The organism is Streptomyces diastaticus subsp. diastaticus (assembly GCF_011170125.1).
Lineage (GTDB): Bacteria > Actinomycetota > Actinomycetes > Streptomycetales > Streptomycetaceae > Streptomyces > Streptomyces diastaticus.
Genome location: NZ_BLLN01000002.1, coordinates 1,042,481 through 1,097,290, shown reverse-complemented (window position 1 = coordinate 1,097,290; position 54,810 = coordinate 1,042,481). Strand labels below are relative to the sequence as shown.

The window sequence follows — 54,810 nt, the reverse complement described above, 5'->3', positions numbered from 1 at the left end:
GCCCGCCACCACCACCCCGAGCGCGCAGCGACTGCGCACCCTGCTGTCCCAGTACGCCCAGGTCCGCATCGCCCAGTTCGAGCGGGACACGCCCGCCAACCGCCGCGCCCTCGACGAGGCCACCCGCGCCCTGTGCGCCGCCACCGGCTCGCCCGACATCAAGGCGGCCCTCTTCAAGGCGGACGACCTCCTGGCCGCCACCTGCCCACAGGGCCGCCTCCCCGCACACACGGCCGGCGCCCGGCAGACCTCCCGCGCCCTGCTGGCCTGACGTCCGGAAGCCGGACGACCTGAGCACCCCGTCGGCCCCCTTGCCCGCCCGCACCCGGCGCTTTATTTTACGCCGGAGTAAGTAGTCTCGGGGCGAGGGGAGTTGGCGTGAGCACCTATCAGACCGTCATGGTCGGCACGGACGGTTCCGAGTCGTCGTTCGCTGCGGTCGACAGGGCCGCGCGGCTCGCCGCCGTCTGCGGCGCCGAACTCGTCGTCGTCTGCGCGTACGTGCCGATGCGCGGGCCCGACCTGGCCCGGGCCCAGGACCAGCTGGGTGCCGAGGCCCACCAGGTGGTGGGCTCGGCGCCCGCCGAGGACACCCTCCAGACCGCCCGGGACCGGGCCCGCTCGCACGGGGCGCGGCGGGTCCGGTCGCTGGCGGTGGAGGGCGAGCCCGTCGCCGCGCTGGCGCGGGCCGCGCGGGAGTGCTCGGCCGACCTGCTGGTCGTCGGCAACCGAGGGCTGCGCTCGCTGGCCGGGCGGCTCCTCGGCTCCGTACCGGCGGACATCGCCCGGAAGGCGCCGGTCGACGTCCTCATCGTGCACACCACATGAGCGGCGGCGCCGGGGAACCGGACCCCGCCGTCGAGGAGCTGCTTCTCGGCGACGGCAGGGCCTACACACGGCGTGAGGTCGCCGAGCGGGCCGGGGTGGGGCCCGAGCGCACCCTCCAGCTCTGGCGGGCACTCGGCTTCGCCGCGGTCGACGACGACGCCCGCGTCCCTGCCGATACGACCCGGCCGCGGCAGCCCGGCCGGACCCAGCCCGGCCGGACCCAGCCCGGCCGGCGCTCGCGGCCGCCTCTGAGCCCGGCCGGGGCACCGGCGCATCCGCAACGCCCTCCGGGGGCGAACCACGAGTACCCCCAACCCCGACCGGGAGGCCACCGTGCACACCCCCTTGCTCCGCGCCGTAGGCACCACCACCGCCGTCTACGGCGCCCTGGTGACGGCCCGCCCCGCCCTCCTGGCCCGCCCGTCGGGCCTGACGACCCGGGACGGCGCGGTCCCCAGGGACACGGAGACCTGCCTCCGCCCCCTGGCCTGGCGCGACCTCGCCGTCGGCCTCGCCATGGCCACGGCCCCGGAGGGCCCCGCCCTGCGCACCGCCACCGCCGTCCGCATCGCCGCCGACCTCGGAGACGCCCTGCTGCTCGGCCCGACCCTGGACCGTGCGGTCCGGCCGAAGGTGCTGGCCGTGTCGGTCGGCTGGGCCGCGCTCTCGGTGCTCGGGCTGTGCGCGCGCCGCGCCAGGTGAGGCGTCGCTACCGCCGGGGCGGGAGCGGGAAGAACCCGCTGGTCCGTCCGCGGTAGGCGGCGTACCCGGGGCGTTCGGCCATGTGCCGCTCCAGCAGGGCCTTCCCGCTGCCGAGGACGAGCAGCCAGGACATGGTGAGCGGGGCCACGACGGTGGCCCCGGCCACCGCCGGATCGGCGCAGACCAGCAGGAACAGGCCCCACCAGACCAGGAAGTCCCCGAAGTAGTTGGGGTGGCGGGTCCAGCCCCACAGGCCCCGGTCCATGACGCGCCCCCGGTGGGCCGGGTCGGCCTTGAACCGGGCGAGCTGCCGGTCCCCCACCGCCTCGAAGGCGAGGCCGGCCGCCCACAGCACCACCCCGCAGGCGGCGAGCGCGCCGACCGGCTCCCGGACGTACATCGCGGCCTGGACGGGCAGCGAGACCAGCCAGACCAGGGCGCCCTGGAGCAGGTACACCTTGCGGAAGGCGTAGGCGGCGGGGCTGCCGGGGACCTTGGCGAGCATCTTGGCGTAGCGCGGGTCCTCACCCTGGCCGCGCCCGCGCCGCCCGATGTGGACGGCGAGGCGCAGGCCCCAGAGGCAGGTCAGCACGGTGGCGAGCAGGGCGAGGGAGCCGTCGCCGGGCTCGGGTCGCGTGCGGGAGAAGCCGTACGAGGCGAGGGCGACGGCGGCGAAGGCCGCGCCCCAGGCCACGTCGACGATCCGGTGCACGCCCTCGCGCAGGGCGAGCGCGAAGGTGACCAGCATGACGGCGAGCGCCGCCCCCGCCGCGACCGCGAGCCCCGCCGCGAGTCCGCCCCAGTCGGTCATCGGGCCGCCTCCCCGGAGCCGTACCAGCCGGCCGGGGTCACGGGCGGCCCGCCGGCCCCGTCGCGGCCGGGCCGTACCGCGAGGACCTGGTCGACGCCCATCCGGCGCTGGTCGAAGGCGAGGCCGCCACCGGCGAGGCAGAGCCGCCAGACGCGGGCGGTGACCTCACCGACCAGGGCGACCGCCTCGTCCCAGCGCGCCTCCAGCGTCTCGGCCCAGGCGGCGACGGTGCGGACGTAGTGCTCGCGCAACGACTCGGTGTGCCGCACCTCCGGACCCGCGCCCTCCAGCAGTCCGACCGTCTCTCCGAGCGGCCGCATGTGCATGTCGGGGGCGATGTGGGTCTCGATGAAGGCGCCGCCGCCGGGGGCGTGGGCGCCCCGCGACATCTGCTGGACGAGGGCGCGGCCGCCGGGCCGTAGCCGGTCGTGGATCAGGCGGGTGAACGCCGGGTACGCGGCGTCGCCGACGTGCTCGCCCGTCTCGATGGCGGTCACCGCGTCGTACGCCTGGGCCAGGCCCAGTTCGCCGGGCGACCAGAGCAGGCGGCGCAGGGCGCGGCGGTGCCGCACGACGACCACGGGCAGCGTGCCGGAGGGGTCGGCTGGGCCGGACTCGCTGCCGTCCCAGGGACGGAGGCGGAACGGCAGGGGCCCGCCGGTGATCTCCTCCAGCGACGCGGTCATGCGCTGGGCGGCGCCCTTCACGCGGGGCTCCCCTCGGTACGGGGCGCGGGCACACCGGGCGCCGCGCGCTCCAGCAGGATCTGCCGGACGTTCAGGTAGCCGGTGGCGAAGCCGGCCTCGGAGTAGGCGAGGTAGAAGTCCCACATGCGGCGGAAGACCGGGTCGAAGCCGAGCGCGTCCACCTCGGCCGCCCGATCGGCGAACCGCGCCCGCCACAGCCGCAGCGTCTCGGCGTAGTGCGGGCCGTAGGGGTCGTCGCGGGTCACGCGCAGGGTGGTGCGGGTGCGCGTCAGGTCGTCGACGGCGCGCAGGGAGGGGATCATGCCGCCGGGGAAGATGTACTTCTGGATCCAGGTGTAGGCGGAGCGGGTGGCGAGCATCCGCTCGTGCGGCATGGTGATGGCCTGGAGCGCGATCCGGCCGCCCGGGGCCAGACGCCGGTCCAGGACGCCGAAGAACTCCGGCCAGAACTCGGCGCCGACCGCCTCGATCATCTCGACGCTGACGATCGCGTCGTAGTCGCCCCTCACGTCCCGGTAGTCGCTGAGCCGCACGTCGACGCGGTCGGCGTACCCGGCGTGGGCGACGCGGGTCAGGGCCAGGTCGCGCTGCTCGGCGGAGAGGGTGACGGTGGTGACGCGGGCGCCCCGGGCCGCGGCGCGCAGGGCCAGTTCGCCCCAGCCGGTGCCGATCTCCAGCAGGCGGGTGCCGGAGCCGACCCGGGCGAGGTCGAGCAGCCGGTCGATCTTGCGGTGCTGGGCGGCGGGCAGCGCGTCGAAGGCGGCGGGCAGGGAGCGGAAGACGGCGCCGGAGTAGGTCAGCGTCTCGTCCAGGAAGAGGGCGAAGAGGTCGTTGGAGAGGTCGTAGTGGCGCTGGACGTTGTCCCGCGCGGCCTCGACGGTGTTGCGCTCGGACGCCGGGCGCCGGAGGTCCCACAGGCGCCGCACCCGGTGCAGCGGCGCGGGCACCAGCTCGGTGACGTGCCGTGCCAGCACCCCGAGGACGGCGGGCAGGTCGTCGGCCTCCCACTCCCGGGCCATGTACGACTCGCCGAAGCCGATCAGGCCGCCGACGGCGACCCGGCGCACGAAGGCGTCGGTGTCGCGCACCCGCAGGTTCGGTCCGCCCGTGCCGAGTCGCCGCGTGCCCGGCGCGCCGGTTCCGTCGCCCCACCGCACGTGCAGCGGCAGCCGGTCCAGGGCACGGGTCAGCAGCGCCCGGCCGATCAGGGAGCGGGGCGGGGAGCAGCGGGGCACGGTGGCGACGCCGGGCCACCGGGCGGCGTCCGGCCGGCCGTGGCCGGACGGGGTGTCCGGCGCGGCCGGGTGGTGCGGGGCGGGCGCCTCGGGGGCGCCGGGCGTCGGGACGGACACGTTCATTCCAGGCCCTCCTGGGCGCGGTGTCGGGGACGGGGGACGACGGGCAGGCCACGTGCCCACAGCCGGATGCCGTGGCGGCGGATGCCGAGGGAGACGGCGAGTGTGGAGAAGGGGTGCCGGGCGGCGGCCCGCAGCAGGGCGCCGGTGGTGGCCGGGCCGCGCGTGCCGCGCACGGTGGCGGTGAACCGGCGTACGCCGTCCCGGTCCAGGTGGACGGCGAGGTCGAGGCTCTCGCCGGGTGCGGGGAGCCGCATCCGGTAGGTGCCCGCCACGGTGAAGAAGGGCGAGACGTGGAACTCCTTGGGCGTCTCCGCGCGGCCGTGGGCCGGGTCGGGGCGCAGCAGGTAGCAGTGGCGCTCGCGGTAGGTGTTGTGGACCTCGGCGACGACGCACCGGAGTTCCCCGGCGGGGCCGTGGCACCAGTACAGCGTCAGCGGGTTGAAGACGTGCCCGAGGACGCGGGCGTGGGCCAGCATCAGGACCCGGCCGCCGTCCAGGCCGACGCCCTGGGCGGCGAGGTAGCGGTCGAGGGCGGCGCGGATGGCGGGGCCGGGGGCGCGGCCGGGCGCGGCGGCGCCCGCGAAGTGGTCGCGGGCGTCGAAGCGGGCCAGCGGGCGCAGGCCGCGCGGCAGCCGGGGTATGTGGTCGAGGTCGACCAGCCACAGGTAGGTGCGCCGGCCGAAGGCGTACCGGCGCGGCCCGGTGCGCAGGTGGCGGATCTCGCAGTGGTACAGGGCCGGGGCGGCGCCGGCTCCGGGCGCGTCCGGTGCCGAAGTCACCAGGTCACCCCGAGCCGTTCGGCCGCCCGCACCCCGGAGCGGCAGCCGTCCTCGTGGAAGCCCCAGCCGTGATAGGCGCCCGCGTACACGGTCCGCTCCCCGCCGAGCGTGGGCAGTTCCCGCTGCGCGGCGACCGACTCCGGCGTGTAGACGGGGTGTTCGTACGCCATCCGGGCGACCACCGAGGCCGGGTCGACGCGCCCGTCGTCGCCGAGGGTCACCAGGTACTGCTCGGGCGCGTCGAGGCGCTGGAGGCGGTTCATGTCGTAGCTGACCCGGACGTGGCCGCCCTCGCCCGCGCCGCGCGGCACGGCCCGGCCGCACTCGGGCAGCAGGTAGTTCCAGGAGGCGCGGGCACCGGGCGCCTTCGGCAGGAGCGAGGTGTCGGTGTGCAGCACGGCCGGGTTGGCGGAGTACGGGAAGGCGCCCAGCACCCGCCGCTCGCGTGCGTCCGCGTCGGCCAGCATCGCCAGCGCCTGTCCGGGGTGGACGGCGATCACCACCGCGTCGTACGCCTCGGTCGAGGTGCCCCCGCCGCCGGTCCCGACGGTGACGTGGGCGGCGGAGGCCGTCCGCACCACGCGGCGGACCGGGGCGGAGGTCCGCACGTCCGGGAGCTGCTTGGCGAGCAGGTCCACGTAGGCCCGCGAACCGCCCGTCACCGTCCGCCAGACCGGCGACCCGCTGACCGAGAGCATCCCGTGGTGCTCCAGGAACCGGAACAGGTGACGGGCGGGGTACTCCAGCGCCGTCCCCGGCGCGCACGACCAGACCGCCGAGACCAGCGGGATCGCGAAGTGCTGCACGAAGTACGGCGAGAACGCGTGCCGGTCCAGGAACTCCCCGAGGGTCGGCCCGCCCCGGCCGCCGTCGGCGAGCAGCGCCCGCGCCCTGCGGTGGAAGGCCGTCACGGCGGTCAGCATCCGCACGAACCGCAGGTCGGCCACGTTCTTCGGCTGGGCGAACAGCCCGCGCGGCCCGAGCGCCCCCGCGTACTCCAGACCGCAGCCCTCGCACCGTACCGACATGCTCATCTCCGACTCCTGGGTCTCGACACCCAGTTCGCCGAAGAGCCGCAGCAGGTACGGGTAGGTCCGCTCGTTGTGCACGATGAACCCGGAGTCGACCGACCGCACCACCCCGTCCGCCCCGGTCAGCTCATGGGTGTGCGCGTGTCCCCCGAGCCGCTCGTCGGCCTCGTACACGGTGACGTCCTCCGTCTCCCGCAGCACGTACGCCGCCGTCAGCCCGGCGACTCCGGCCCCCACCACCGCCACCCGCCGCCGCTCCCGCCCCATGCCGCACTCCCCCTCACCCGCGAACACCGACGAACGGGGGCCCGGCCGGCACCCCTCATCCCTCTCTTCGGAGCTGGAGGGCGGAGCGGATTGGAGGCGTGGGCACTTTTTTCGGGACGTCGGCCGCCCGGGCCGGGCGGCCACGCCCCGGCCGCCACGCCCCGGCCCGTCCGGCGAGAACTCCCGTGCCGTGACCGGGACTCGCTCCCCGTCACCGGCGGAGGGGACCGCGACGCCCGGTCACCCGGTCCCGCCCGTCGGTCCGTCCGCCCCCGGTCAGGCGGCAGCTCCCCTGCTCAGCGGCACCGGTCAGGCCCGCGGACCGGACGTGCCCCGTACCCTGCCGCCCATGACCACCCACGAACGTGAACTCACCCACGGACCTGTCGACCTGTGCCGCCCCGACGGCACCTTGGCGCCCGAGGCGGTCGGCTGGTCCCGGCGGCCGCTGCACCGGGCCAACCTGCGCGGGTGGGGCCGCACCAAACGCTGGGAGTACTGGTGTGTCACCACGCCCACCCACCTGGTGGCGCTGACCGTCAGCGATCTGGACTTCCTGCGGCTGGACGCCGTGTACGTCCTCGAACTGGGGCCCGGCGGACGGGAGATCGAGCGGACCTCGCTGCGCCCCGGCGGCCCGCGCACCCCGCTGCCCGAGGGTGTCGCGGGCGTCCCCGGCCCCTTCGGCGGCCATGACGTCACGGTCGGCCCGGCCCGGCCGGTGCGCGACCAGGTCCGCGTCGGCATCCGGCGCGAGGGCGCGGGCACCCGGCTGACCGCCCGCTGCCTGGCGCCGGGCAGCGGGGAACAGGTGGAGGTCGACGTGTACGCCGCCCTGCCCGAGGGGCACGAGACCCTGTCGGTGGTGGTGCCGTGGGGCGCGGACCGCTTCCAGTACACCTCGAAGCAGACGGCTCTGCCGGCCCACGGCCGGGTCCGTGTCGGCAGCCGGGTGCTGCCCTTCGCGCCGGGCGACTCCTGGGCGGTGCTGGACCACGGGCGCGGGCGCTGGCCGAGGCGGGCGCACTGGAACTGGGGCGCGGGGTCGGGGCGCACCGACGGACGGACGCTGGGGCTCCAGTTCGGCGGGCGGTGGACCGCCGGGACCGGGGCCACCGAGAACGCCCTCTGCGTGGACGGCCGCCTCTCCAAAATCGGGGAAGAGCTGACGTGGTCCTACGACCTGGCGGAACCGCTGGCGCCCTGGCGGGTCCGCTCCCCCGGATCGGAGCAGGTCGACCTCACCTTCACCCCGATCCACGACCGGGTGACCCGGACGGACGCGGGTCTCCTGTCGAACCACACCGACCAGTGCTTCGGTCACTGGAACGGCACCGTCCACGACGACACCGGCGACCGTGTCGCCGTCCGCGGGGTACTGGGGTGGGCGGAGGACGTCCGTATGCGCTGGTGACAGGGCCGCCCGAGTGAATTGAACGCGACGTTGAAAGCATGTCGTTGACAACAATCCGTGCGCCACCCACGCTGGAGCCATGCCGAACACCCCGGACCCTCAGCAGTCCGCCCCCGACGCGCCCTTCGCCGCCCCCGACGCCGAGCAGGCGCGCGCCGGCCGGGTGCACGCCTCGCTCTTCCGCATCGCCGACCGGCACGCCGCCACCGACGAGCAGCGGCGCCGCCAGGTGCACCCGTCGATGATCGGCCCGCACGAGGCCGTCCGCCTCGTCTCCTACCTGCTCAGCGGCACCGCCCTGCCCGAGGGCGACGAGCCGGAGGTCGACCCGGCCGACGTCACCGCCGCCCTCACCCTCGTCCCCAGCGCCCGCGCCGACCTGGACGAACTGGAGACCGGCCTCATCCGCATGGCCCGCGGCCGCGGCATGACCTGGCAGGAGATCGCCTTCGGCCTCGGCCTCGGCACTCCCCAGGCGGCCCGCCAGCGGTACGAGCGGCTGGCGGGGCGGGCGGCCGGGGAGGAGGAGTAGACCGGCCTCGTCCTTCCTGACGCGGGGCGGGGAGCCGGGCACCTTCCGGCTCCCCGCCCCTCACCCGTTCCGCACCCGGACCGACCAGTTCAGCGCCGCCGCGAACACCACCCGGCAGCGGTAGGGCGGGAGCAGGGCTGCCGCCCTGCGGTCGACGCGGCGGAAGAACAGGACCGTCGCCGCGATGGCGAGGGTGACCAGGGCGGCGTCGAGGAAGGCCACGCCGTACTGGACGGCGCCGAAGAGGAGGGGCGTCCAGTCGAGGTTGCGGGTGGGCTGGACGGACCAGGCCGTCATGGCGCGGCGACGTGGTGCGGGCGACGAGCCGGCCGGCGACGGCGATCGTGGCGTACAGGACCGTCCGGACCGGGCCGAAGAGCCAGGCGGGCGGGGGCCAGGCCGGGTGGTGGAGAAAGGCGTGGACCCGGTCCGCGTCACCGGCGGCGAGACCGCCGGCGGCCGCCACGGCGGAGCAGAGGACCAGCAGGCCCGCCGCGCGGTTCGGCGCCGGGGGGCGGGTGCTGCGTGCCACGGGGCCTCCGGTCCGCGGGGTGTCGCGGCGCGGGTGCCCGCGCCCGGCCCGGTCAGTCGGTGGCGCTCTCCGCGCCCGCCTTCTCGGTGGTCGCCCCGGCGGTGCGCAGGGAGCCTCCCGAGGTCTCCAGGTGGGCGCGGACGAACCACTGGAACTGCTCCAGGTCGCGGAGCTGCTCGATGAGCAGGTCCTCGGTGGCCGGGTCGATCTCGCCCGCCTGGGCGACGGCCTTGCGGACGTCCTCGACGACGCCGGTGTAGACGACGTCCAGGGCACCGAGGTGGGCGATGGCGTCGCCCCGGCCGATGCTGTAGTCCTCCCAGGTGCGGGCGGAGACCAGCGCGCCGGGGGTGCCCTTGGCGACGCCGCCGAGCGCCGCGATCCGCTCGGCCACGTCGTCGGCCATCTCGCGGACCCGGTCGACCTGGGGGTCGAGCATCTCGTGGACCGCGATGAAGTGCGGTCCGACCACGTTCCAGTGGATGTGCTTCAGCGTCAGGTGGAGGTCGTTGAGGGCGTAGAGCCGAAGGCGCAGCAGGTCGATGAGCTTGCCGCCCTGCTGGACCGTGAGGCCGGGGACGGTGTAGCGGGGGGTGGTGTCGGTGGCCATGAAGTCTCGTCCGTCCGTCTCTGTGCGGGAGCCACCGCGGGCGGGGTGGCTGCCTGAGGTGAGCTGGTGATCCCTTTCTGTTCCCCGTGAGCGGTCCGCCCACCGCCCACCCACCCGACGGAGTGAAGGACCGGGCCGAAGTTGACGCCATGCGGGCGAGACGGCCGTCCGCGGCCGCGCGGGAGGGCGGCCTCTTCCGGACCGGGTCCCGGCCGGACCGCTCGTCGGCGCTCCCCGGTGCCGTCCCTGTCGGGCGGTGCCGTCCCTGTCGGGCGGTGCCGTCGGCCGGGCCCCTGGTTCCGGTGCGCCGGGGCCGGCCGGGTGGGCCGGAGGCGGGGCGGAACCGTCGGCGCCGGGAAGATCCGGACCGGTGCCGGAGCCGGTTCTACTCCGGTACGTACACGACGTTCGGCCTGCCCGTCACCGGGTGCGGGGTGATGCGGGTGTGGACGCCGTAGACCTCGTGGAGGAGGTCCTCGGTCAGGACGTCGGCGGGGGTGCCGGCCGCGACGACGCGGCCGGCGGCGAGGACGTGGATGCGGTCGCAGTAGGCGGCGGCCAGGTTGAGGTCGTGGAGGACGACGAGGACGGTCGGGGGGAGGGTACGGGCCAGGTGGAGGATGTCCAGCTGGTAGCGGATGTCCAGGTGGTTGGTGGGCTCGTCCAGGGCGAGGATGCGGGGGCGCTGGACCAGGGCGCGGGCGATCAGGGCGCGCTGGCGTTCGCCGCCGGAGAGTTCGTCGAGGCGGCGGTCGGCGAGGTGGGCGGCGCCGACGCGCTCCAGGGCGGCCCGGGCCCGGGCGGCGTCCTCGGCGGTGTCGCCCTCCCAGAACCGTTTGTGCGGGCTGTGCCCCATGGCGACGGTCTCGCGGACGGTGAGGCCGAAGGCGCCGGTGGCGTCCTGCGGCACGGCGGCGACCAGGCGGGCGCGCTCCTTGGCGCTGAGCCCGGCCGCGTCCTGCCCGTCCAGGAGCAACCGGCCCGAGGTGGCGGCGAGGGTGCCGTAGACGCAGCGCAGCAGCGTGGTCTTGCCGCTGCCGTTGGGACCCACCACGCCGACCGTCTCGCCCGGCGCCACCGCCAGGTCGACACCGTCGAGGAGGACGGCGCCCGAGCGGCCCCGGCCGGGCGGCGGCAGGCGGTAGCCGAGCCCCTCGGCGCGCAGCGAGCCGGGCGCGGCGGCGCCGAAGCCCGGGTCGGCCGGGGCGGGGGCGGTGCGGTGGCTCATCCGACGACTCCTTCTCCGCGGGAGGACCGGCGCAGCAGCCAGAGGAAGAACGGCCCGCCGGTGAGCGCGGTGACCACGCCGACGGGGATCTCCTCGGGCGCGGCGACGGTACGGGCGACCAGATCGGCGACGACCAGGAAGAGGGCGCCGCCGAGCGCGGTGACCGGCAGCAGCCGGCGGTGCCCGGCACCGACCAGCAGCCGGGCGGCGTGCGGCACCATCAGGCCGATGAAGCCGATCGCGCCGCTCACCGCGACCAGCACGCCGACCACCAGGGAGGCGAGGACGAAGGCGGCGGCGCGGAACCGGTGGGTGTCCAGGCCGAGGACGGTGGCGCCCTCCTCCCCGGCGAGGAGCAGGTCGAGCGGCCGGGACAGGGCGAGCAGCAGGCCGGTGCCCGCGACCAGGACGGCGGCCGGGAGGAACAGGCTGTCCCAGCGGGCGCCGCCGAGACCGCCGAGGGTCCAGAAGAGAATGGCCCGGGCGTGCTCGGCCTGGCTGGAGAGCACCAGGGCGAGGCTGGTCAGCGCGGAGAGGATGTACTGCACCGCGACCCCGGCGAGGATCAGCCGGCCGGTCGTCATGGTGCCGCCGCGCCGGGCCATCGCGTAGACGGCGACCAGCGCGCCCATCGAGCCGGCGAAGGCGGCGACGGGCAGGGCGACGGTGCCGAGCAGTCCGGTGCCGATACCCGCGACGATGACCAGTACCGCCCCCGTGGAGGCCCCCGAGGAGGCGCCGAGCAGGAACGGGTCGGCCAGCGGGTTGCGGACCAGCGCCTGGAGGACCGTACCGGCGACGGCGAGGCCCGCGCCGACGACGACGGCGAGCAGCACGCGCGGCAGCCGCACGTTCCGGATGACCGGCGCGAGCGGCGTCGGCTCGCTCCCGGTGAGCGCGGCCAGCACCTCGCCGGGCGGGACGCGGACGGAGCCGAGGGCGAGCCCGGCGAGGCCGGCGGCCAGCAGCAGACCGGCGAGCAGGGCGAGGACGGCGGGGTACGACAGGGCCCGGCGGCGGGGCTCGGCCGCCGCCGGGGTGCCCGCGGGGGCGGTCACCACGGCCCCCTACTCGGCGGCGCGGTCGGGGTGGAGCTGGTCCGCCAGCTCGTCCACGGCGTCGGGGACGCGCGGGCCGAGTACGGCGGAGGAGAGCGGCAGGACGGCGAACCGCTCGTTCTTGATCGCGGGCACGTCCTTGAGCGCCGGGTCGTTCAGGAGCTGCTTCTTCTTGGCGGCGACGGGGGTGCCGCCGTAGTCGTAGATGACGACGACCTCGGGCTTGCGCTCGACGACCTTCTCCCAGGAGACGTCGCCGAAGGACTTGTCGAGGTCGGCGAAGACGTTGCGGCCGCCGGCCCGGCTGATGAGGTCGTTGCCGATGCCGTGGCCGCCGGCCGTGAAGGCCGAGCTGTCGCCGCTGTCGAAGACGAAGACGGCGGGCTTCTCGGCGCCCTTGAGGCGTTCGGCGGTGGCCGCGAGCTGCTCCTCCTGCTCGGCTATCAGCTTCTCGGCGCGCTGGGGCACGCCGAACGTCCGGGCCACCTCGCGCAGTTCCTTGCGCAGCTCCTTGACGCCCACGGGTCCGTCGGTGCAGCCCTCGACGTTGAGGCGGGTGGGGACACCGTCCTCGGCCAGGGCGGCGCGCTCGCGCCCCGCGCCCTTGTCGAAGGCGCTGGCGTAGCCGCCGTAGACGAAGTCGGGTGAGGCGGCGATCAGCTTCTCGTAGGAGGGGTACGCGTCGGCGACGACCTCGATCCGGTCGTAGGCCGCGCGGTACTCGGGGAGGATCTCGTCGTCCAGGAAGGCGGTGCCCGCCATCCGGTCCTCCAAGCCGAGGGCGAGCATGACCTCGGTGACGTGCTGATTCATCGTCACGGCCCGCTCGGGCGCCTTCTCGAAGGTGGTCTTCACCCCGCAGTTGGTGACGGTGTACGGGAAGCCCTCGCCGCCTTGGGCGTCCTGGCCGCCCTTCGCCCCGGTCCGGCCGCCGTCGGCGGCGCCGCAGGCGGTGAGCGGGAGGAGGAGGGCCGCCGTGGCGGCGAGCGCGCGCGGGGCGCGACGGGGTCCGGACATGACCGTGCCTCTCCGGGGGATGACCGCGTCCCCTGGTAGTGCGAAAGGCGGCGGGTCAGTGTCGGACTCCCGGGCCCGCGCGCGTCGCCGCGCCGGGCCTGGTCACCGTGGCGGGACCGCGCCGGATTCGCACCGGCTTCCTGTCCTCCGCCGCCTGGGTGAACGCCGCGATTCTGTCACGCGGGGGGCGGAGGTTCCGGGGCGAGCCGGGGAGACGGTGCTCACACCGGGGAGGGCGGGACGGGGGGCCGCCGCCCGGACCCTCCGTGCGCTCCGGCCCGGCGGCGGCCATGCTGGTCCCCGACCGTCCAGCCCCGGAGGCCCCGTTGCCGCCCCACCCCGGCTCCCCCGCGCCCACGTCCAGCACCTCCCCCGCCGTGGGGCGCGCACTCGACATCCTGCTGCACCTCGCCGGGCGGACCGGGCCGGTGCGGGCGGCCACGCTCGCACGGGAACTGGGGATGCCGAGGTCGTCGGCGTACCACATCCTCACGGTGCTGGCGGAGCGCGGGTTCGTGACCTACCTGCCCGGGGAGCGGGCGTACGGGCTCGGGGTGGCGGCGTTCGAGATCGGGTCGGCCTACCTGCGGCACGAGCCGCTGGAGCGGCTGGCCCAGCCGGTGGTGCGGCGGCTCGCGGGACGGCTCGGGCAGACCGTGCACCTCGGGGTGGTCTACGGCGCCGAGACCGTCTACCTGCTGAAGGAACGCCCGCCGCGCGGACGCGCGGCCGACACCGCCCTCGTCACCGACATCGGCGTCCGGCTGCCCGCGCACCTGACCGCCAGCGGCCGGGCGATCCTCGCCCACCTCCCCGAGGCGCAGGTCCGCGCCCTGTATCCGCGCCCCGGGGACCTGATCACCCGCACCGGCCGGGGTCCGCGCTCGCTCGCCGAGCTCCTCGGCCTGCTCGCCGCCGACCGGCGGCGCGGCTGGTCCGAGGAGACCGAGCTGGTCTCGGAGGGGCTGCGCTCCCTCGGCGCGGCCGTCTTCGACCACCACGGCCATCCGGTCGCCGCCCTCTCCACCACCTGGCGGCGCCACTACGCCCCGCACGGCACCGACGGCGTGCGGGACGCCCTGGCGCGGGCGGCGGCCCGGCTGACTTCGGCGGTGTCGGGGCGGGCGCCGGGCGGCTGAGCCGGGCGGCCGCCCCGACGGCGGGACGGTGTCAGCGCTTCCTGGCGACCGCCCCGTACATGGCGATGTCGCGGCCCTCGATGCCTTCCTGCTCGGGCCCGGGGCGCCACTCGTGGACCTGGGTGACTCCTGGTTCCAGCAGGTCCATGCCGTCGAAGAACGAGGTGGCGGTGGCGAGGTCGCGGAGTTCCATGGGCATGCCCTGCTGCCGGTACTCCTGGGCGACCCGGTTGACCTCCTCGGGGGCGAAGTCGGCGGTGCCGATGGTCATCGCCAGGTAGCTGCCGGAGGGCAGCGGGTCCAGCAGCCGCTGGATCAGGCGCCGGTCGTCCGGGGGCAGGATGAAGTGCAGGATGCCGATGACCAGCAGGCCGACCGGCCGGTCCAGGTCGATGAGTTCGCGGAACTCGGGGCTGCCCAGGATCGCGTCGGGGTCGTGCATGTCGGCGTCCACGTAGGCGGTGGCGCCCTCGGGTGCGCTGCGCAGCAGCGCGCGGGCGTGGGCCAGGACGATGGGGTCGTTGTCGACGTAGACGACGTGCGACTCGGGGGCGACCTCCTGCACCACCTCGTGCAGGTTGGGAGAGGTCGGCAGGCCGGTCCCGACGTCGAGGAACTGGCGTATGCCGTGGTCCTCGGCGAGGTGGCGGGCCGCGCGGTGCATGAAGCGCCGGTTCTCCAGCATGTGGACGGGGAGGGCGGGCCAGTGACGGCACATCGCGTCCCCCGCCTCGACGTCCGGCGGGTAGTGGTCCTTGCCGCCCAGGATGTAGTCGTAGACGCGGGCGGAGTGGGCTCGTGAGGTCGCGAGACCGCTCGGGCGTGGCTGCGGGGCGTTCATGCGGCGTCTCTTTCACTCAAGGGAAGTCGTCTTCTCCTGTCTGTCCGCACCGGCCACCGGCCATGTGCGCGGTGCGGGCGTCACCGGTCCGCCCGTGCTTGCAGCGCGATGACGGCGATGTCGTCCAGGCGATTCTGCACCGGCGGCAGCAGTCCGCGGACCAGGGCGGGCAGGGAGGCCCCCCGGCCGGCCAGTTCGTCGGTCCGTTCGCGCAGGCGCCGGAGGTTGTGACCGATGTCGGTGCCCGGGGTCTCCACCAGCCCGTCGGTGTAGAACACCATGACGTCGCCCTCCCGCAGCTCCGTCTCCTGGTCGGAGCGGGGAAGGCCGTCGGCGACGCAGAGCGGCGGGTCCGCGCCCGCCGGGTTGTGCAGGTACCGGGCCGGCTGCCCGGCGGGGATCAGCAGGGGCGGGGGGTGGCCGGCGTTGGACAGGGTGACGCGCCAGAGGTGCTCCGTCTCCCGGCGCAGGATCGCGTGGACCGCCGTGATCATCGACGGACTGTCGAGCGCCTGCACGACCCGGTCGAGGCGGTCCAGGGTGAGGGCGGGGCTGACGGCCGGGCCGCTGTCGTAGGCGAGGGCGCGCAACATGCTGTTGACGCGCCCCATGGTGGTGGCCGCGTCCACGTCGTGGCCCGCGATGTCGCCGATGGTCAGGGCGAGTGCGCCGTCCGAGAGCTTGACGGCGTCGTACCAGTCCCCGCCGACCTCCGCGTCCGAGTCGGCCGGGTGGTAGAGCGCCGTGCTGACGAGGCCGTCGACGAGCGGCGGGGCGGCGAGGAAGGACTGCTGGAGCGTGAGGGCCGTGTCACGGGCGCTCTGCAACTCCATCGTCCGCCGCAGGGGCCCGCTCATCTGCTGGAAAACGTCCTGCAACAGCCCGAGATCGCCCTCGTCCGCGGGCGGGTTGCCCCGGCAGGTCGCCGTGGTGGCCAGCGCGACCGTCCGCCCGGCCACCACGACGGGCAGCAGGGCCACACTCGTCGCCCCGGCCTCCCGCAGCCACCGGCTGGAGGCGGGTGAGATGCCCGTCTCGGGGGGCCGCCCCGAAGGGAAGGTCAGCAGCCGTGCCCGCTGCTCGCGCATCGCCCGTCGCGCGACCGGCCCCAGCAGGAAGTCCGGCTCCAGGGGGGCCAGGGAGGGCAGGCCGGGGGCGAGGTCGACGCGCTCGATCGAGGACGCCGCCGAGGCGCTGCCCGTACTCCAGAAGTCGGTCTCCTTCTCGTGCGGGACGAGGAAGATGGCGACCGCGTCGGCGAGTTCGGGGACGACGGCCGCCGCGGTCGTCATGAAGGCCTCGCTGAGGTCACGGGCGGCCGGCACCGGGGCCATGCGGGCCAGCAGCTTCTCCCGCGTCCGGGTGCGCCAGTGCTCCTCCGCGTCGGCGACGCTGCCGACCCATTCCAGTCGCCCGCCGGGCTCCTGCACGGGTGCGGCGACGACGCGTACGTGCCGGTGGCGGGAGGGGTCGCCCTCCACCCGCAGCCGCACGATGGCGTCCACGGGCGTACGCAGCCGGGCGCCCCTGCGCCACTCGCGCTCGAACCAGTCCCGGTCCTTGGGGTGGATCGCGTCGGTCCACGAGCCGCCGCCGGCCGGGTGCCACAGCTTCTCCTGCACCCCGCCGTCGACCAGCGTGGTGACGACGCCGTCGGGCGACAGCACCCAGACCGTCTGCGGCACGGCGCCCAGCAGCGCCTGGTACCGCCTGAGGAGCCGGTCACTGTCGGACACCGCTCCCTCCTTCCCTGGCGGCACCACCGAACGGGCGACGGCCGGGCCGCCACCGGCGGTGGGGCGGGCCCGCGTCGCACCCGGCGGGCGGCCCCGCGAGGGGGACGCCGCCCGGCCGTACGGCCGGGAGCCGTCGCCCGGCGGCGAGCCCCGGGCGGCACCACACGGAGACACCACCGGAATGCCCCCTTCCGTCGCGTCAGTATCCCCCTCTTCGCGGACGACAGCATGTTCAGCGCGTACGCGGGTGCTCCCGGCGCCGTCCGGTTCTGCGAGGCTTGTCGCAGCCCCACCGCGCCTGATCGAGACGATGGAGAGACGATGCTGTCCGGCCTGGACTTCTACGCCCGTGTCGCCACCCGTGGCCAGGTGCTGGGGGTGGGCGTCGGCGCCCGGCCCGCCGAGTGGGAGGCCGCCCTGGGCGGCGACTTCCTCGACGTCGAGGAGGCGGGCCTGCTGCGCCGGGACCACGGACTCGTGGAGCTGACGTTCCAGGAGGAGGGCGGCGCCTGGCCGTGCGTCGGGGTGAGCGTGCGGGCGGACCGCCTGCGGTGGGACACCGCCTCGCACGTCCCGGCGCCCCTGCGCGAGGCGTACGGGGACTTCGCCGCCTCGACGCGCTTCGGGGAGCTGGCCGGCGCCATCGCCCGCCTCGGCTGCACGGTCGCGCACGAACCGGACGCGGCCGGCACGACGGAGGGCTTCCACCGCCACCGGGTGCCCGAGTCCGGGGCGCGGATCTTCGTCCGCGCGGACGAGGACGCCCGGCGGGAGGCGGGCGAGCTGTGGACGCTCAGTGTGTCCCCCGGGTGGTGGGCCGAGGCCGGCTGACCGCCCCGGGCCGGCCCGGGCGCGCCCCGCGGGCTCCAGCCGCCGTCTCGTATCCGAGATTTCGCGGCGCGTCCTCTGGCCGGGCCTCACGCCGCGCCCTGTCATGGGGGGACCCGGTCCGCCCGGCCCACCCCAGGAGGCAGCAGTGAGCAGCGTTCCCCCGGAGTCCCCCGAGTCCGCCGAGCCCCCCGCCACCGTCCCGCCCGTCCGCGCCGCGCGCGGCACCGGGCTGAGCTGCCTCGGCTGGCAGCAGGAGGGCGCGCTGCGGATGCTGATGAACAACCTCGACCCGGAGGTGGCCGAGCACCCCGAGGAACTGGTCGTCTACGGCGGCACCGGCAAGGCGGCCCGCACCTGGGAGGCGTACCACGCGATCGTGCGCACCCTGCGCACGCTGAAGGACGACGAGACGCTCCTCGTGCAGTCCGGCAAGCCCGTCGGGGTGCTGCGTACCAGCGAGTGGGCGCCGCGCGTGCTCATCGCCAACTCCCACCTGGTCGGCGACTGGGCCAACTGGGAGGAGTTCCGCTCCCTGGAGAAGCGCGGGCTCATCATGTACGGCCAGATGACGGCCGGTTCGTGGATCTACATCGGCAGCCAGGGCATCCTCCAGGGCACCTTCGAGACCTTCGGCGCCGTCGCCCGCAAGCGGTTCGGCGGCAGCCTCGCCGGGACGATCACGCTCACCGCCGGGCTCGGCGGGATGGGCGGCGCCCAGCCGCTCGCCGTCACCATGAACGACGGCGTCGCCCTCTGCGTCGAGGCCGACGCGACCCGCATCGCCCGCCGCATCGAGCGCCGCTACCTGGACGTGGCCGCCGACGACCTCGATCACGCCCTGCGCCTGGCCACCGAGGCCCGCGACGCCCGCCGCCCGCTCTCCATCGGCCTGGAGGGCAACGCCGCCGAGGTCTTCCCCGAACTGCTGCGCCGGGGTGCCCCGGTCGACATCGTCACCGACCAGACCTCGGCCCACGATCCGCTGGCCTACCTGCCCGTCGGCGTCACGGTCGACGCGTGGCGCGCGCTGGCCGCCGCCGACCCGGCCGCCTTCACCGAGCGGGCCCGCGCCTCCATGGCCCGGCACGTGGAGGCGATGGTCGGCTTCCAGGACGCGGGCGCCGAGGTCTTCGACTACGGCAACTCGATCCGCGACGAGGCCCGCAAGGGCGGTTACGAGCGGGCCTTCGCCTTCCCCGGCTTCGTCCCCGCCTACATCCGGCCGCTGTTCGAGGAGGGGCGCGGACCGTTCCGCTGGGCGGCGCTCTCCGGCGACCCGAAGGACATCGAGGCGACCGACCGCGCGCTGGTCGAACTCTTCCCCGACAACACCCACCTGCACCGCTGGCTCAAGATGGCCGGCGAACGCGTCACCTACGAGGGCCTGCCCGCGCGCATCTGCTGGCTGGGCTACGGCGAACGCCACCGCGCGGGGCTCCGCTTCAACGAGATGGTCGCCTCCGGCGAACTCTCCGCCCCGATCGTGCTGGGCCGCGACCACCTCGACTCCGGCTCGGTCGCCTCCCCCTACCGCGAGACCGAGGCCATGCTCGACGGCTCCGACGCCATCGCCGACTGGCCGCTGCTCAACGCCCTGGTCAACACCGCCTCCGGCGCCACCTGGGTCTCCCTGCACCACGGCGGCGGCGTCGGCATGGGCCGCTCGGTCCACGCCGGTCAGGTCTGCGTCGCCGACGGCACCGCGCTGGCCGCCGCCAAGCTGGAACGCGTCCTCACCAACGACCCCGCCATGGGCGTCCTGCGCCACACCGACGCGGGCTACCCGCACGCGAGCGAGGTGGCGCGGGAGCGCGGCGTGCGGGTGCCGATGAACGAGGGGTGAGGCCGCGGGCGGCGCGGAATTGAGGAGCGGGCGGGCCCGGTGGCTCGGTACGGTACGCGGGTCGCGTGCCCGGAGCGGCCGGGCCCGCGCGAGGAGGAGGGGTCGGTGCCGATGCGTGAGCCCGAGGTCCACCGCGCGGTCGTCGCGGCCAGAGAGGTCGCCGCCTCGCTCGGTCTGCCCGCCGAGGAGGCGGCCGTGCTGCACGACTCCAACAAGCTCACCCTGCGGCTGCTGCCCGCCGACACCCTGGCCCGGGTGGCTCCCGTGGCCGACCAGGTCGCGCGGTTCGAGGTCGGACTCGCCCGGCGGCTCACCGCGGCGGGCTGCCCGGTCGGCACGCTCGACCCCCGGGTGGCGCCGGACGTCCACGAGCGGGACGGCTTCGTCGTCACCCTGTGGACCTACTACCCGCCGGTGGCGCCGGGCGGCGTCCCGCCCGCCGACCTCGCCCGGGCACTGGCCGTGCTGCACGCCGGGATGCGGGAACTGGACGTACCGGCGCCCCGGTTCACCGAGCGGGTCGCGCGGGCGCAGCACCTCCTGGCCGACCACGACCGCACCCCCGCCCTCGCCCCGGAGGACCGGGCGCTGCTCCAGGAGACCCTGGGCGCCACGGCGGAGTGGATCACCGCGCGCGGCGCCCCCGAGCAGTTGCTGCACGGCGAGCCGCACCCGGGCAACGTGCTCGCCACCGCGCGGGGCCCGCTCTTCATCGACCTGGAGACCTGCTGCCGGGGCCCGGTCGAGTTCGACCTGGCGCACACGCCCGAGGCGGCCGGAGCCCACTACCCGGGCGCCGACCAGGAGTTGCTGCGCCGGTGCCGGCTCCTCGTGTCGGCGATCGTCGCGGTGTGGCGCTGGGACCGGGAGGACCGGTTCCCCGACGGCACGCGGCTGGGCCGGGAGTGGCTCGCCCGGGTCCGGGACGCCGCGGGGCGGACGTGAACTGCCTTCAACACTTGCGTAAGTAGAGAACTATGCTGGGCGGCATGGACGATGCGACGACCCCGAACGGTCCGGCCGCCCCCGCCGACCCGCACCCCACCGAGGCCGAACTCGCCGTACTGGACGGCGGCCCCGCCACCGGACTGCGCCTGCGCGTCGCCGGGCGCCCACCGATCCTCCAGGTCACGCGCCCGTGCGCGGCGGAACCGGGACCGGGCGGCGGCGCGTTCGGCGTCGCCGAGGTGTACGTGTACCGGCGCGACTGGGGGGTGAAGCGCGCACCCCTGCGGTACGGGTACGACCCCGGCAGCCCGTGAGCCCGGCGGCGGCGCACGCACCGGGCGCACCGGCGCCGACAGCGCGCTCAGGCGGCGGGCGGACCGGGCCGCTCGGCCTCGGCACCCTTGCCCCGGCCGGCCGCCGCCTCCCCGGCCCGAGCGTCGGCGACCGGGCCGCTTCCGGCCGGCGCGACCCCGGCACCCGCCTCACCGGAGGCGGAGGCCGGCTCACCGGCTCCCCGGTCCTCCTCCTTCAGCGCCCGCGCCTCGCTCTTCAGGATGCGCAGGGAGCGCCCCAGTCCGCGTGCGGCGTCAGGGAGCCTCTTCGAGCCGAAGAGCACGATGACCACCAGGGCCACGATCAGCAGATGCCAGGGCTTCAGGGCGTTGGCGTACACGGCGGGCCCGTCCTCTCCTCGTGCGGCGCGGGCCCCCGGGGGTGACCCCGCCTCGTCAGTTGCTAGATTGCGCAACCATAACAACGGCGGACGACGGTGAGGGCGGCGGATGGCACGGGCGGACAGGCGGACGGACGGCCCCGGCCCGGCGGCCGGACACCGGGAAGGCGGGCGCGGGCGCTCCCGGCGACGGCACCGGGACCGGCCCCGCCGGCCGCTGCGGACCGTGCTCGCCGTCGGCCTGTCGCTGGCCGTGCTGGTGGGGGCGGGCGTCGGCTGGGCGTTTCTGCGGCTGAACGGCAACATCGACACGTTCGGTGCCGACGGACTCTCCGACCACCGCCCCTCCTCCGCCGCCCTCGGCCAGAACGTGCTGGTCATCGGCTCCGACTCGCGCTCGGGCGAGAACAGCTCGCTGGGCGGTGGCGAGGGGGACGTCGGCCGCTCCGACACCGCCTTCCTGCTCCACGTGTACGCCGACGGGGAGCACGCGGTGGCCGTCTCCATACCCCGGGACACGCTCGTGGAGATACCCGCCTGCAAACTCCCCGACGGCACCTGGACCGAGCCGCGCGACCAGGCCATGTTCAACGCCGCCTTCTCCGTGGGCGACACCCCCGGGGGCAACCCCGCCTGCACCCAGAACACCGTCGAGAAGCTGACCGGCCTCCGGGTCGACCACACCGTGGTCGTCGACTTCCAGGGGTTCGCCGCCCTCACCGAAGCGGTGGGCGGGGTGCGGATATGCCTGCCCGACGACGTCTACCAGCGCGATCTCGACCCCAACCGCCCCACCCGGGGCGAGCGCGTCTTCCGCAAAGGCGTGCAGGAGGTCCAGGGCCAGGCCGCGCTGGACTACGTGCGGCTGCGGTACGGCGTCGGCGACGGTTCCGACATCGGGCGGATCAAGCGGCAGCAGGCGTTCGTGGGCGCCCTGATGAAGAAGGTGCGCGAGGACGGGCTGACCCCCACCCGCCTGCTGCCGCTCGCCGACGCGGCGACCCGCTCCCTCACCGTCGACCCCGGCCTCGGCTCGGCCGACCGCCTCATCTCCTTCGCCATGTCGCTCAAGGACGTCGAACTGGACGACATCCGCTTCGTCACCGTCCCCTGGCGGTACGAGGGCGCACGCGTCGCCGTCGTCCAGCCCGAGGCCGACGCCCTGTGGGCCGCCCTGCGCGCCGACGAGCCCCTCGACGAGCCCTCCGGCGACCAGAAGAAGAAGGGCGGCGGCAAGGCGGAACCGGCCGAGGTCGACGGCACCGGCATCCAGGTCTCCGTCCGCAACGGCACCACCGTCACCGGCCTCGCCGCCCGCGCCGCCGACGCCCTCACCGCGCACGGCTTCACCGTCACCGGCACCGCCACCGACCTGGACCAGGGCCGCACCGCCACCGTCGTCCACCACGGCCCCGGCGACCGCGAGGCGGCCGCCACCGCCGCCCGCCTCTTCCCCGGCGCGGAACTCGCCGCCTCCCCGGATCCGGGCATCCGCGTCACCGTGGGCCAGGAGTACGCCGACGCCCCCGAGGACGACGAGGCGGCAGAGCCGTCGGACGCCGGCCGGGACTCCCGCTCCGCCGCCGACGACATCTGCTCCGACCTGAGCTACGGCTGACCGGGCCGGGGCTCAGCCCGCGTCGGCGGCCCGCCCGTACCGGTCGCGTGCCACCACCAGCACCGCCGCGTACAGGGCCAGCACGGTGGCGAGCAGGACGTAGTACAGCGGGGGCAGCGTGCCCATCGCCAGCGGCGGGCCGAGCGGGGAGAGCGGCAGCAGGACACCGATGACCGCCAGCCCGAGCGCGGCCCGGTGGACCGGTCCCGCCGTCCGGCCCTCGGCGGCGTGCCGGCCGCCGCGCAGGACGACCATGACCAGGGCCTGGGTGAGCAGGTTCTCGGTGAACCAGCCCGCGTGGAACGCCTCCTGCGAGGCGTGCGCGCCGTGCGTGGTGAGGGCCAGGACGCCGAAGGTCGCCACGTCTGCGGCGGCGTTGATCAGGCCGAAGCCGGTGATGAAGCGGAGGAAGCCGCGCGGGCGCAGCCGGGTCGGGCGGCGCAGCACGGCTCGCGAGGGGCGTTCGTAGGCGAAGGCGAGCTGGGCGGCGTCGAAGCAGAGGTTCTGCACCAGGACCTGCGCCGGGAGCATCGGCAGGAAGGGCAGCAGCAGGGCGGTGGCGAGCATCGCGAAGACGTTGCCGAGGTTGGAGGAGAGGGTGATGCGCAGGTAGGTGCCGATGTTGCCGCCGCTGTGGCGTCCGGCGGTGATCGCCCGGTCGACGGCGGCCAGGTCCTTCTCGGCGAGGACCACGTCGGCGCACTCGCGCACCGCGTCCACCGACTCGCGCGGGCACAGGCCGACGTCGGCGGCGTGCAGGGCGGGCAGGTCGTTGACGCCGTCGCCGAGGAACCCGACGGTGTGCCCGGTGGCGCGCAGCGCGGTGACGATCCGCGCCTTGTGCTCGGGCCCGCACCGCGCGAAGACCGCCGTGCGCCGGGCGGCCGGGCCGAGTTCCGCGTCGGTGAGCCGGTCGGCCTCGTCGGCGGTGAGCACCCGGCCCGGGTCCAGGCCGAGAGCACGGCAGACCTGTGCGGCGGTGCCCGGGTGGTCCCCGGTGAGGATCTTGACGCCGACACCGCGCCCGGCCAGTTCCGCGAGGGCGTCGGCGGCGGTCGGGGCGAGGGCGTCACCGAAGGTGACCAGGCCCCGGAAGGTCAGCCCGCGCTCGTCGGCGTGGGACCACTCGCCGTGCCGGGCGGGCCGCTCGGCGACGGCCACCGCGAGGAGCCGGGAGCCGGCGGCGGCCTCGGCGGCGGCCAGGTCGAGGAGGCGGGCCCGCTCCTCGGCGTCGAGGACGCACCGGTCGAGGACCTGCTCGACGGCGCCCTTGACGACGAGGGTGTCGCGGCCGAGCCGGCCGGGGGTGCGGAGGACGGCGGTGGACAGGCGGCGGACCGGGTCGAAGGGGAGCGCGGCGACGCCCTCCGGCCCGTCGGCCATCTCCTGCGCCGCCTCCAGCACCGCCTCGTCCAGGGCGTCCGGGACCGGCAGGTCCGCCAGGTGCAGCGTCCACCAGGCGTTGGCGGCGGCCCACCGCAGGACCTCCGGGTCGTCGCGGCCCTCGGCGTCCAGGGCGCCGGTGACGACGGGCCGGTCCTGCGTGAGGGTGCCGGTCTTGTCGAGGCAGAGCACGTCGACGGAGCCCAGGTCGTGCAGGGCGGGCAGCCGGGTGACGATGACCCGGTGCTCGCGGGCGAGCCGGGCGGCGCCGCGGGCCAGCGCCGTCGTCACCACCACGGGCAGCATCTCCGGGGTCAGCCCGACCGCGACGGCCACCGCGAACGGCAGGGTCTCCAGGCCGCGCCCGTGAAGCGCCGCCCCGGCGACCAGCACCAGCGGCGGGGTGAGCAGCATGAAGCGGATCAGGGTCCAGGAGATGCCGTGCACCGACCGGTCGAAGGCGGTGAACCGCCGCCGGTCGCCCGCCCGGTGCGCGGCGGCGAACCGGGTGGCCGCACCGGTCGCGGTGACCAGCGCGGTGGCGCTGCCGTAGGCGACGCTGCTGCCCTGGAAACAGAGGTGCGGCGGGGCGAACGGGCCCGGCGGCGACTCGCCCGGCTCCTGCACGGCGTGCTTGGGGACCGGCGCCGACTCCCCGGTCAGCGCCTGCTGGTGCACGCTGAGCCCGGTCGCCCGCAGCAGCCGTACGTCGGCGGGGACCAGGTCGCCGGGGCCGAGCCGGACCACGTCGCCGGGCACCACCTCGCCGACCGGGACCTCCCGCGTCCGGGACTCGGCCGCGTCCTCCGCCCGGCGCACCACCGTGGCCGTGGTCGGCAGCAGCGCCCGCAGCAGAGCGACGGAACGGTCCGCCCGGTGCTCGCCGGAGACCCGCAGGACACAGCTCACCAGTACCAGGGAGAGGATCACGGTCGCCGTGCCCCAGGCGGCGACCACCGCGGAGAGCACGCCGAGGCAGAGCAGCACGGTGGTGAAGGGGTCGCGCAGGCTCCGCAGCAGGCGGCGACGCCGGGTGACGCGGCGGCGTGCCGGGAGGGCGTTCTCGCCGTACCGGGCGAGCCGCCGGGCCGCCTCGTCCTCGGTGAGGCCGCGCGGGCCGCTGCCGTGGGCGCGCAGCAGCTGGAGCGCGGTGAGGCCGGCGGCGTCCGGCGGTGCGAGGGGTTCGTGGGCGGGGGGCCGGGGTGGTACGGGTGCGGCCGCCCTGAAGGCGGCCGCCCGCTCAGCCACCGGCTCCACGCAGCCGCCGCGGCCGGTCGGACTCGGCCGCCTGCTCGGCGAGGCGGCCGACCATCGACTGGACGACGGTGACCACGTCCGGGTCGTCGACGAAGTAGACCTGGCGGCGGCCCTCGCGCCGGGAGCGGACCAGCCCGGCCAGCTTGAGCTTGGTCAGGTGCTGGCTGACGGCGGGCAGCGCTCCGCCGACCCGCAGGGCGAGTCCGCTCACGTCGCTCTCGCCCTCGGCCAGCGCCCAGACGATGTGCAGCCGCGCGGCCGACGACAGGAGCCCGAACGTGGTGGCCGCGGCGGCGAGCACCTCGGCCGAGGGGTCCTGGAACCCGACGTCCTGCACCACTGTCGCCCGCCCTCTCCCTGTCGGCCCCCTGCCTGGTCGGCGGGGCCAGTCTAGGGCGTGGGCACGGCCGGGGACGCGCCCACCGGAAAGGGGCGGCCCGCCGGCGGCGGCTCAGCCACAGCGCTCGGCGCGCTCGTCTCCGCGTACCAGCGCCCCGAACCGCCCCGCCACCTCGCCCCACACCGCCGCCGCCTCGGCGTCGTCCGCGGCGGCGGCCCGGTGCAGGGCTCCGCGCTCGTGTCCGTACCGTCGCAGCCGGTCCTCGTTCCAGCGGAGGATGCCGTCCGGCTCGGCCTCGGGGTGGAACTGGACGCCCCACGCCCGTTCCCCCACCCGGAACGCCTGGTAGGGGCAGTGTTCGCTGTCGGCCAGCCAGTGGGCGCCCGCGGGCAGGCGGGTGATGGCGTCGACGTGGTTCTGGATCGCGGCGGGCCCCGGCGGCAGCGCGTCGAAGAGCGGGTCACCGGCGGTCTCGGGACGCAGCCGCAGCCGGGTCGAGCCGAACTCGGGACGGCCGTGCTCCCCGCGCACCTCGCCGCCGGCGACCTGGGCCAGGAGCTGGCCGCCGAGGCAGATGCCGAAGTAGGGGACACCCTCGTCCAGGGCCTGCCGGGCGAGGGCCCGGGTGGGAGCGAGCCAGGGAGCGCGGTCGTCCTCGTCGGGGAGGTAGCCGCCGCCGAGGACGAGGAGGGCCGCGTGGCCGAGCCGCTCGGGCACCGGCTCGCCCTCGTACGCCCGGACGACCACCGGGGTGACCCCGGCCGCCGTCAGCCAGGGCGCCCAGCGTCCGGGGCCGCCGCGCGGAAAGTTCTGGATGACCAGTGCCGTCGCCGTCGTCGTGTCCACGCGCCCCGTCCCCTCGCCGGCGCCGGAGGGTCCGGCCGCCGGCCGCCCAGTACACAGCGGCGCGGCCGGAGGAGTCCACCCCCGGCCGCGTACGCCCCGGCACCCGCCACCGTCGCGGGGCGGGCCGGTCACCGGCGGCCCGCTCAGGCGGCGGGCCGGTCCGCGCCCTCCTCCACGGCGGCCTGTTCGGGGCTGCCGACGAAGACGTGCTGCCGGGTGTGGCTGAGATAGGTGAAGATCCACGACACCAGGGCGCGGGCCTTCTGGCTGGCGCCGGAGAGCAGCGCCAGGTGGACGGCGAGCCAGACCATGAAGGCGGCGGGGCCGCGCACCAGCCGTCGGCTGCGTCCCAGCTCGGCCACGGCCGAGCCGCGCCCGATCATCGCCATGTAGCCGCGGTCCTTGTACCCGAACGGTTCGGTCGGCCGCCCGGCCCGTTGCGCGAGGATGTTGCGGGCCGCCCATGCTCCCGACTGCTTGGCGACGGAGCCGAGTTGCGGCAGCCGCTCGTCACGGTCGTCGGTGATGTTGGCGGCGTCGCCGAGGACGTAGACCCGCCCGTCGTAGCCGGGCGCGGTCAGGTCCTTGCCGACGTCGACGCGGCCGCCGCGCCCCTGCGGCATGCCCGACTCGCGCAGCAGCGGCCCGGCCTTGAGGCCGCCGGCCCAGATGACCAGGTCGGCGTCCATGGTGGCGCCGTCGGCGAAGCTGAGCCCGTCCTTGCGCACCTCGGTGACGGCCGAGCCCAGCTTGAGCCGCACGCCGCGCTCGACGAGCCGGCTGGCCGCGTACGCCTGGGACTTCTCGCTGAAGCCGCCGAGCGTCCGGTCGACCATGTCCACCAGCGCGACCGAGCACCGTTTGGCGAGGCCGCCCGCGAAGAGCTTCGGGACGACGTAGTTGATGGCGTCGGCGATGGCACCGGCGGTCTCCACCCCGGTGGGCCCGGCACCGACCACGGCCACGTTCATGGACTTCTGCCCGGTGTCCTTGTCGGCCTGGTCGAGCAGGGCCACCAGCTCGGAGCCGAGCCGGGTGGCGTCGGTGGCGGAGTACAGGGGGTAGGCGTTCTCGCGGGCGCCCGGGGTGTTGAAGAAGTTGGCCTCGGCGCCGCAGGCGACGATCAGCGCGTCGTCGGCCTCGTACACGGTCCCGTCGGAGAGGGTGATGGACCGCCGTTCGGGATCGACGGCGCTCACTCTGGCCGTGAGCACCCGGACCGACGGCTGGTTGCGGAAGATCGACCGCAACGGCCGGGCCAGCTCGGACACCCCGATCTGCGCGGTGGCCAGCTGGTAGAGCAGCGGCTGGAACTGGTGGTACCCGTGCACGTCCACCAGCAGGGTCCGCACCCCGGCACGGCCGAGCTTCTTGGCGGCTTCGATTCCCGCGAAGCCGCCTCCCACGACGATGACCTCGTACGTCTCTGCCATGCCTTAACGCTATGCCCGCTCCCCCGGGGGTGCATTCCGGGTGACTTCGGAGGGTGACCGCTCGTGCGGTCCGGGCCACCGGGCGGCACCGCCCGGGACGCCCAGTGGACGCAGACCTTCCTCTCCCGGCCGATGACCCGCCGGCAGTTCGAGGACGCCCTGGCCGAGGCGGGACTGAAGGTCGACAGGTATCTGACGGAGGACCGGATCTGGGTGCGGGCGGTGGCCGCGGACGCCCCCTGAACCAGGTCCGCCCCGGGCGCGTCCGGGGTCATGGTCGGGGCGGGAGGGGGCACGATGACGGCATCGGCGGCATCGGCACGGCACGGACCACGAGGAGCACCCCCATGATCGAGGCGGAGAACATCAGGGACTGGCGGGACCACAACGTCGTGGACTCGGAGGGCCACAAGATCGGCACGCTGGAGTCGGTGTACGTGGACACGGTCAGCGACCGCCCGTTCTTCGTCGGCGTCCTGGTCGGGCTGCCGACCCGCCGGCGCATCACCTTCGCTCCGCTGGAGAAGGCGGTCGTCTCCCCCTCGTACGTGAAGCTGGCCTGGCCCAAGCAGCTGGTGAAGGAGGCGCCCGCCATCAGTCCCGACGGGGAACTCCTCGCCGAGCAGGAGCAGGGCATCTTCGACCACTACGGCCTGGAGTTCGGCGTGGGCCACAGCCGCCGGCTGGCCCGCCGCTGAGGCCGGGCGCCGGGGCCGCACCGGCCCCGGCGAGGCGACGCACGAGGAGATCAGGACCGTGCGGGCCTTCGCCGCTCTCCTCGTCGCGGTCGGCAGCTTCGGAGCCGTCGCGGGCGGCATCGCCGCGCACATCGCGCCGATCGTCCCCGGCGTGATCGCCGCGCTCAGCGGCGTACTCCTCGTCGTCCTCACCTTCGCCTTCGTCGCCCGGCGAAAGGCCCGCGCCTGTAGGCCGACCCGTGCCGGGCCTGGCGCGAGGCCCGGTCAGCGTCGAGGCCGGGTGTCACGCACCGGGGCCTGCCGGTGGTTCCGTCTCCGTGGGCGCCCTCTCGTCGAGCGGCACGCCCAGCCGGCCGGCCACGTCGGTGAGGGCGTCGCCCAGCGGCAGGGCGACTCGGGTGAGGGCGTGCCGGTCGCCGCGGGTCGGGTCCCGGTTGACGATCAGCACGGGCCGGCCGGCCTGGGCCGCCTGGCGGACGAACCGGAGTCCTGACATCACCGTCAGCGAGGAACCCAGGACCAGCAGCGTCCTCGCCTCCCGGACCAGCGCGCGGCAGTGCTCGGCCCGCTCCGGGGGCACCGTCTCGCCGAAGAACACCACGTCCGGCTTGAGGACGCCGCCGCAGACGGTGCAGGGCACCACCTGGAAGTCGCCGACCTGGCCGTCGGTGAGATCGGCGTCCCCGTCCGGGTTGATCCCGGCGGCCACCGGCGAGAACCCCTCGTTGACCTCCTCCAGGCGCCACGCCAGCTCCCGGCGCGGGCTGAAGGAACCGCAGTCGAGGCAGACGACCCGGTCCAGACGCCCGTGCAGGTCCACGACGCCCTCACTGCCGGCGGCCTGGTGCAGTCCGTCGACGTTCTGGGTGATCACCCCGCAGAGCAGCCCGTGCCGCCCGAACGCGGCCACGGCCCGGTGCCCGGCGTTGGGACGGGCCCGGCCGAAGGTGCGCCAGCCGAGATGGCTGCGCGCCCAGTACCGGCGCCGGGCGGCGGGATCGGCGGTGAAGTCCTGGTAGGTCATCGGGGTGTGGCGGCTCAGGCTCCCGCCCTCGCCCCGGTAGTCGGGGATGCCCGACTCCGTGGAGATGCCCGCGCCGCTCAGCACCAGCACCCCGCCGCCGCCCAGTGCCTCGGCGACCGGCGCCAGGTCCGTGGTGCCCGGCGACGGCTCCCCGGTCGGCGTCCAGCTCAGGGTGGGTCGCATACGCATGACCCCAGGGTACGGAGGGCGCCGCCGCTCCGGAGGTCTCGCGAGTGCCTCGCCACCCGCCGCCGAGGCCGGGCGCCGGGAGCGCACCGGCCTCCGGCGGGGCCGCGACGAGCGCGAGGGCCACCTCGGCCGCGGGCACCGCGACGATCGGCGTCCCGGCCCCGCTGGAGAAGGGGGCCCCGCCCGATCGGGAGCCCACGTACCGGCGAGGCCGGCCGGGAGGGTCCCGGCCGGCCTCCTGTGGCGACCCGGCGGGCCCCGCCCGATGATGAACTGACCCCGTCGTCGTGGAGGCTCGATGGACTACAGGATCAGTGTCCTCTTCCGTGCCATCCCGGTGTTGATGGCCGGGGTGTCCGCCGCGTTGGGCGGATACGTGCTGGCCCACTCGTCCGGGCCGTCCGCCCGAGTGGCGGGCCTGGTGCTCCTCTCCCTGGCGGCGATCTGCCTCTGCCTGTTCGCCACGGCGGCCACCATCATCAGGCAGCTCATCGGCCGGTACACCACGACGGACCGGTGGCTGTACCCCGTGTTCGGTTTCGCGGTCAGCGGCGCCACCATGGGCTACGGCCTCTCCCTGCTCGCCCAGAACCCCAGGCCGCCGCCCGACTTCGTCGCCGGACACGTCGTCTTCGGCGTCTCCATGATCTGCGTGTGCGTCTCGTGTGTGGCCACCAGCTCCACCCGGTTCCTTCTGATCACCGAGAACTCGGCACTGCCCGAGGGCTCCCCGCCGCGCTCACCGGCACCGTTCAGCGCACCCGCCGCAGGTGCCCTGTCGGCACTTCCCGTCCTCGCGGCCCTGACCACCTGGGTGTGGGCCTTCATCCTGCTGGCCGGCGGGGGCGGTGGGGCCCCGGCCGGCCGTTTCACCTCCGGCCACGTGATGGTGGGCCTGGCGCTCGTCTGCACCTGCCTGATCGGTCTGGTGGCGAGCATCCTGCGACAGATCCAGAACACCTACGCGCCGCGGGAACGCGTGCTCTGGCCCGTGGCCGCCGCCGTGCTGGGAGCCGTCGGCGTCATCCTGGGCCTCGTGGTCGTCGCCGCGCACAGCCGCTCCTCCCAGTTGTCCGCGGGGTTCGTGCTCATCGGCCTGGGGCTCGTCTGCTGGAGCATCCTCAGCAAGGTCCTGCTGCTCGCACTCGTCTGGCGGCGCACGGCTCCCCTGGCCAACCGGGTGCCGCTGATCCCCGTGGGCACGGCTCTGCTGTGCCTGTTCCTCATGGCGTTCCTCTTCGAGTCGGACGACAGCGCGGTGATCGTCGGAGCGCGCGTCCTGACCGGGCTCGGCGGCATCTGCTTCTCGCTCTTCTCCATCGTCTCCATCCTGGAGAGCGGGACCAGCGGTGACCAGGACGAGAGCGACACGGCCTCGTAGGGGGCCGGAACGCGCGCGTGCGAGCCCCGTCGACGGCTTGCCCCCGCGCCAAGGGCCGTCAGCGGGGGCGTGGAGGCGGGTCCCCCGGCCCGTGAGCGGCGGCGCCGGGTACCCGCCGGGGTCCACGCGGGCCCCGGTGCCGCCGGTTCCCTGCCCGGCGGGAGCCCCGACCCGGGCGCTCAGCGGTCCCCCGGCTCCCACTCCAGCAGCCGCACCTTCGCCACCGTCCGTACGTGGCGGCGCATCGCGGCCGCCGCCTGTCCCGGGGTACCGGACTCGATGGCGTCGAGGATGGCGTGGTGCTGGGCGAGGGAGCGGTCGGGGCGGCCGGGCTGGCGGAGGGATTCGCGCCGGCTCTCGGTGATCTGGTCGGTGAGCGAGGCCATGAACTCGGCGAGCAGCGGGCTGTGCCCCGCCTCGGTGACGGCGGCGTGGAAGAGGCGGTCGCCCTCCTCCCCGTGGCCACCGTCCGCGATCTCCCCGGCCATGTGGGCGAGGGCGGCACGCAGGGCGGTGAGGTCGGCCTCGGTACGGCGGGCGGCGGCGAGTTCGGCGAGCTTGGTCTCCAGGGCCTCGCGGGCCTCCAGCACGTCGGGCAGGCGGCGCCGGCGTTCGACCAGGCGCTCCACCGGTTCGTGGTCGAGGGTGTCGCGGAGCAGGTAGGTACCGCCGCCGTGCCGGGTCTCGACCAGGCCCTGCACCTCCAGGACGACCACGGCCTGCTTGACGGAGGCGCGGCTCACGCCGAGGCGCTGGGCCAGGTCGCGTTCGGCGGGCAGGCGGTCCCCGGCGGTGAGGTGGTGGTCGGCGGCGTAGGCGCGGAGGCGTTCGAGGACCTGCTCGTAGAGGCGGGTGCGGCCCATCGGGCGCAGCGCGTCGTCGGTCATGCGAAACCCCTGTCCTCCGGCTGCCGCCGGGTCCCCTGCCGTCCCCCGCACCGGCCTGCGCGCGGGTCCCCCGGGCGCCCGGGCCGGTCGCGCCCGGAGCGTAGCACCGGCCCTGGAGCGGACCTTGATGTCTGCCCGGTGGACGAGTGGCTGAACCAATTCCCGCGCGACCCGTTGACACCCGGCGCGCCAGGGCCGAGCGTGGTCCAGCCACCGGGCCAATGAGGCGTTCCGCCTCTTCGGCCCCGGGTCCTTTCGGGCTCAACACCCCACTGGACCCCGTGACATGACCCATTGGGACCCATGGGACGGGAGCCCCTGATGTCTGCCGAACCACTCTCCATCCTGGTGCTGGCGGTGCTGTTCGTCGTCGGCACCACCCGCTCCGTGAACATGGGCGCACTGGCCTTCGCCGCCGCCTTCGGGGTCGGCACGCTGGCCGCCGGGCTCGACGCGGACGGGATCTTCGCCGGGTTCCCCGGAGACCTCTTCGTGGTGCTGGTCGGCGTCACGTACTTCTTCGCCATCGCCCGCGCCAACGGCACCACCGACTGGCTGGTGCACGCCGGGATCCGGCTGGTGCGCGGCCGGATCGCGCTGATCCCCTGGGTGATGTTCACCGTCACCGGGGTGCTGACCGCGATCGGCGCGGTCAGCCCGGCGGCGGTCGCCATCGTCGCCCCGCTCGCCATGGGCTTCGCCGCCCGCTACGGCGTCAAGCCGCTGCTGATGGGCGCCCTCGTCGTGCACGGCGCCCAGGCCGGCGGCTTCTCCCCGATCAGCATCTACGGCTCGACGGTCAACGGCATCCTGGAACGCGAGGGCCTGCCGGGCAGCCCGGTCGCCCTCTTCCTCGCGAGCCTCCTCGCCAACCTGGCCATCGCCGCCCTGCTCTTCGTCGCCCTCGGCGGACTCCGCCTGCGGGGACGGGACCTGGGCGACGCGGGCGCGCCGGACGAGGCGGCGGGCGGGACGGGCGGAGCCGGCGGTACCGGGCGTGCGGGCACCCTCACCGGCACCCACGCCATCCCCGACGTCGACCTGCTGCGCCTCACCCCCGCCCGGATCGCCACTCTCGCCGGGCTGGTCGCCCTGGTCGTCGCGGTGCTGGTCCTCGACCTGGACGCGGGCCTGACCGCCATCACCCTGGCCGTGCTGCTCGCCGTCGTCTGGCCGCAGGACAGCAGGACCGCGGTCGCCCACATCACCTGGCCGACGGTGCTGCTGATCTGCGGCATGCTCACCTACGTCTCGGTGCTCCAGGAGATGGGGACGATCGACTGGGCCGGGGAGCACGTCGGCTCCGTCGCCATCCCGCTGCTGGCGGCGCTGCTGTTCTGCTACATCGGCGCGGTCGTCTCCGCCTTCGCCTCGTCCGTCGGGATCATCGGCGCGCTCATCCCGCTCGCCGTGCCGTTCCTGGAGCAGGGCGAGATCGGCGTGGTGGGCATGGTCGCGGCGCTCTCGGTGTCGGCGACCGTGGTCGACGTCAGCCCCTTCTCCACCAACGGCGCGCTGGTGCTGGCGGCCGCCGAGGACACCGACCGCGAACGCTTCTTCCGCCAGCTCATGCTGTACGGCGGCGCCGTCACCGTGCTGGCCCCGGCCGTGCTCTGGCTGGCGCTGGTGGTGCCCGGCCTCTGACCCGGGTAACCCTGGTCGGGAGGCGCCGCCTGACCGGGGCGCCCCCGACCGGCGCAGCCCCTGCCCGGCCCGACCCCGAGGAGACGCACCCGTGACCTCGCCCGCCGCACCCGAGACGGCCCCGCTCTTCCCCGCCCTGCACGCCCCGCCGACGCCGCCGGGGCCCACCCTCCGCTTCGGCGACCGCGCCCTGGAGTACGCGCAGGTCGCCCGCCTCGCCGGGGCACTCGCCCGCGAGCTGCCGCACGGCCGCCGGGTCGCCGTCTGGGCGACGCCGAGCCTGGAGACCGCGGTGGGCGTGGTCGCGGCCCTGCTCGCCGGGGTGGCCGCCGTACCGCTCAACCCGAAGGCGGGGGCGCGCGAGCTGGCGCACATCCTCGCGGACAGCGACCCGGCACTGGTGCTGGCGGCCCCCGGCGAGGTGCTGCCCGAGGAACTGGCGGGGCTGGCGCGCAGGAACGTGGCGACCGACCCGGAGACCGTCGCGGAGTCGGTGGCGCTGCCCGCCGAGCCGGGCCCCGAGGCGCCCGCGCTGATCGTCTACACCTCGGGCACCACCGGCCCGCCCAAGGGCGTCGTGCTGCCCCGGCGCGCCCTGACCAGCACGCTCGACGCGCTTCAGGACGCCTGGGGGTGGACGGCCGACGACACCCTCGTGCACGGCCTGCCCCTCTTCCACGTGCACGGCCTGATCCTGGGCGTCCTCGGCCCGCTGCGGCGCGGCGGCTCCTTGGTCCACCTGGTCCGCTTCTCCCCGGACGGGGTGCGCCGGGCGCTGGAGGACGGGGCGACGCTGATGTTCGGCGTCCCGACGATGTACCACCGGATCGCCGAGGAGGCCGCCTCGGACCCGGCGCTCGCCGCCGCCCTCGCCAAGGCGCGGCTGCTGGTCTCCGGCTCGGCCGCGCTCCCCGTCCACGACCAGGAACGCATCGCCGCCGCCACCGGCCGCCGCGTCGTCGAGCGGTACGGCATGAGCGAGACCCTGATGAACACCAGCGTCCGCGCCGACGGCGAGCCGCGTCCCGGCACGGTCGGCCTGCCGCTGGCCGGGGTCGCGCTGCGGCTCGTCGAGGACGACGGTACGGAGATCGCGGAGTGGGACGGTGAGACGGTCGGCGAGATCCAGGTGCGCGGCCCGAACCTCTTCACCGAGTACCTGAACCGGCCCGACGCCACCGCCGAGGCGTTCGACGGCGACTGGTTCCGCACCGGGGACATGGCGGTCCGCGACCCCGACGGGTACGTGCGGATCGTCGGCCGCCGCGCCACCGACCTCATCAAGTCCGGCGGCTACAAGATCGGCGCGGGCGAGATCGAGAACGCCCTGCTCGACCTCCCCGGCGTGCGTGAGGCCGCCGTCACCGGCGAACCCGACCCTGACCTCGGCGAACGCGTCGTCGCCTGGCTGGTCACCGACGGCGCTCCGCTGGACGAGCGGGAGGTCGCCGACCACGTGGCCCGCCAGCTCGCCCCGCACAAGCGCCCCCGCGTCGTCCGCCACCTCGACGCCCTGCCCCGCAACGACATGGGCAAGATCATGAAGCGGTCCCTCCATGGCTGACCCCGGCGCCCTCACCGCCCGCGCCCTGATCGCCTCCCTCGACCCGGACTACGTGGAACTGGGTTTCATCGGACCGCGGTTCACGGACGGACCGCTGGAGTGGGCCGGGTACGGCACGGCCCGCGCCCGCGCCCGCGAGCGGACCGGCGAGCGCGAGTCCGTCGTCTGCGCCACCGCCCGGGTGGGGGCGGCGGACGGCTCCGCCCCCGCTCCCGAGGCGGTTCTGATCGCCTTCGAGTTCGGCTTCCTCGGCGGCTCGCTCGGCGAGGCCACCGGCGACCGCGTCGAGGCGGCCTACGCGCACGCCCGCACCCACCGGCTCCCCGTCGTCTCCCTGGTCGCCACGGGCGGCAGCCGTATGCAGGAGGGTATGCGCGCCCTCGCCCAACTCCAGCGCGTCGCCCGGCAGACCGTGCTCACCCGGCGCGCCGGGCTCCCGCAGATCGCGGTGGTCCGCGACCCCACCACCGGCGGCGGCTGGGCCACCCTGGCGGCCGGCGCCGACGTGGTCCTCGCCCTGCCCGGCGCCCAGGTCGGTTTCGCCGGCTCGCGGGTCCGCCCGCCCGGCGCCGAACCGTGGGCGTACACCGCCGAAGGACAGCACGCGGCCGGGCACGTGGACGCGCTCACCGAACCTGCCGACCTGTCGGACCGCCTCGGCCGCTGGCTGACCCTGCTCACCGCCCCGGTGGTCCCCGCGCGCCGGGCCGACCCGCCGCACGCGCTGCGCCCCGGCCCGCTCCCGGCCGACGGCGCCGAGGCCGTCCGCCGCGCCCGGGCACCCGAACGGCCGCGCGCCGACGCCTACCTGGACGCCTACTTCGACTGGCGCGAGGAGATCCGGGGCGACCGGACCGGCGCCACCGACCCCGGCACACGGTGCGGTTTCGGCCGCCGCGACGGGCGGACCGTCGCCTACGCGGCCCAGTGCGGCACCGCGACCCGGCCCGCCGGATTCCGCACCGCCGCCCGCCTGGTCCGCACGGCCGACCGGCTCGGCATCCCCGTCCTCACCCTCATCGACACCCCCGGCGCCGCCAACGACGCGGCGGCCGAACAGGGCGGCGCGGGCCCGGCCATCGCCGACCTCTTCGCCGCCGTCGCCGAGGCCGAGGTCCCCGTCACCTCGCTGCTGATCGGCGAGGGCGGCTCCGGGGGCGCGCTGGCCCTGGCCGCCCCCGGCCACCTCTGGGTCACCCCCGACAGCTACTTCTCGGTCATCGCCCCCGAACTGGCCGCCGCCATCCTCAAGCGGCCCCCGGAGGAGATCCCGGCCACCGCCGACGCGCTCCGGCTGCGCCCCCAGGACGCGGTGGAACTGGGGGTGGCGCGAGGGGTCGTACCGGGGGCGGCGTAGGGGGCCGTGTCCGCGTGGGGCGCCCGGCCCGGCGCCCCACGCGGAGAACCGGTGTCCCGGCGGGACCGCGCGGGCGCACCGTGGCGCCCATGACCTCGCCCACGCCCACCCTGCGTACCGGACGCCTGCGGCTGCGTCCCTTCACCGGTGCCGACGCCGGACGCCTCTTCGCCCTGCACAGCGACCCCCGCGTGATGCGCTACTGGGACTCCGCCGTGTGGACGGAGCGGTCACGCGCGGAACGCTTCCTCGCCGTCTGCCGGGAGATCGCGGAAGAGGGCACCGGCGTGCGCGTGGCCGTCGACCGCGCCTCCCACGGGTCCTTCGTCGGCTGGAGCGGCCTGACCGGCCGCCGGCCGCAGCACCGCGGCGCGGCCCCGGCTACTGCTTCGACGAGGCCGCGTGGGGCCACGGCTACGCGACGGAGACCGCGCACGCCGTGCTGCGCTGGGCCTTCGACACCCTGGACCTGGACCGGGTCCAGTCCGGGACCGACACCCGCGACCTCGCCTCCGCCCGGGTCCTGGAGAAGCTCGGATTCGTGCGGGAGGGCACCCTGCGGGAGGAGTGCGTGGTGGCCGGCGAGGTCTCCGACACCTGGGTGTTCGGGCTGCTCGGTCGGGAGTGGCGGCCGGCGGCCGGGCCGCTCGCGGCCGGCTGACGCGCGTCGCGGGGGCGGGCGCGCTCAGAGCGCGGGCACGGTCGCCCCCGTGTTCCGCAGCAGCCGCATCAGCACACGCAGGGCCGTCGCGTAGTCGGCGTCGCTGATCCCCGCGTGCAGCTCGGCGCGCCACTCGGGCGCCCGGGCCTTCAGGCCGGCGCGGGCCGCGTCGCCCGCCTCGGTGATCCAGAGCCGCCCGTCGCCGTCCCGGGTGACCCAGCCGGCCGCGAGCAGCACCTCCGCCTCGGCCGCGAGGTCGTCCTCGGGCCGGAGGAAGGAGGCCATCGCCGCCCGGAGTTCCCCGACGGTCCTCCCCTGCCCGTCCTCGGAGACGTCGTTCGCCGACAGGAACCGCAGTATCCAGAACCGGGGCTGGGTGAACCCCGCTTCGGCCTGCTTGCGGCGCACGAACCCGATGGTCGCCTCGTAGGCCAGCTTGGTCCAGTACGGGGCCGGCTGGGCGGCCAGCTCCTCGTCGGTGTACCGGGGGCGGGCGTCCGGCTGGGCTGCCTGTGCCTCGGCGCTCATGGTGGTGTCCCTTCGTCCTCGACAGGTCGGTCGCGGCCCGTGCGTCCGGGCCGACGTGGCCGAACGTAGAACCTCAACCACGCTTGAGAGCAAGGGGGTCGGGCCGTGGGTCAGGGACGTCGGGCCCCGGGCCGGTGGGTGGCCGAAGGCCCGGTCGACGTGCCGGCCCGTCAGCGACGGATGACAGGTACGCCCCGCCGGGTCAGTCGTCGACCAGCGACCGGTGCATGATGTGCAGCCCCACATAACCCTCGCCCGGATGCCGGAACCCCTCCGGCAGCGTGCCCAGCACCTCGAAGCCCAGCGACTCGTACAGCCTGACCGCGCGGGTGTTGGTGGCGACCACCGCGTTGAACTGCATCGCCCGGTACCCCTCGGCCCGGGCCCAGTCGATCGTGTACGTGCAGAGCGCCCGGCCCACGCCCCGGCCGCCGTGCGCGGGGTCGACCATGTAGCTGGCGCTGGCGACGTGGCCGCCGTTGCCCAGGTGGTTGCGGTTCATCTTGGCGGTGCCGAGGACCGCGCCGGAGTCGTCCACGGCGACCACGGTGCGGCTCGGCGCCTTCGTCATCCACCAGCCCTCGGCGTCCTCGCGGGACAGGTCGAGCGGGTAGGTGAACGTCTCGCCCGCGCGGACGATGCGGGCGAAGAAGGGCCAGACGGCGGCCCAGTCCTCGGTGCGGGCCTCACGAATCAGCATCCGGCCATCCTGGCCTCCGCACGCACCGCCGGTCCACGGCATTTCCGCGCCGTGCCCCCGCCCTTGACCTCGACTCCGCTCGAACTCCTCCCTTCGGCCGGGCACGACACCCACCGACCGCCCGACCCGCCCCGGGAGCCCGCCATGACCGCCGCACCCACCGCACGGCGCGGGCACCTTGCGGGTCCGGGGGGTAAGTCAGGGCTTACACCCCTTGCGCCCGCGCTTTCCGCGCACCGAGTCTGTCTCGCGTCGTTGCACGCATCCCCCCACCGCCTTGCGTCCCGACGGCCTCACCACGCGCGGCGTCCCGCCCTCCCGTGGCCCGGCGCCGGCCCGCCTCGCCGCCAAGGCCGGGAGACGGTGCGAGCGCACGCGTGCGGCCCGGGGCGCTCGACGTCCTACCGAAGGAGTGGCGTTGCGCACCTCCCGTTCTCTTTGTCTCCGCGCGGCCCTCACGGCCTCCATGGTCGCCGCCGGCGTGCTCCTCACCGCGCCGGGCACCGTCCAGGCCGCCGAGCCGCCCCGTCCCGCCGCCACCGCCGCACCCGGCCAGGGCCTGGAGTGGTTCCAGGCCCGGCACGGCCTGCCGCGCACCGGCTCGGTCGACGACGCGACCGCGCGGGAACTCCAGCAGGCACCGGACTCCGAGTTGCGCCGGACCTTCCGCACCGCGCAGGACCTCGGCCCGGAGGAACTGGCCAACGCCCGTACCGTCATCGGCGTCGGCAAGGGCGCGAACATCCCCGAACAGGGCCAGGTCATCGCCTTGATGACGGCCATGCAGGAGTCGAAGTTCGTCAACTACACGGTGCCCGTCGACCACGACTCCCTGGGCATATTCCAGCAGCGCCCGAGCACCGGCTGGGGTACGCCCGAGCAGATCACCGACGTCCCCACCTCGTCGAAGTCGTTCTACGGAGTGGCTCCGTTCGGCAGCAACCCGGGGCTCGTCCAGATCGCCGGCTGGGAGACGATGGCACCCGGTGACGTGTGCCAGGCCGTGCAGCGGTCGGCCTACCCGGACCGGTACGCCCAGTGGGAAGGCTTCGCCCGCGACCTGCTCGCGAGGGAGAGCCCCACGGTGCCGCCGATCCCCTGACCCTGCGGGCCCCGCGGCCCCTCCGGCGTACGCGGGCTCACCCGGTCAGGTCCCGCAGGTGCGGCACCGCCCGGGTGAGCTCCCGTACGCCCCAGGCGATCAGGGCCACGCCCACCAGCTCCGGCACCACCCACCAGCCGCCGCGCACGCTCTCCTCGTAGACGACGACGCCGAGCAGCAGGCTGACCGAGGCGTCGCCGATGGTCAGCGCGGGCTGGGAGGCGGCGAGCGGCCCGGCCTGGAGGGCGTTCTCCAGCAGCAGCACCGCCGCGATCCCCGTCAGGGCGAACCCGTACGTCTGCCAGGTGGTGAGGAACGCCGTGAGGCCCTCGTCGGCGAGGGTGCCGGTGGCGGACTTGAGCAGCGCGGCCGTCAGGGCGTTGCCGACGGCCGCCGCGCCGCCCAGCGCCGTGGCCCGGACCAGCCGCGACCGGCTCGCCCGGGACGCCACCACCGCCAGCGCCATCGCCCCCAGGCACCCGGCGAGCACCGGGATCCACCGGGCCATCGAAGCGTCGGTACGGGCTCCCGAGGGCGCCGCCGCGCCCAGCACCGCGACCAGCCCCACCACCACCGCGGCCACCGCCCACCACCCCTCGCGCGGCAGCCGGCGGTGCAGCAGCGGCACCCCGATCAGCAGCGCGAACGGCAGCTCCAGCACGAACACCGGCTGGACCAGCGCGAGCGGCCCGTTGGCCAGCGCCAGCGCCTGGAACAGGGCAGCGCCGGTGACCCCGGCGATCCCCAGCAGCCACGCCGGCTTCCGGGCCAGCTCCCGCAACAGCCGCCACCCGCCGCCGGAGGAGACCGAGGAGGCGGCCTTCCGCTGGAAGGCGGTACCGGCGGCGTTGCTGGCGGCACCGAGGACGGCGAAAAGAACAGCGAGCACGAGCATGGGCCATCCGTGCCCGGACCGGGACGGGCGCTCCCCGCGCAGGACGGATTGCCGCCGATCGGAGCAGGGGAAGCCGGTTCCGGTCGCCGCCCCGGTGCCTCCGCGGTGACGCGGTGCCCCCTCGCGTGATCGTGGTCAACGGCGGTCCCGGTGCGGGCGGGCCCTGGACGTGTTCAGCGCGAGGTGTCGTCCACCGTCACGACGCGGTTCTGGTAGGCCCAGACAGCCGCTTGCAGACGGGACCGCACGCCGAGCTTGGGCAGCAGCCGGGCGAGATGCGACTTGACGGTGGCGACCTCGACGACGAGTGTTCCGGCGATCTGCTCGTTCGACATGCCCTGCGCCAGCAACAGCAGAATGTCCCGCTCGCGGGCGGTGAGCATGTCGATCCCCCGCGCCGCCGTGACGGGTCGCAGCCGCCGTCGCTGCACGTACTCGGCGACGACACGGCGGGTGAGAGTGCGGTCGAGAGTGCCGTGGCCCGCGGCGACATGACGGATCGCCCGCAGGATCTCCTCAGGGTCGGAGTCCTTGAGCAGGAACCCGGAGACCCCCGCTTCCAACGCCCGGAAGACGTAGTCGTCGATGTCGAAGGTCGTGAGGATCAGCACCGGGACGGCCGGAGACGCGCCGGGGCCGCAGATACGGGCCGCAACGTCGATACCGTCCATCCCCGGCATCCGGATGTCCAGGCACGCCACGTCCGGCACCAGCTCGGCAGCCAGGTCGAGGGCCTCCAGCCCGTCCGCGGCGACACCGACGACATCGACGTCCTCCTCCGCGTTCAGCAGCGCACTCAGGCCGGCGCGGACGAGAGGCTGGTCGTCGGCGAGGAGTACTCGGATCATGCGGACCCCTCCGGGAGGTCGTGGTCGCTCTCGCGGGGGATGCTCATACGGTTCTCCCAGCCGTCGTCGCCGGTCGGGCCTGCGTCGAAGAACCCGCCGACGAGGGCGGCACGCTCCCTCATTCCGACGATGCCGAAGCCCGTGCCTCGCGAAGCGGGACGGGCCTGCGGGCCGGGTGGTGCGTTGCGGACGGTGAGCCGCAGCCGGCTCGGATCGCGGTCGTCCACGGTGACGACGCAGGGGGCGCCGGGGGCGTGCCGTGAGGCGTTCGTGAGGGATTCCTGCACCATGCGGTAGGCGGCAAGCTGACCCAGCGGGCTGACTCCTGTGCCCGGATCCCGCCGTCCGTCGCTCCGCAACGCGAAGTCGACACGGGCTCCGGTGAGACGTGCCGTCTCGATCAGACCGGTGAGGGTGTCGAGGGTCTTGACGCCCTCGTCCCCGGAGCCGACATCGCGGAGCAACCCCACCAGCCGACGCAGGTCCTCCAGGATCGCGTTGCTCTGCTCGCGGATCTCCAAGGCCCCGGAGCGGGCTTCGTCCGGTGCCGATACGGTCTGCCGCGCGACGGCCGAGGCCATCAACGAGATGCCGGACAGGTGGTGAGCGGCGATGTCGTGCAGTTCGCGCGCCATCGCGGCCCGTTCCAGGGCGATCGCCTCGCCGATCTTGGCATCCCGCTCACGGGTGACCGCCGCCAGCGTCTCCCGCTGCGCGGCCCTCGTCGCGCGCTGTGCGGCGACGACGGAGGCCGGCAACAGCGGCAGACCGACCACCAGAGCCGCCTGGAGCACCGCCTGCAGCACCAGGGCCGACCCGTCGGTGCGGGCTTCGGCGCTGCCGTTGACGAAGTGCGCGGCCGCCACCAGCACGCCCGAGGCCAGGGCCCACCGGCGCACATCGCGCCAGGCCCCGGTCAGCCCGGCCACGAACGCGGCCACCAGAACCGGCAACGCGGTGACGGTGAACAGGCCGCTGGGAACCACGGCCGCCAGGACGAGGGGGAGAGCGGCCGCACAGCCCAGCGTGGCGGTCGCCTGACGGCGCCACAGGAGGGTCGCCGACTGCAGGACGAGCGTCACGGCCGTCCACCACCAGGCGGCCGTGCCGAGAGCCGCTCCGCCCATCGACGGGTCGTCACGCGACAGCAGGGCGATGATCCACAGAAGGGCCAGCGCACTCAGCACGGTCGTCGTGGCGGTCGCCGTGGCGGTCGCTGCGGAACGGGACCTGTCAGCTCGCTGCGCGGTGGTCACGAGTCGATCGTAGTGCGGGCCCGGTCGGCCCCCGTCTGACGGTCGGACGGTTCCGTACCGCCGTGGCCCGGGGAGAAGAACGGTGGGAGGGGGTCATGGCCGAGACGCCCGCGCGTGGCGACGACGATGACTGCCGCGGCGACGGAGGCACCGGTCCCCATCGCGACGAGGGCGAGCTCTCCGTCCAGGCCGGGGAACATCTCGGACCACATGACGGACGCGAAGGTGTTGACGCCCACATGCATGAGCATGGACAGCGGCAGGCTCTGCCCGGTGCGGTTGAACACCCACGACATCACGATGTTGAACGCGACGCAGAACGTGAGGAAGGCCAGAGGTCGCGTCCAGGACGCCTCGGGGTAGCCGCCCCACTCGGTGAGGAACAGCGGGAGGTGCCACACACCCCACAGCGGGCCCAGGACGAAGGCGGCGCGCAGCGGCGAGAACCGGCTCTGCAGGCGGGGAAGGGCGAAGTCGCGCCACCCGGGCTCCTCGGCCAGACCGGTCGTGATCATCTGGAACAGCAGCATCGGCACGAAGGCGGTGAGTGCCGCGGCCGAAGGGGCGGCGACCTGTCCGCCGGAGAACGCCAAGCCCGTCAGGAGCATTCCGGCGGGGACGCTGAGCAACGTGATCGCGTACCAGCGCCCGCCGACCCTCCACCGCCACAGCCGGCGCGTCCAGGCCCGCAGCCCGGTCCGGCCGTCCACCAGCGCGGTCATCACGAAAGCCGCACCGATCGGCCCCAGGTAGGCGCCCGGGAGGACCCCCAGCACTTGAGTGGTCCCGAGAATCGCGGGGAACCGGTGGTCCCAGACGCCGAGGCCGTTCTGCGACAGGATGTACGGCAGCCATGCCACCCAGCTCAGCCCGTTCGCGAGGAGGAAGAAGTAGGTCAGCGGACGCGCTCGCGCCATCTCGCGGAGCCTTGCCGGAGCCGGGTCGGGGACCGGGAAGCCGGACGGGCCGGTTCGGGTCTGTGTCAGGACGGGAACGCTAGGGTTCCTCGCCGGCGGGCTCTACGGCCCGATGGTTGCATCGAGGCAGTGCATCCGAAGGATGCAAACCCGCTCCGCGCGGAGAGCGCGGTCCCGTCGCCTTCGGCGACGCGTCGTCGGAACGGACCTGCTCAGCGATCTGGAGGGCCTTGACGCTGATGCGGCACGCGGAGCACGGCTCGGCTCGGCACTGTCCGGCGGCTGGCAGCGAAACCCTCCGGGCACGTCGCGGCCACCACGGTCGGGGGCGGGCTGCCGGTGTCGGTCACGGACTTCTTGCGTGGGACCGGGACCGGCTTCCCGCACTCGCCTGCGTCAGTGGGCTGCGGTGGTGCGGCGGTAGGCGCTGGGTGTGGTGCCGCGGACCCTCTTGAAGGCCACGCTGAACGCGAACGGGTCGGTGTAGCCGACAGTACGGGCCACGGACGCGACCGTGGCGGAGGGCTGCTCGGTCAGAAGGTCCGCGGCGAGCGTCATGCGCCAACGGGTGAGGTAGGTCAGCGGCGGTTCGCCGAGCAGTTCGGTGAACCGCTTGGCCAGCGTCGAGCGAGACACTCCGGTACGCCGGGCCAGTGCGGCCACCGTCCAGGGCGCGGACGGTTCGGCGTGCAGCAGGCGCAGGGTCTCGCCGGCCACCGGGTCCTTCTGCGCGGACCACCAGGCCGGAGGACGACGGCCGGGACCGTCGAGCCAGGTGCGCAGCGTGCAGACCAGCATCCAGTCCAGGAGCCGGTCGAGCACCACCTGCTGGCCCGGTTCGTCACGGGCGACCTCGGCGGCGAGATGGCCGAGCACCGGGTCGCCGTCACCGCCGGCGGGCACGCGCAGCACGACGGGCAGGCTGTCCAGCAGCTGTCGGCCGATCTCGCCGCTCACCGGATAGGCGCCGACGACCAGGGTCGTCGTGCCGCCCCCTGCCTCGCCGGGGTCGTGCCAGCCCAGCCGGTGGCGGGTGCCGCCCTGCTCAGGGGTGGCGCACTCCTCGCTGCACACGAGGGGCTCGGCTGCGGTCGCGGGGTCGTCGACGAAGGTGAAGGTCGAGGGGCCGCGCACCACGATCGTGTCGTGGGCTCCGAGCTGTTCGGGCGGATGGCCGTCCGGAACGATCCAGCCGGCCCCGGTGAGGACGGTGCACAGCGTCAGCGGGGCCCCGTCCACGAAGTGCAGGGACCAGGGCGGGGACAGCGTGGAGCTGCCGAACAGGGAGCCGTGGGCTCGCACGCCGCGGAACAGCTCACTGGTGATGTCCACCCCGCCAGATTAGACGATCACAAAGGCGGAGCAGCTCTTCACCCATGGGAAAGTCCGGACGGCCGGTGTTGTGTGGAGGCATGAACGCACACACTCTTGTGGTCGGCGCGACCGGCCGGACGGGGCGCCGGGTCGCCGCCCGGCTGCGACTGCGCGGCATCCCGGTCCGCGCCGCCTCCCGGTCCAGCCCGGCCCATTTCGACTGGTCCCAGCCGGGTGGCTGGGACGCCGTCCTGCGCGGCGTCGACGCGGCCTATGTGGTGCCCCCGCCGGTACCGGGCCCGGCGCACGCGTTCGCGGCGCGGGCCGCGGCCGCCGGGGTGCGGCGGTTGGTGCTGCTCTCCGGCCGCGGTGCGGACGGCTGGGGCGGCTCGGAGTTCGGGCGGAACATGCTCTCCGCCGAGGATGCCGTCCGCGGCGCGCCCCTGGAATGGACCGTGCTGCGGGCGTCGAACTTCGCCCAGAACTTCGGCGAGGACGTCTTCCACGCACCGCTGCTCGCCGGCGAACTCGCGCTGCCGGCCGGGGATGTTCCCGAGCCCTTCGTCGACGTGGAGGACATCGCGGACGCCGCGGTCGTGGCACTGACCGAGCCTGAACGGCACGCCGGGCAGGTGTACGAGCTGAGCGGGCCCCGCCCCGTCGGGTTCGCCGAAGCCGTCGAGCTGATCGCGCGGGCGTCAGGGCGGGCGCTCACCTACCGGCGGATCACGCGTGACGCGTACGTAGCGGCGCTCGTCGGGCAAGGCGTGGGTCCGCACGAGGCCGACGAGGTCGCCGAGATGTTCGCGTTGCTGGCGGGCGGTTCGGTCGCGGGGACGACCGGCGACCTCACCACCGTGCTGGGGCGCGCGCCGCGCGCCTTCGAGGAGTACGTCGTCCGCGCGGCCGCGGCCGGCGTCTGGGACCCGCTGTGACGCGCCGCCCCCGCCCTCTCCCGCCGGGCACCGCACACGGCACGCCTGCGCCTGCGGCCTGCGTGGACCTCTCATTCCCGGCACCGGCCCCACCCAAGGACGTACCGTCATGAGCACCGACGACATGCCGCGCACCCTCGTGGTCATCGCGCACCCTGATCCTGGCTCTCTCACCCACCACGTCTCGCAACGCCTCGGCGCTGCCCTGCGCCCCGGGGCGGTCGAGGTCGCGGATCTGCACCGGGAGGGGTTCGACCCCCGGTTCACCCCGGCGGACCGTCGCGCCTACCACGAGGGCGGCGGCCACCCGCCCGACGTGCTTCGCGAACAGCAGCGCCTGGACCGGGCGACCGACCTCGTTCTGGTCTTCCCGGTGTACTGGTGGTCGGTGCCGGCCCTGCTGAAGGGGTGGATCGACCGGGTCTTCGTGAGCGGCTGGGCCTTCGAGTACTCCGCCCCGGCAGGGGTGCAGCCCAAGCTCCAGCGGCTCACGACGCACCTGCTGCCGGTAGCCGGTGCCGACGCCGGCGCGTACGAGCGGCACGGCTACGGGACGGCGCTGCGCACGCAACTCACGCACGGCCTCGTCGACTACGTCGGCAGCCGCCGCGGCGCCACTGCCTTCGTCCACGATTCCGAGCAGCCCTCCACCGAGGCCACAGAGGCCACCGTCGACCGCGCGGTCCGCACGGTCGCGGCCGCAGTCCGGGTCCCCGCTCCTCGTCCCTGACCCGCTGCCCCGGCGCCGCACGCCCGGCGTCCGGGAGGTGCCGGAGACTCTCCGCGCGTATGCCGGTGCCCGCCGGAAACACCGCGGGCGAGGCGGAACCGGCGGCGGCCTTCGCTGTGACCGGCGCCCTCACGGGGGCAGCCGTCGCCACGGCCCAGGCCACCGACGGCGACCGAACCCGGAAGACGGCTGTTGCCACTGCCACCGGTTCGGCGACCCACGAGGAGACCGAGCGCGTACCCGAGGGGGCGCGCCGGACCCAGCACTACTCCCCCTCCTCGGACGGTTCCGCCCTCACGTGCGGCCGACGGACCGGACATGCGGCACCGCTGACCTCTCCGGCCGTCACGGGCCCCCGGGAGCGCTCCGCCCTGCGCGCCGCGAAGAACGCCGCGACCTCGGAGGCACACTGTCGCCCCCGGAGAGTGAAGCCTCTGCCCTACACAGTTCATGCACGGGCTTCCGTGACGGCACATGCCCACGCTCCAAGGCCAAAAAAAATAGGACCGTGTCCTATGTGGTGAGGCGAAGGAGTCGTTTGTAGCAGCAGAGGGCTGCGACGAGGCCGAGGAAGGCCAGGTAGTTGCGGGGATGGCGTTCGTAGCGGTGGTTGAGCCGGCGGTAGCCTGTCAGCCAGGACATGGTCCGCTCGATCACCCACCTGCGGCACCCGAGTCGCTCGCTGGACTCGACGCCCTTGCGCGCGATGCGGACGCCGATGCGTTTCCCGCGGAGCCATTTCCGCAGCTCAGGGATGTCGTAGGCCTTATCGGCGTGCAGGCGCTGGGGTTTGAAGTGCCGGCCGCGGTGGGGGTCGTGTCTCGTTTGGTGACCGAGCACCATGGGCTTCAGTGCCTGGCTGTCGTGGGTGTTGACCGCGGTGAGACCGACGAGGAGGGGCAGTCCGTTCGCGTCCGACAGGACGTGCATCGTGCAACCCGCCTTGCCCCGGTCAACGGGGCTCGCGACCAGATCAAGAACCGGCGATGGACTGTCGATTTGGAGACGCCGAAACACGGCGGCAAGGCCCGCCAGGCGCAGCCGCTGACCAGAACATAGATGATCGCGGCGAACAGCGTCTCATCAGGCGTGTTCTGCGTCCCACCGACCTGCGGCCGCACCTTCGACGGCGGGATCAGCGGCTTCGCGATCTCCCACAACCCGTCCGGAACAATCCAACTCCACGTACCCCTCCCCATGACGAGCCCAACGACCACCTCGCCACATAGGACACGGTCTTACTCCTACGGTCATACGTCGAGCCAGATGAAGATGACGCTGCGAGGGAGCGGCGGCTACCGCGTGCAGTTGTCATCGAGTGCGGCGGCTTGGGCCGACGGCGCCCTGGGCAGAGAGCCAGACATGGGCGATCACATCGAGGACTGGGCGACGCACATCGCGAGGGCCGAACTCAGCTGCACACTTCCACGGAGGTGGGCGCATACGCAGGGAGTGGCCAACCGCGCCGCCGAAGTAGGTCAGATCCTCAACCAACACGCCAGCCTGCTTGTCGCCGCCGCCACGCTGCATGACATTGGGTATGCGCCTCGCCTGGCGGTGACGGGCTTCCATCCCCTGGACGGAGCCCGGTTCCTCCGTGACGAGCACAGGGCCGACAAGCGGCTGGTGCGGTTGGTCGGGAACCACTCGTTTGCGCTCCTTGAGGCAGAGGAGCGCGGGTTGCGCGAGGAGCTCGCGACGGAGTTCCCCTTGCTGGAGGAGCCACTGCTGGTGGACGCCCTCGTGTACTGCGACATGACGACCACGCCCGACGGCGACCGAACCACCGCGCAGGACCGGGTCGCAGAGATCCGCAGCCGCTACGGGGACGACAGCGTGGTCGGGCGGTTCATCCGCCGGGCGGCTCCGGAGATCTTTGCCTCCGTGGAGCGAGTGGAAGCCGCCCTGGCAGCTCAGCCGAGGTAGGGGTAGGTGCCGGCGAGGTAGTCCCCGATCTGCTGGCGCATGCTCGGGTGGATGTCGTACTGGTCGAGGTCGGCCGGCTGGACGAAGCGGACGCCGTCAGCCTCGTCGTTGATCATGGGCACTCCGCCGACGGGCCGGCCGATGTAGGTGTTCTCGTACTGCTGGCGGATCTCGCCGTCGGTGTACGCGACGATGTGGTTCGGGTTGGTGTAGACGCCGAGGAACCCGGTGAGTTCCGCGATGATCCCGGTCTCCTCCAAGCACTCGCGCACCGCGCACTCGGCTGCGGTCTCGCCGATGTCCTGGGCTCCGCCAGGGAGAGCCCACTGGCCGGTGTCGCGGCGCCGCTGGAGGAGGATGGCGCCCGTCTCGTCGGCGACGAGCAGGTTGCTGGCCGGGATGAGGGTGTTCGCCTTCGGAGCAGAGGGATCGTTGTAGTACTCAGTCCTGCCCATGGTCGGCGGTCCTCTCCTGGTCGGGTGCCCATGGCCTCGCGGCGGCCCAGACGGCGTCGAAGCTTTCCGCGTAGTTGTCGAACCACCCTGTATCGACTGCCCTCTTGAGGTGCAGGACGGGGTTGGCGCTGGCCGGTTGGCCCCAGATGTGCGGGTTGACGAGCAAGTTGTCGTCGTAGCGGAACATGGACGTGTAGAGGGTGGTGTCGTGGAGTCGTACGCCGCACCCGGCCTCGCCCAGCAGCGGACGGTAGTACGTCAGTGAGGCGCGGATCTTGGCGGCGAGGGTGTCGCCGATTCCCTCCTCGCGGCCCCGTACGGCGACTGCGTGTCCACCGGGATCGCCGAAGCACAGACGAACCCGCACACCGTCGGCGGCGCGCTCGGAGAGCATCTTGGCGACGTGGGGGTTGGACTGGGCGAAGAAGGTGCCGGAGAAGACGAGGACGCCGATCTCGTGCCGCGCTTCTCGCAATAGTGCGAGCCATACCCCCCGGGGCACGCTGGCTCGGTTCTGGTAGGTGCCGACCAGCTCGGTGCCTAACCCGTCCTTCGGCCGGCCTGGGCGCTTGGACGGCTCGGGCCAGAGAAAGGTCTCTTCGACGCGCAGGTGTCGCGCGACGCGGAAGCGGTGCCGTGCATGGGGAATCCGTCCGCCCAGCCATCGGCTGACCGTCTTGGGATCTACCTCGCAGATCTCGGCGAGTGCATCGGGCGAGACGCCCCGTTGGCCGAGCACGGTGCGCAGTCGGTTGTTCACAGCAGCCATCGAATCGGCACGGCGCGTGATCGCGCAAGGACGTTTTGGGACGCAGTCCGCTGTAGTGGAACCTCGCGGACTGCCTACTCTGGCGGCATGGAGCTCTTCGTCCTGTGGGACATCGACCACACCCTCATCGAGAACGCGGGGGTCAGCAAGGAGATCTACGCCGCTGCCTTTCGTGGCCTCTCAGGTCGCGAACCCACGGAGCCCGCGCGTACTGAGGGGCGTACGGATCGGCTGATCATGCGCGACATGTTCGTCCGTGACGGGCTGCCCGTACCCGGCTGGCCCTTCGTCGAGACGGCGCTCGCCCAGGCAGGGGAGGCGCGCCTGGAGGAGCTACGCAGGCGTGGGACCGCCCTGCCCGGTGTGCACGACGCCCTGAAAGCCCCCTCGGCTCAGACCGGTTGGATCTCCTCCGTACTCACCGGCAACATTTCCGCCAACGCCCGTGTGAAGCTTGCCGCGTTCGGGCTCGACTCCTTGCTTGATCTACCGGTCGGCGCCTACGGAGCGGACGCCGAACTCCGCCCCCACCTGGTCGCTGTCGCCCGCGAGCGCGCTCAACGGCTTCATGGTGTTGCGGCCGACATCCCCACCGTCCTCGTCGGGGATACCCCTCGTGACGTGGAGGCGGCTCTGACCACAGGCTCCAGCGTCCTCGCCGTCGCCTCCGGCATCCACACCCAGGAGGAACTGACCGCCGCCGGAGCCGTCGAAGTCCTGCCCGACCTGTCGGACACGAAGCGTGTCCTCGGCATTCTGGAGTCCTTCGCAGGTCACTGAAGACGTCCCAGGACGTCCTTGGACCGTCCCCGAACGCGGTGTCGAGGTCCCCGAGCAGAAGGCCACTATCAGGCTCCCACCAGGCAATCAGCCGAAGGAGCCGACGTGATCGAGGAAGTCACCGGGATCAAGAAGATCCGCATGCTGTACCTGCAGCTGCTCTACCGCTGCAACTTCACGTGCCTGCACTGCTTCCACGGCAAGCGGCTTCAGTACGCCGACGCCTTCACCGTCGACGAAGCCGCGGGTCTTCTCACCCTGATGCGGGACGAGTACGGCACCGAGGCAGTGACCCTGCTTGGCGGAGAGCCCTTCGTCCACCGGGACCTCGCGCAGGTCGTCCGCCACGCCAAGGAGGAACTGGGCCTGCGCGTCGAGATCTGCACCAACGGGTACCGGATCGAGCGCCGTCTGACCGAGATCGCCCCCTCCCTGGACCTGCTCAGGGTTTCGCTGGAGGGCGTCGGGTCGACCAACGACGGCATCCGAAAGCAGGGCAGCTACAAGAGCGCCCTGGAGGCGCTCCGGCTGGCTCGGGATCTCGGCGTTCCGACCGGTGCGACCATGACCGTCACCTCGCGGAACATCGCCGAAGTCCTGCCCCTCGGAAGGGCCTTGGCGCAGCTCGGGGTCCGGCAGCTCAAGCTCCACCACCTGCGGCCGGTCGGCAACGCCGCCGATCATCCCGAGCTGCTGGTCACCTCCCCTTCCGCCTACGGGCGGCTCCGGGACGAGCTGGCGTCAGCCGATCTGCCCTTGGAGGTGATCGTCGACGAGGACCTCTCCGAGGACGGTGCCCCGCAGGTGTGCGCGCCCTCCGACGGTCCTCGCGAAATCGACCGCATCGAGGTCGACCCGCGCGGTGCGCTGACCATGTCCTGCAAGGCCGTGGGCAAGGACGCGCACGCCTTCTGGTACGAGAAGGCGGCAGGACGCATCGTCCACAAGCCCTCGTCCGTCGACGAACTCACCCTCGCGGTACCGGACGTGGTGTACGGCCGTGCCTGATCACCCACGCTTCGAGAGCCTGGAGGGGTTACGCGGCACCGGCAAATCCACCCTGGCGCCCATGCTCGCCGCCGCCCGACAGGCCGTCCTCGTCGCTACCGTCCCGCTGCCCTACCAGCCGCTCAGACAGGCGCTGGACGAGCGGACGAATGTAGAGGCACGGATGTGCTTCTACCTCTCGGGCCTGTTCACCGCGGCCGAGGAGATCCAGCACCACCTCGACGCCGGCGTCCCGGTCGTCGTCGAGAGCTACTTCGCCCGGTGCCTCACCACTCACCGGGCCCTGGGGGCACAACTCGGTATCACCCTGCCGAGCTGGCTGCCGACACCCGCTACCTACCACCTCGTCTGCGACGACGACGAGAGACAACGTCGACTCGCTGGGCGGAACAAGCCGGTGTCGCGGTGGGACTCACTGATCGAGACCGCTACGGACCGGGTGACGGACGCCTACGCCTCCGTTCCCGATGCATCGCGTCGACACCACGGGGCGCAGCCCCGACGAGGTCCTCCGAGTGATCATGGATACCGATACGCAAGGAGCGCACCCCCATGCAGACTCAGAGCCTGTGGGAGCACACCCTCACGTTCTTCCCGCAGTTCCTCGCCACGTTGCGGGAACGTGTCGCCCCTGACGCCACCGTCGCGGTGGTCGGCGCGAGCGACGGCAAGTTCGTCCTGCCCCTCGCCGCCGCCGGCTACCGCGTCGTCGCCATCGAACGCGACGCGGTCGCCCTCCACGGGGGCGACGTCCACCTCCCGGGTGACAGCCAGGCCCACGCGTTGGGACTGATCGATCGCCTGAAGCTCGAAGAACTCCACGACCGCGTAGAGGTTGTTGAGGACGATTTCCTGAACGGCGAGCCCCTGGGCCTGCAGTGCGACGCGGTCTGGACGAGCTGCTCGTGGCACTACAGTGCCAACCACCACCGCCCGCTCGGCGAGTTCGTCGACCGTATGCAGCGCCTGGTTCGCCCAGGCGGCATCTTCGGCGCGGAGTTCATGATGCCCGTCGAAAGACGCCACCACATGATCGAGCACTACACCTCCCCGGAACGCCTTCACCCCCACTTCATCGGCGACTGGGAGGTCCTGCTCACCCTGCGCACCACTGAGTTCACGGAGCGCGCCCACGTCGGCCAGCTGCACGACCACACCCACCGCATGGGCCTCCTGCTCGCGGCCCGGACATCAACCCTCACCGACCACTTCTGAGAGAAGACCCCATGAAGCACGAATACGAGGCCAAGTTCCTGGCCGTCGACGTCGCCGGCCTCCAGAACAAACTGAGCGCCCTCAATGCGGTCCAGGCATTCCCCCGCACGCTCCTCACCCGCAAGATCTTCGAGAACGACTCCCTCGACGGTGGAGCCTGGATCCGTCTGCGGGACGAGGGCACCCGCTCGACGCTCACGCTCAAGCAGGTCACCGACGCAACGACGATCGACGGCACCAAGGAGATCGAAACCGAGGTCACCGACCTGCACGCCATGGCCGACATCCTGCGCCGGGTCGGCCTCACCGAGGTCCGGTACCAGGAGAACTACCGCGAGGAATGGCGCCTGGGTGAGGTCGCCTTCGACTTCGACACCTGGCCCGACCTGCCCACCTTCCTGGAGATCGAAGGACCCGACGAGGCATCGGTACGCCAGGCCGCCGCCCTGCTGGACCTCGACTACTCCGAGGCCCGGTTCGGCAGCGTCGACGAGATCTACAAGAGCGAGTCCGGCCGCGACATCCTCGCCGAACCCACGCTCCTGTTCTCCGAAGCTGGGAAGCAGAAGGACGCTTCTCCCACGGCCCAGGACCGTTGATCGGGGAGGGAGACGAGCGATGCTGACGGAAGTCGCCCTACAGCACAGGGTGTTCCCGGGATCGCCGAGTTCGCCCGGGGAGGACTGCCCTCACCGGCGGCCACCGACGACGGCAACGAGTGGGTCGACGGCCTCTGCTGGCTCTACTGCGGGCAGCGGTGGACGCGCGTCCTGTGGATCGGCCCAGCCAGAGTCGCCGGGGCCCAGGCCCCGATGTACGCGTGCGGCGCCTGCATCGGCGCGCTGCAGGAACGGGTCTGGCAATCCTTCTTCAACGAGAACCGCCCGGCCCGCTCCACCCGGCCGAGCGAATCCGCCGAGGTGGGGCAGTCGGCCTCTGGCAAGAGAACCGGCAGGCATCGGGGCCAAGAGCAGGCTCTTCCGCGTAATTAAGCCCCCGCCCCGGTCACGCTGGCGCCCGCTGTCCCCCCGCAGCGAGAGCCCGTGGCCGGGGCGGGTCCTTGGCGTGCGCGCCTTCGGCGGAGGCCCCAAGACGAACGGTCTGACAACGCAGCGACCGTTTCACGTCCACCGAAAGGCCACACGCCGCGAGCCCACGAGGTAGGTCCCGAGCGGCTCCGCTCACGCAGACAACATCACGGCAACCCGACCGTGTGACACGCCATGCCCAAACAATAGAAACCCCAGGTCACGGGGAATGTGACCTGGGGTTCTTCTGAGCCGCCTTCGGGATTCGAACCCGAGACCTACGCATTACGAGTGCGTTGCTCTGGCCATCTGAGCTAAGGCGGCAAGCTGCAGGAAGGAGCCTCTCCGGGCCCGTCTCCGGGGAAGAGGTTCGCATCTGCAGCGACGTTCAGTCTACAGGGTTCCGCGGTGTGCCTCGGACCGGGGCGGCCGTGCGGCCCGGTCCGGGTCAGCAGCGGGTGCCGTCGTCCGGCGGGGTGCCCTCGAGGAGGTAGGTGTTGATGGCAGTGTCGACGCAGTCGCTGCCCCGGCCGAAGGCGGTGTGGCCGTCGCCGTCGTAGGTGAGGAGGGTGGCGGAGTCGAGCTGGGAGGCAAGTCCTTCGGCCCAGCGGTACGGGGTCGCGGGGTCGCGGGTGGTGCCGACCACGACGATCGGGGCGGCGCCGGACGCCTCGATGCGGTGCGGTCCCGAGGTGGCGGGGGTGGGCCACTGGGCGCAGTTCAGCGCGGACCAGGCGAAGCCCTCGCCGAAGACCGGGGACGCCTTGCGGAACTCTGGCAGGGCCGCCTCGACCTCGTCCGGATCGGCGAAGGCCGGGGGGAGGTCGAGGCAGTTGACGGCGGCGTTGGCCGACATGAGGTTCTGGTAGCCGCCGTCGGCGTCGCGCTCGTGGTAGAGGTCGGAGAGGGCGAGCAGGGCGTTGCCGTCGCGGTCCTTGACGGCGCTGGTCAGCGCGGTACGGAGCTGGGGCCAGCCGGCCTCGTCGTAGAGGGCGGCGACGACGCCCATGGTGGCGAGGGACTCGGTGAGGGCGCGGCCCTGACCGGTGGGGAGCGGGTCGGCGTCGAGTTCGTCGAAGAAGGCGGTGAGGTTCCGGCCGGCGCTCGTGGGGCCGCCGGTGCCGAGGGGGCAGTCCTTGCGCCGGGCGCAGTCCTCGGCGAAGGCGGTGAACGCGGTGTCGAAGCCGGCGGTCTGTTCGAGGTTGAGCCGCCGGGCGTCGAGGGTCGGGTCCATGGC

The 54,810-nt window shown here is 74.1% G+C and carries 52 protein-coding genes, 1 tRNA gene, 4 pseudogenes and 1 riboswitch (2 of these 58 only partly in view); of the genes and pseudogenes, 26 read left to right on the top strand and 31 right to left on the bottom strand.

The window, feature by feature from the left end; all coding sequences use genetic code 11:
- The 3 genes from Sdia_RS06625 to Sdia_RS06615 all read left to right on the top strand — a co-directional run.
- Nucleotides 1-271 carry the 3' portion of a DUF5133 domain-containing protein gene (locus Sdia_RS06625; RefSeq protein ID WP_229831564.1) on the top strand. The gene continues 11 nt to the left of window position 1, outside the view, so 271 of the gene's 282 nt are visible here — the last part of the coding sequence; its start codon lies off the left edge, out of view; its stop codon occupies nucleotides 269-271.
- Between the two features lie 107 nt (nucleotides 272-378).
- On the top strand, nucleotides 379-828 hold the full coding sequence (locus Sdia_RS06620) for a universal stress protein (protein WP_124287340.1): 450 nt from the start codon (nucleotides 379-381) through the stop codon (nucleotides 826-828).
- 333 nt (nucleotides 829-1,161) lie between these two features.
- Complete coding sequence (locus tag Sdia_RS06615; RefSeq protein WP_185393113.1) at nucleotides 1,162-1,530, top strand: hypothetical protein; 369 nt, start codon at nucleotides 1,162-1,164, stop codon at nucleotides 1,528-1,530.
- A gap of 7 nt (nucleotides 1,531-1,537) precedes the next feature.
- On the opposite strand, the gene Sdia_RS06610 is transcribed toward Sdia_RS06615, so the two are convergent.
- The 5 genes from Sdia_RS06610 to Sdia_RS06590 are packed head-to-tail and all read right to left on the bottom strand — an operon-like array spanning nucleotide 1,538 to nucleotide 6,483.
- Nucleotides 1,538-2,341 (bottom strand): DUF1295 domain-containing protein, encoded by an 804-nt coding sequence (locus Sdia_RS06610; protein WP_124287341.1) that lies wholly within the window; start codon nucleotides 2,339-2,341, stop codon nucleotides 1,538-1,540.
- Nucleotides 2,338-3,048: a class I SAM-dependent methyltransferase gene (locus Sdia_RS06605; protein WP_185393114.1), complete on the bottom strand. Its 711-nt coding sequence runs from the start codon at nucleotides 3,046-3,048 to the stop codon at nucleotides 2,338-2,340. The genes Sdia_RS06610 and Sdia_RS06605 overlap by 4 nt, the downstream gene beginning before the upstream one ends.
- Nucleotides 3,045-4,406 carry an SAM-dependent methyltransferase gene (locus Sdia_RS06600; RefSeq protein WP_100455411.1) on the bottom strand — a complete coding sequence of 454 codons (1,362 nt, stop codon included), beginning with the start codon at nucleotides 4,404-4,406 and terminating at the stop codon, nucleotides 3,045-3,047. The genes Sdia_RS06605 and Sdia_RS06600 overlap by 4 nt, the downstream gene beginning before the upstream one ends.
- On the bottom strand, nucleotides 4,403-5,185 hold the full coding sequence (locus Sdia_RS06595; protein ID WP_124287344.1) for a DUF1365 domain-containing protein: 783 nt from the start codon (nucleotides 5,183-5,185) through the stop codon (nucleotides 4,403-4,405). Before Sdia_RS06595 ends, Sdia_RS06600 begins: the two co-directional genes overlap by 4 nt.
- Complete coding sequence (locus Sdia_RS06590) at nucleotides 5,182-6,483, bottom strand: NAD(P)/FAD-dependent oxidoreductase (protein WP_100455409.1); 1,302 nt, start codon at nucleotides 6,481-6,483, stop codon at nucleotides 5,182-5,184. Before Sdia_RS06590 ends, Sdia_RS06595 begins: the two co-directional genes overlap by 4 nt.
- A 349-nt stretch (nucleotides 6,484-6,832) precedes the next feature.
- On the opposite strand from Sdia_RS06590, the gene Sdia_RS06585 reads away from it, so the two are divergent.
- Together Sdia_RS06585 and Sdia_RS06580 are read left to right on the top strand one after the other, a co-directional pair.
- Nucleotides 6,833-7,897, top strand: coding sequence for a DUF2804 domain-containing protein (locus Sdia_RS06585; RefSeq protein ID WP_100455408.1), 1,065 nt, complete (start codon nucleotides 6,833-6,835; stop codon nucleotides 7,895-7,897).
- A 79-nt stretch (nucleotides 7,898-7,976) separates the two neighbouring features.
- Entirely contained in the window at nucleotides 7,977-8,429 is a 453-nt protein-coding gene (locus Sdia_RS06580; protein ID WP_115068822.1) for a DNA-binding protein, read from the top strand.
- Between the two features lie 60 nt (nucleotides 8,430-8,489).
- On the opposite strand, the pseudogene Sdia_RS06575 reads toward Sdia_RS06580, so the two are convergent.
- The 5 genes and pseudogenes from Sdia_RS06575 to Sdia_RS06555 form a co-directional block, all read right to left on the bottom strand.
- Nucleotides 8,490-8,895, bottom strand: a pseudogene (locus tag Sdia_RS06575) (TspO/MBR family protein).
- A gap of 118 nt (nucleotides 8,896-9,013) precedes the next feature.
- Entirely contained in the window at nucleotides 9,014-9,571 is a 558-nt protein-coding gene (locus Sdia_RS06570) for a Dps family protein (protein ID WP_100455406.1), read from the bottom strand.
- Nucleotides 9,572-9,956: 385 nt separating this feature from the next.
- Nucleotides 9,957-10,799, bottom strand: coding sequence for an ABC transporter ATP-binding protein (locus tag Sdia_RS06565; protein ID WP_115068823.1), 843 nt, complete (start codon nucleotides 10,797-10,799; stop codon nucleotides 9,957-9,959).
- The gene (locus Sdia_RS06560) at nucleotides 10,796-11,860 is read right to left on the bottom strand and encodes a FecCD family ABC transporter permease (RefSeq protein ID WP_115068824.1); all 1,065 of its coding nucleotides are present in this window, start codon (nucleotides 11,858-11,860) and stop codon (nucleotides 10,796-10,798) included. The genes Sdia_RS06565 and Sdia_RS06560 overlap by 4 nt, the downstream gene beginning before the upstream one ends.
- Nucleotides 11,861-11,866: 6 nt before the next feature.
- Nucleotides 11,867-12,874: an ABC transporter substrate-binding protein gene (locus Sdia_RS06555; RefSeq protein ID WP_189500441.1), complete on the bottom strand. Its 1,008-nt coding sequence runs from the start codon at nucleotides 12,872-12,874 to the stop codon at nucleotides 11,867-11,869.
- A gap of 35 nt (nucleotides 12,875-12,909) precedes the next feature.
- A riboswitch (cobalamin riboswitch) is annotated at nucleotides 12,910-13,056 on the bottom strand.
- Between the two features lie 195 nt (nucleotides 13,057-13,251).
- On the opposite strand from Sdia_RS06555, the gene Sdia_RS06550 reads away from it, so the two are divergent.
- Nucleotides 13,252-14,013, top strand: coding sequence for an IclR family transcriptional regulator (locus Sdia_RS06550; protein ID WP_229831565.1), 762 nt, complete (start codon nucleotides 13,252-13,254; stop codon nucleotides 14,011-14,013).
- A gap of 31 nt (nucleotides 14,014-14,044) precedes the next feature.
- On the opposite strand, the gene Sdia_RS06545 is transcribed toward Sdia_RS06550, so the two are convergent.
- Nucleotides 14,045-14,854 carry an SAM-dependent methyltransferase gene (locus Sdia_RS06545; protein ID WP_115068825.1) on the bottom strand — a complete coding sequence of 270 codons (810 nt, stop codon included), beginning with the start codon at nucleotides 14,852-14,854 and terminating at the stop codon, nucleotides 14,045-14,047.
- An 80-nt stretch (nucleotides 14,855-14,934) separates the two neighbouring features.
- Nucleotides 14,935-16,590 carry a SpoIIE family protein phosphatase gene (locus Sdia_RS06540; protein ID WP_100455401.1) on the bottom strand — a complete coding sequence of 552 codons (1,656 nt, stop codon included), beginning with the start codon at nucleotides 16,588-16,590 and terminating at the stop codon, nucleotides 14,935-14,937.
- A gap of 321 nt (nucleotides 16,591-16,911) precedes the next feature.
- Between Sdia_RS06540 and Sdia_RS06535 the strand changes: the two genes are divergently transcribed.
- The 4 genes from Sdia_RS06535 (at nucleotide 16,912) to Sdia_RS06520 (ending at nucleotide 20,526) form a co-directional block, all read left to right on the top strand.
- On the top strand, nucleotides 16,912-17,421 hold the full coding sequence (locus tag Sdia_RS06535) for a hypothetical protein (RefSeq protein WP_100455400.1): 510 nt from the start codon (nucleotides 16,912-16,914) through the stop codon (nucleotides 17,419-17,421).
- 145 nt (nucleotides 17,422-17,566) lie between these two features.
- Entirely contained in the window at nucleotides 17,567-19,264 is a 1,698-nt protein-coding gene (gene hutU, locus Sdia_RS06530) for a urocanate hydratase (protein ID WP_100455399.1), read from the top strand.
- A gap of 111 nt (nucleotides 19,265-19,375) precedes the next feature.
- Nucleotides 19,376-20,209, top strand: coding sequence for a phosphotransferase enzyme family protein (locus tag Sdia_RS06525; protein WP_124287348.1), 834 nt, complete (start codon nucleotides 19,376-19,378; stop codon nucleotides 20,207-20,209).
- 44 nt (nucleotides 20,210-20,253) lie between these two features.
- Nucleotides 20,254-20,526 (top strand): hypothetical protein, encoded by a 273-nt coding sequence (locus tag Sdia_RS06520; protein WP_370464577.1) that lies wholly within the window; start codon nucleotides 20,254-20,256, stop codon nucleotides 20,524-20,526.
- Between the two features lie 47 nt (nucleotides 20,527-20,573).
- On the opposite strand, the gene tatA is transcribed toward Sdia_RS06520, so the two are convergent.
- Complete coding sequence (tatA, locus tag Sdia_RS06515) at nucleotides 20,574-20,885, bottom strand: Sec-independent protein translocase subunit TatA (RefSeq protein ID WP_100455396.1); 312 nt, start codon at nucleotides 20,883-20,885, stop codon at nucleotides 20,574-20,576.
- Between the two features lie 109 nt (nucleotides 20,886-20,994).
- Between tatA and Sdia_RS06510 the strand changes: the two genes are divergently transcribed.
- Nucleotides 20,995-22,503 carry an LCP family protein gene (locus Sdia_RS06510; protein ID WP_124287350.1) on the top strand — a complete coding sequence of 503 codons (1,509 nt, stop codon included), beginning with the start codon at nucleotides 20,995-20,997 and terminating at the stop codon, nucleotides 22,501-22,503.
- A gap of 12 nt (nucleotides 22,504-22,515) precedes the next feature.
- Here the strand turns inward: Sdia_RS06510 and mgtA are convergent, their stop codons facing one another.
- From mgtA to Sdia_RS06490, 4 genes are all read right to left on the bottom strand, one after another.
- Nucleotides 22,516-25,143 (bottom strand): magnesium-translocating P-type ATPase, encoded by a 2,628-nt coding sequence (gene mgtA / locus Sdia_RS06505; protein ID WP_100455394.1) that lies wholly within the window; start codon nucleotides 25,141-25,143, stop codon nucleotides 22,516-22,518.
- Nucleotides 25,127-25,483 carry an ArsR/SmtB family transcription factor gene (locus Sdia_RS06500; RefSeq protein WP_100455393.1) on the bottom strand — a complete coding sequence of 119 codons (357 nt, stop codon included), beginning with the start codon at nucleotides 25,481-25,483 and terminating at the stop codon, nucleotides 25,127-25,129. The genes mgtA and Sdia_RS06500 overlap by 17 nt, the downstream gene beginning before the upstream one ends.
- Before the next feature lie 111 nt (nucleotides 25,484-25,594).
- Nucleotides 25,595-26,329 carry a type 1 glutamine amidotransferase gene (locus Sdia_RS06495; protein WP_100455392.1) on the bottom strand — a complete coding sequence of 245 codons (735 nt, stop codon included), beginning with the start codon at nucleotides 26,327-26,329 and terminating at the stop codon, nucleotides 25,595-25,597.
- A 143-nt stretch (nucleotides 26,330-26,472) separates the two neighbouring features.
- Nucleotides 26,473-27,762, bottom strand: a complete 1,290-nt coding sequence (locus tag Sdia_RS06490; protein WP_100455391.1) for an NAD(P)/FAD-dependent oxidoreductase — start codon at nucleotides 27,760-27,762, stop codon at nucleotides 26,473-26,475.
- A 96-nt stretch (nucleotides 27,763-27,858) separates the two neighbouring features.
- On the opposite strand from Sdia_RS06490, the pseudogene Sdia_RS06485 reads away from it, so the two are divergent.
- Together Sdia_RS06485 and Sdia_RS06480 are read left to right on the top strand one after the other, a co-directional pair.
- Nucleotides 27,859-28,005 (top strand): annotated as a pseudogene (locus Sdia_RS06485) (SAM-dependent methyltransferase); the annotation flags it as partial.
- Nucleotides 28,006-28,109: 104 nt separating this feature from the next.
- Nucleotides 28,110-28,460 (top strand): PRC-barrel domain-containing protein, encoded by a 351-nt coding sequence (locus tag Sdia_RS06480; protein WP_100455390.1) that lies wholly within the window; start codon nucleotides 28,110-28,112, stop codon nucleotides 28,458-28,460.
- A 283-nt stretch (nucleotides 28,461-28,743) separates the two neighbouring features.
- Here Sdia_RS06480 and Sdia_RS06475 read toward each other — a convergent pair whose 3' ends face one another.
- A complete protein-coding gene (locus Sdia_RS06475; protein WP_189500460.1) occupies nucleotides 28,744-29,667 on the bottom strand; it encodes an NAD-dependent protein deacetylase in 924 nt (307 codons plus the stop codon).
- Nucleotides 29,668-29,971: 304 nt separating this feature from the next.
- Between Sdia_RS06475 and Sdia_RS06470 the strand changes: the two genes are divergently transcribed.
- The gene (locus Sdia_RS06470; protein WP_100455387.1) at nucleotides 29,972-31,054 is read left to right on the top strand and encodes a DUF2776 family protein; all 1,083 of its coding nucleotides are present in this window, start codon (nucleotides 29,972-29,974) and stop codon (nucleotides 31,052-31,054) included.
- 179 nt (nucleotides 31,055-31,233) lie between these two features.
- On the opposite strand, the gene Sdia_RS06465 is transcribed toward Sdia_RS06470, so the two are convergent.
- Nucleotides 31,234-31,941 (bottom strand): FadR/GntR family transcriptional regulator, encoded by a 708-nt coding sequence (locus Sdia_RS06465; protein ID WP_100455386.1) that lies wholly within the window; start codon nucleotides 31,939-31,941, stop codon nucleotides 31,234-31,236.
- Nucleotides 31,942-32,262: 321 nt separating this feature from the next.
- Between Sdia_RS06465 and Sdia_RS06460 the strand changes: the two genes are divergently transcribed.
- The 4 genes and pseudogenes from Sdia_RS06460 to Sdia_RS06445 all read left to right on the top strand — a co-directional run bounded on the left by Sdia_RS06460 (nucleotide 32,263) and on the right by Sdia_RS06445 (nucleotide 37,167).
- The gene (locus Sdia_RS06460; RefSeq protein ID WP_189500442.1) at nucleotides 32,263-33,585 is read left to right on the top strand and encodes an SLC13 family permease; all 1,323 of its coding nucleotides are present in this window, start codon (nucleotides 32,263-32,265) and stop codon (nucleotides 33,583-33,585) included.
- 91 nt (nucleotides 33,586-33,676) lie between these two features.
- Nucleotides 33,677-35,149 (top strand): acyl-CoA synthetase, encoded by a 1,473-nt coding sequence (locus tag Sdia_RS06455; protein ID WP_100455384.1) that lies wholly within the window; start codon nucleotides 33,677-33,679, stop codon nucleotides 35,147-35,149.
- On the top strand, nucleotides 35,142-36,506 hold the full coding sequence (locus Sdia_RS06450; protein ID WP_124287354.1) for a carboxyl transferase domain-containing protein: 1,365 nt from the start codon (nucleotides 35,142-35,144) through the stop codon (nucleotides 36,504-36,506). Before Sdia_RS06455 ends, Sdia_RS06450 begins: the two co-directional genes overlap by 8 nt.
- A gap of 89 nt (nucleotides 36,507-36,595) precedes the next feature.
- A pseudogene (locus tag Sdia_RS06445) lies at nucleotides 36,596-37,167 on the top strand (GNAT family N-acetyltransferase).
- Nucleotides 37,168-37,191: 24 nt separating this feature from the next.
- On the opposite strand, the gene Sdia_RS06440 reads toward Sdia_RS06445, so the two are convergent.
- Together Sdia_RS06440 and Sdia_RS06435 are read right to left on the bottom strand one after the other, a co-directional pair.
- On the bottom strand, nucleotides 37,192-37,695 hold the full coding sequence (locus tag Sdia_RS06440; protein WP_115068830.1) for a winged helix DNA-binding protein: 504 nt from the start codon (nucleotides 37,693-37,695) through the stop codon (nucleotides 37,192-37,194).
- Nucleotides 37,696-37,897: 202 nt separating this feature from the next.
- The gene (locus Sdia_RS06435; protein ID WP_115068831.1) at nucleotides 37,898-38,395 is read right to left on the bottom strand and encodes a GNAT family N-acetyltransferase; all 498 of its coding nucleotides are present in this window, start codon (nucleotides 38,393-38,395) and stop codon (nucleotides 37,898-37,900) included.
- Nucleotides 38,396-38,861: 466 nt separating this feature from the next.
- Here Sdia_RS06435 and Sdia_RS06430 point away from each other — a divergent pair, with 466 nt between their 5' ends.
- A complete protein-coding gene (locus tag Sdia_RS06430; RefSeq protein ID WP_414494557.1) occupies nucleotides 38,862-39,497 on the top strand; it encodes a peptidoglycan-binding protein in 636 nt (211 codons plus the stop codon).
- 37 nt (nucleotides 39,498-39,534) lie between these two features.
- On the opposite strand, the gene Sdia_RS06425 is transcribed toward Sdia_RS06430, so the two are convergent.
- The 5 genes from Sdia_RS06425 to Sdia_RS06405 form a co-directional block, all read right to left on the bottom strand.
- Nucleotides 39,535-40,392, bottom strand: coding sequence for a DMT family transporter (locus tag Sdia_RS06425; protein WP_124287355.1), 858 nt, complete (start codon nucleotides 40,390-40,392; stop codon nucleotides 39,535-39,537).
- A gap of 173 nt (nucleotides 40,393-40,565) precedes the next feature.
- The gene (locus tag Sdia_RS06420; protein WP_100455378.1) at nucleotides 40,566-41,240 is read right to left on the bottom strand and encodes a response regulator; all 675 of its coding nucleotides are present in this window, start codon (nucleotides 41,238-41,240) and stop codon (nucleotides 40,566-40,568) included.
- On the bottom strand, nucleotides 41,237-42,496 hold the full coding sequence (locus Sdia_RS06415) for a sensor histidine kinase (protein WP_189500443.1): 1,260 nt from the start codon (nucleotides 42,494-42,496) through the stop codon (nucleotides 41,237-41,239). Before Sdia_RS06415 ends, Sdia_RS06420 begins: the two co-directional genes overlap by 4 nt.
- A complete protein-coding gene (locus Sdia_RS06410) occupies nucleotides 42,493-43,413 on the bottom strand; it encodes a CPBP family intramembrane glutamic endopeptidase (protein WP_229831566.1) in 921 nt (306 codons plus the stop codon). The genes Sdia_RS06415 and Sdia_RS06410 overlap by 4 nt, the downstream gene beginning before the upstream one ends.
- Nucleotides 43,414-43,809: 396 nt before the next feature.
- The gene (locus Sdia_RS06405; RefSeq protein WP_185393125.1) at nucleotides 43,810-44,745 is read right to left on the bottom strand and encodes an AraC family transcriptional regulator; all 936 of its coding nucleotides are present in this window, start codon (nucleotides 44,743-44,745) and stop codon (nucleotides 43,810-43,812) included.
- An 80-nt stretch (nucleotides 44,746-44,825) separates the two neighbouring features.
- Between Sdia_RS06405 and Sdia_RS06400 the strand changes: the two genes are divergently transcribed.
- A complete protein-coding gene (locus tag Sdia_RS06400; RefSeq protein ID WP_189400866.1) occupies nucleotides 44,826-45,662 on the top strand; it encodes an NAD(P)H-binding protein in 837 nt (278 codons plus the stop codon).
- Nucleotides 45,663-45,771: 109 nt separating this feature from the next.
- Nucleotides 45,772-46,392: an NAD(P)H-dependent oxidoreductase gene (locus tag Sdia_RS06395; RefSeq protein WP_189500444.1), complete on the top strand. Its 621-nt coding sequence runs from the start codon at nucleotides 45,772-45,774 to the stop codon at nucleotides 46,390-46,392.
- A 513-nt stretch (nucleotides 46,393-46,905) separates the two neighbouring features.
- On the opposite strand, the pseudogene Sdia_RS06390 reads toward Sdia_RS06395, so the two are convergent.
- Nucleotides 46,906-47,591, bottom strand: a pseudogene (locus Sdia_RS06390) (transposase).
- A 163-nt stretch (nucleotides 47,592-47,754) separates the two neighbouring features.
- Here Sdia_RS06390 and Sdia_RS06385 point away from each other — a divergent pair.
- Nucleotides 47,755-48,318 carry an HD domain-containing protein gene (locus tag Sdia_RS06385; RefSeq protein ID WP_100455501.1) on the top strand — a complete coding sequence of 188 codons (564 nt, stop codon included), beginning with the start codon at nucleotides 47,755-47,757 and terminating at the stop codon, nucleotides 48,316-48,318.
- On the opposite strand, the gene Sdia_RS06380 is transcribed toward Sdia_RS06385, so the two are convergent.
- Together Sdia_RS06380 and Sdia_RS06375 are read right to left on the bottom strand one after the other, a co-directional pair.
- The gene (locus tag Sdia_RS06380) at nucleotides 48,306-48,773 is read right to left on the bottom strand and encodes an NUDIX hydrolase (RefSeq protein WP_189500445.1); all 468 of its coding nucleotides are present in this window, start codon (nucleotides 48,771-48,773) and stop codon (nucleotides 48,306-48,308) included. The genes Sdia_RS06385 and Sdia_RS06380 overlap by 13 nt on opposite strands.
- Nucleotides 48,760-49,533, bottom strand: coding sequence for a helix-turn-helix domain-containing protein (locus Sdia_RS06375; RefSeq protein WP_181844047.1), 774 nt, complete (start codon nucleotides 49,531-49,533; stop codon nucleotides 48,760-48,762). The genes Sdia_RS06380 and Sdia_RS06375 overlap by 14 nt, the downstream gene beginning before the upstream one ends.
- A gap of 96 nt (nucleotides 49,534-49,629) precedes the next feature.
- Between Sdia_RS06375 and Sdia_RS06370 the strand changes: the two genes are divergently transcribed.
- The 4 genes from Sdia_RS06370 (at nucleotide 49,630) to Sdia_RS06355 (ending at nucleotide 53,144) form a co-directional block, all read left to right on the top strand.
- Complete coding sequence (locus tag Sdia_RS06370; protein ID WP_189500446.1) at nucleotides 49,630-50,322, top strand: HAD family hydrolase; 693 nt, start codon at nucleotides 49,630-49,632, stop codon at nucleotides 50,320-50,322.
- 105 nt (nucleotides 50,323-50,427) lie between these two features.
- Nucleotides 50,428-51,330, top strand: a complete 903-nt coding sequence (locus Sdia_RS06365) for a radical SAM protein (RefSeq protein WP_100455371.1) — start codon at nucleotides 50,428-50,430, stop codon at nucleotides 51,328-51,330.
- 552 nt (nucleotides 51,331-51,882) lie between these two features.
- Nucleotides 51,883-52,545, top strand: a complete 663-nt coding sequence (locus tag Sdia_RS06360) for a class I SAM-dependent methyltransferase (protein WP_100455370.1) — start codon at nucleotides 51,883-51,885, stop codon at nucleotides 52,543-52,545.
- Between the two features lie 11 nt (nucleotides 52,546-52,556).
- Nucleotides 52,557-53,144, top strand: coding sequence for a class IV adenylate cyclase (locus Sdia_RS06355; RefSeq protein WP_100455369.1), 588 nt, complete (start codon nucleotides 52,557-52,559; stop codon nucleotides 53,142-53,144).
- 679 nt (nucleotides 53,145-53,823) lie between these two features.
- On the opposite strand, the gene Sdia_RS06350 is transcribed toward Sdia_RS06355, so the two are convergent.
- Together Sdia_RS06350 and Sdia_RS06345 are read right to left on the bottom strand one after the other, a co-directional pair.
- A tRNA-Thr gene (locus tag Sdia_RS06350) sits at nucleotides 53,824-53,897 on the bottom strand.
- A gap of 124 nt (nucleotides 53,898-54,021) precedes the next feature.
- A protein-coding gene (locus tag Sdia_RS06345) for an alpha/beta hydrolase (protein ID WP_115068839.1) crosses the window boundary here: on the bottom strand, nucleotides 54,022-54,810 show its final stretch. Its footprint extends 795 nt past the window's final position; 789 of the gene's 1,584 nt are visible here — the last part of the coding sequence; its start codon lies off the right edge, out of view — the gene reads right to left on this strand; the stop codon is at nucleotides 54,022-54,024.

Bases quoted from the DNA above. Each gene is read 5' to 3' on its own strand.
- Sdia_RS06610 (WP_124287341.1), bottom strand. From the start codon at position 2,341: ATGACCGACTGGGGCGGACTCGCGGCGGGGCTCGCGGTCGCGGCGGGG.
- Sdia_RS06600 (WP_100455411.1), bottom strand. From the start codon at position 4,406: ATGAACGTGTCCGTCCCGACGCCCGGCGCCCCCGAGGCGCCCGCCCCG.
- Sdia_RS06590 (WP_100455409.1), bottom strand. From the start codon at position 6,483: ATGGGGCGGGAGCGGCGGCGGGTGGCGGTGGTGGGGGCCGGAGTCGCC.
- Sdia_RS06585 (WP_100455408.1), top strand. From the start codon at position 6,833: ATGACCACCCACGAACGTGAACTCACCCACGGACCTGTCGACCTGTGC.
- Sdia_RS06580 (WP_115068822.1), top strand. From the start codon at position 7,977: ATGCCGAACACCCCGGACCCTCAGCAGTCCGCCCCCGACGCGCCCTTC.
- Sdia_RS06570 (WP_100455406.1), bottom strand. From the start codon at position 9,571: ATGGCCACCGACACCACCCCCCGCTACACCGTCCCCGGCCTCACGGTC.
- Sdia_RS06565 (WP_115068823.1), bottom strand. From the start codon at position 10,799: ATGAGCCACCGCACCGCCCCCGCCCCGGCCGACCCGGGCTTCGGCGCC.
- Sdia_RS06555 (WP_189500441.1), bottom strand. From the start codon at position 12,874: ATGTCCGGACCCCGTCGCGCCCCGCGCGCGCTCGCCGCCACGGCGGCC.
- Sdia_RS06545 (WP_115068825.1), bottom strand. From the start codon at position 14,854: ATGAACGCCCCGCAGCCACGCCCGAGCGGTCTCGCGACCTCACGAGCC.
- Sdia_RS06535 (WP_100455400.1), top strand. From the start codon at position 16,912: ATGCTGTCCGGCCTGGACTTCTACGCCCGTGTCGCCACCCGTGGCCAG.
- Sdia_RS06525 (WP_124287348.1), top strand. From the start codon at position 19,376: ATGCGTGAGCCCGAGGTCCACCGCGCGGTCGTCGCGGCCAGAGAGGTC.
- Sdia_RS06520 (WP_370464577.1), top strand. From the start codon at position 20,254: ATGGACGATGCGACGACCCCGAACGGTCCGGCCGCCCCCGCCGACCCG.
- Sdia_RS06510 (WP_124287350.1), top strand. From the start codon at position 20,995: ATGGCACGGGCGGACAGGCGGACGGACGGCCCCGGCCCGGCGGCCGGA.
- Sdia_RS06490 (WP_100455391.1), bottom strand. From the start codon at position 27,762: ATGGCAGAGACGTACGAGGTCATCGTCGTGGGAGGCGGCTTCGCGGGA.
- Sdia_RS06480 (WP_100455390.1), top strand. From the start codon at position 28,110: ATGATCGAGGCGGAGAACATCAGGGACTGGCGGGACCACAACGTCGTG.
- Sdia_RS06475 (WP_189500460.1), bottom strand. From the start codon at position 29,667: ATGCGACCCACCCTGAGCTGGACGCCGACCGGGGAGCCGTCGCCGGGC.
- Sdia_RS06470 (WP_100455387.1), top strand. From the start codon at position 29,972: ATGGACTACAGGATCAGTGTCCTCTTCCGTGCCATCCCGGTGTTGATG.
- Sdia_RS06465 (WP_100455386.1), bottom strand. From the start codon at position 31,941: ATGACCGACGACGCGCTGCGCCCGATGGGCCGCACCCGCCTCTACGAG.
- Sdia_RS06460 (WP_189500442.1), top strand. From the start codon at position 32,263: ATGTCTGCCGAACCACTCTCCATCCTGGTGCTGGCGGTGCTGTTCGTC.
- Sdia_RS06450 (WP_124287354.1), top strand. From the start codon at position 35,142: ATGGCTGACCCCGGCGCCCTCACCGCCCGCGCCCTGATCGCCTCCCTC.
- Sdia_RS06440 (WP_115068830.1), bottom strand. From the start codon at position 37,695: ATGAGCGCCGAGGCACAGGCAGCCCAGCCGGACGCCCGCCCCCGGTAC.
- Sdia_RS06435 (WP_115068831.1), bottom strand. From the start codon at position 38,395: ATGCTGATTCGTGAGGCCCGCACCGAGGACTGGGCCGCCGTCTGGCCC.
- Sdia_RS06430 (WP_414494557.1), top strand. From the start codon at position 38,862: ATGGTCGCCGCCGGCGTGCTCCTCACCGCGCCGGGCACCGTCCAGGCC.
- Sdia_RS06425 (WP_124287355.1), bottom strand. From the start codon at position 40,392: ATGCTCGTGCTCGCTGTTCTTTTCGCCGTCCTCGGTGCCGCCAGCAAC.
- Sdia_RS06420 (WP_100455378.1), bottom strand. From the start codon at position 41,240: ATGATCCGAGTACTCCTCGCCGACGACCAGCCTCTCGTCCGCGCCGGC.
- Sdia_RS06410 (WP_229831566.1), bottom strand. From the start codon at position 43,413: ATGGCGCGAGCGCGTCCGCTGACCTACTTCTTCCTCCTCGCGAACGGG.
- Sdia_RS06400 (WP_189400866.1), top strand. From the start codon at position 44,826: ATGAACGCACACACTCTTGTGGTCGGCGCGACCGGCCGGACGGGGCGC.
- Sdia_RS06395 (WP_189500444.1), top strand. From the start codon at position 45,772: ATGAGCACCGACGACATGCCGCGCACCCTCGTGGTCATCGCGCACCCT.
- Sdia_RS06385 (WP_100455501.1), top strand. From the start codon at position 47,755: ATGGGCGATCACATCGAGGACTGGGCGACGCACATCGCGAGGGCCGAA.
- Sdia_RS06380 (WP_189500445.1), bottom strand. From the start codon at position 48,773: ATGGGCAGGACTGAGTACTACAACGATCCCTCTGCTCCGAAGGCGAAC.
- Sdia_RS06370 (WP_189500446.1), top strand. From the start codon at position 49,630: ATGGAGCTCTTCGTCCTGTGGGACATCGACCACACCCTCATCGAGAAC.
- Sdia_RS06360 (WP_100455370.1), top strand. From the start codon at position 51,883: ATGCAGACTCAGAGCCTGTGGGAGCACACCCTCACGTTCTTCCCGCAG.
- Sdia_RS06355 (WP_100455369.1), top strand. From the start codon at position 52,557: ATGAAGCACGAATACGAGGCCAAGTTCCTGGCCGTCGACGTCGCCGGC.